Annotated in this window: 46 protein-coding genes, 1 pseudogene and 2 riboswitches; of the genes and pseudogenes, 25 read left to right on the top strand and 22 right to left on the bottom strand. The window is 68.4% G+C overall.

All coding sequences use genetic code 11. The features are described 5' to 3' along the window. A partial coding sequence (locus AAC997_RS01615) for a PaaI family thioesterase (protein ID WP_340643950.1) occupies positions 1 to 365 on the bottom strand: 365 nt, incomplete at its 3' end. Then, a complete protein-coding gene (locus AAC997_RS01610; RefSeq protein ID WP_340643949.1) occupies positions 365 to 862 on the bottom strand; it encodes a 6,7-dimethyl-8-ribityllumazine synthase in 498 nt (165 codons plus the stop codon). The genes AAC997_RS01615 and AAC997_RS01610, both read right to left, overlap by 1 nt. A gap of 91 nt (positions 863 to 953) precedes the next feature. Beyond that, positions 954 to 1,125: riboswitch (FMN riboswitch) on the bottom strand. Positions 1,126 to 1,263: 138 nt separating this feature from the next. Between AAC997_RS01610 and AAC997_RS01605 the strand changes: the two genes are divergently transcribed. The 3 genes from AAC997_RS01605 to AAC997_RS01595 all read left to right on the top strand — a co-directional run bounded on the left by AAC997_RS01605 (position 1,264) and on the right by AAC997_RS01595 (position 3,603). After that, complete coding sequence (locus tag AAC997_RS01605; RefSeq protein WP_340643948.1) at positions 1,264 to 2,715, top strand: class I adenylate-forming enzyme family protein; 1,452 nt, start codon at positions 1,264 to 1,266, stop codon at positions 2,713 to 2,715. Between the two features lie 12 nt (positions 2,716 to 2,727). After that, positions 2,728 to 3,117, top strand: coding sequence for a hypothetical protein (locus AAC997_RS01600; protein ID WP_340643947.1), 390 nt, complete (start codon positions 2,728 to 2,730; stop codon positions 3,115 to 3,117). Positions 3,118 to 3,204: 87 nt separating this feature from the next. Further along, positions 3,205 to 3,603, top strand: coding sequence for a GFA family protein (locus AAC997_RS01595; RefSeq protein ID WP_340643946.1), 399 nt, complete (start codon positions 3,205 to 3,207; stop codon positions 3,601 to 3,603). Between the two features lie 131 nt (positions 3,604 to 3,734). Here AAC997_RS01595 and AAC997_RS01590 read toward each other — a convergent pair whose 3' ends face one another. Together AAC997_RS01590 and AAC997_RS01585 are read right to left on the bottom strand one after the other, a co-directional pair. After that, positions 3,735 to 4,604: an aminoglycoside phosphotransferase family protein gene (locus tag AAC997_RS01590; protein ID WP_340643945.1), complete on the bottom strand. Its 870-nt coding sequence runs from the start codon at positions 4,602 to 4,604 to the stop codon at positions 3,735 to 3,737. Between the two features lie 166 nt (positions 4,605 to 4,770). Further along, positions 4,771 to 6,513, bottom strand: a complete 1,743-nt coding sequence (locus tag AAC997_RS01585) for an acyl-CoA dehydrogenase (RefSeq protein ID WP_340643944.1) — start codon at positions 6,511 to 6,513, stop codon at positions 4,771 to 4,773. Between the two features lie 149 nt (positions 6,514 to 6,662). Here AAC997_RS01585 and AAC997_RS01580 point away from each other — a divergent pair, with 149 nt between their 5' ends. The 7 genes from AAC997_RS01580 (at position 6,663) to AAC997_RS01550 (ending at position 14,151) form a co-directional block, all read left to right on the top strand. Then, positions 6,663 to 7,268: a YceI family protein gene (locus tag AAC997_RS01580; protein ID WP_340643943.1), complete on the top strand. Its 606-nt coding sequence runs from the start codon at positions 6,663 to 6,665 to the stop codon at positions 7,266 to 7,268. 4 nt (positions 7,269 to 7,272) lie between these two features. After that, a complete protein-coding gene (locus tag AAC997_RS01575) occupies positions 7,273 to 8,529 on the top strand; it encodes a YceI family protein (RefSeq protein WP_340643942.1) in 1,257 nt (418 codons plus the stop codon). Positions 8,530 to 8,546: 17 nt separating this feature from the next. After that, positions 8,547 to 9,434 carry an L-threonylcarbamoyladenylate synthase gene (locus AAC997_RS01570; protein ID WP_340643952.1) on the top strand — a complete coding sequence of 296 codons (888 nt, stop codon included), beginning with the start codon at positions 8,547 to 8,549 and terminating at the stop codon, positions 9,432 to 9,434. A gap of 26 nt (positions 9,435 to 9,460) precedes the next feature. After that, on the top strand, positions 9,461 to 10,870 hold the full coding sequence (locus AAC997_RS01565; RefSeq protein ID WP_340643941.1) for an FAD-binding oxidoreductase: 1,410 nt from the start codon (positions 9,461 to 9,463) through the stop codon (positions 10,868 to 10,870). A gap of 6 nt (positions 10,871 to 10,876) precedes the next feature. Beyond that, positions 10,877 to 11,677: a peroxide stress protein YaaA gene (yaaA, locus tag AAC997_RS01560; protein WP_340643940.1), complete on the top strand. Its 801-nt coding sequence runs from the start codon at positions 10,877 to 10,879 to the stop codon at positions 11,675 to 11,677. Between the two features lie 65 nt (positions 11,678 to 11,742). Further along, the gene (locus tag AAC997_RS01555) at positions 11,743 to 13,245 is read left to right on the top strand and encodes a carboxylesterase family protein (protein WP_340643939.1); all 1,503 of its coding nucleotides are present in this window, start codon (positions 11,743 to 11,745) and stop codon (positions 13,243 to 13,245) included. Between the two features lie 57 nt (positions 13,246 to 13,302). After that, positions 13,303 to 14,151 carry an SDR family oxidoreductase gene (locus AAC997_RS01550; protein WP_340643938.1) on the top strand — a complete coding sequence of 283 codons (849 nt, stop codon included), beginning with the start codon at positions 13,303 to 13,305 and terminating at the stop codon, positions 14,149 to 14,151. Between the two features lies 1 nt (position 14,152). Here the strand turns inward: AAC997_RS01550 and AAC997_RS01545 are convergent, their stop codons facing one another. The 3 genes from AAC997_RS01545 to AAC997_RS01535 form a co-directional block, all read right to left on the bottom strand. After that, a complete protein-coding gene (locus AAC997_RS01545; RefSeq protein WP_340643937.1) occupies positions 14,153 to 14,704 on the bottom strand; it encodes a peroxiredoxin family protein in 552 nt (183 codons plus the stop codon). A gap of 65 nt (positions 14,705 to 14,769) precedes the next feature. Continuing rightward, entirely contained in the window at positions 14,770 to 15,561 is a 792-nt protein-coding gene (locus AAC997_RS01540; RefSeq protein ID WP_340643936.1) for a glutathione S-transferase family protein, read from the bottom strand. 53 nt (positions 15,562 to 15,614) lie between these two features. Next, positions 15,615 to 16,418: an SDR family oxidoreductase gene (locus AAC997_RS01535; protein WP_340643935.1), complete on the bottom strand. Its 804-nt coding sequence runs from the start codon at positions 16,416 to 16,418 to the stop codon at positions 15,615 to 15,617. A gap of 99 nt (positions 16,419 to 16,517) precedes the next feature. Here AAC997_RS01535 and AAC997_RS01530 point away from each other — a divergent pair, with 99 nt between their 5' ends. The 4 genes from AAC997_RS01530 (at position 16,518) to AAC997_RS01515 (ending at position 19,657) form a co-directional block, all read left to right on the top strand. Then, the gene (locus AAC997_RS01530) at positions 16,518 to 16,997 is read left to right on the top strand and encodes a helix-turn-helix domain-containing protein (protein WP_340643934.1); all 480 of its coding nucleotides are present in this window, start codon (positions 16,518 to 16,520) and stop codon (positions 16,995 to 16,997) included. Next, the gene (locus AAC997_RS01525; protein WP_340643933.1) at positions 16,998 to 17,738 is read left to right on the top strand and encodes an SDR family NAD(P)-dependent oxidoreductase; all 741 of its coding nucleotides are present in this window, start codon (positions 16,998 to 17,000) and stop codon (positions 17,736 to 17,738) included. A 75-nt stretch (positions 17,739 to 17,813) separates the two neighbouring features. Then, a complete protein-coding gene (locus tag AAC997_RS01520; RefSeq protein ID WP_340643932.1) occupies positions 17,814 to 18,599 on the top strand; it encodes an SDR family oxidoreductase in 786 nt (261 codons plus the stop codon). A gap of 83 nt (positions 18,600 to 18,682) precedes the next feature. Then, positions 18,683 to 19,657 (top strand): nitronate monooxygenase family protein, encoded by a 975-nt coding sequence (locus AAC997_RS01515; protein WP_340643931.1) that lies wholly within the window; start codon positions 18,683 to 18,685, stop codon positions 19,655 to 19,657. A gap of 78 nt (positions 19,658 to 19,735) precedes the next feature. Here AAC997_RS01515 and AAC997_RS01510 read toward each other — a convergent pair whose 3' ends face one another. The 4 genes from AAC997_RS01510 to AAC997_RS01495 all read right to left on the bottom strand — a co-directional run bounded on the left by AAC997_RS01510 (position 19,736) and on the right by AAC997_RS01495 (position 22,081). Further along, positions 19,736 to 20,191, bottom strand: a complete 456-nt coding sequence (locus tag AAC997_RS01510; protein ID WP_340643930.1) for an SRPBCC domain-containing protein — start codon at positions 20,189 to 20,191, stop codon at positions 19,736 to 19,738. Beyond that, a complete protein-coding gene (locus AAC997_RS01505; protein ID WP_340643929.1) occupies positions 20,188 to 20,553 on the bottom strand; it encodes a metalloregulator ArsR/SmtB family transcription factor in 366 nt (121 codons plus the stop codon). The genes AAC997_RS01510 and AAC997_RS01505 overlap by 4 nt, the downstream gene beginning before the upstream one ends. A 166-nt stretch (positions 20,554 to 20,719) precedes the next feature. Beyond that, positions 20,720 to 21,319, bottom strand: a complete 600-nt coding sequence (gene wrbA, locus AAC997_RS01500) for an NAD(P)H:quinone oxidoreductase (RefSeq protein ID WP_340643928.1) — start codon at positions 21,317 to 21,319, stop codon at positions 20,720 to 20,722. 63 nt (positions 21,320 to 21,382) lie between these two features. Then, entirely contained in the window at positions 21,383 to 22,081 is a 699-nt protein-coding gene (locus AAC997_RS01495) for a pirin family protein (protein WP_340643927.1), read from the bottom strand. Positions 22,082 to 22,204: 123 nt separating this feature from the next. On the opposite strand from AAC997_RS01495, the gene AAC997_RS01490 reads away from it, so the two are divergent. Further along, positions 22,205 to 23,146, top strand: a complete 942-nt coding sequence (locus tag AAC997_RS01490; RefSeq protein WP_340643926.1) for a LysR family transcriptional regulator — start codon at positions 22,205 to 22,207, stop codon at positions 23,144 to 23,146. Here AAC997_RS01490 and AAC997_RS01485 read toward each other — a convergent pair. Then, complete coding sequence (locus tag AAC997_RS01485; protein WP_340643925.1) at positions 23,124 to 23,624, bottom strand: hypothetical protein; 501 nt, start codon at positions 23,622 to 23,624, stop codon at positions 23,124 to 23,126. The genes AAC997_RS01490 and AAC997_RS01485 overlap by 23 nt on opposite strands. A 126-nt stretch (positions 23,625 to 23,750) precedes the next feature. On the opposite strand from AAC997_RS01485, the gene AAC997_RS01480 reads away from it, so the two are divergent. The 3 genes from AAC997_RS01480 to AAC997_RS01470 are packed head-to-tail and all read left to right on the top strand — an operon-like array spanning position 23,751 to position 25,654. After that, positions 23,751 to 24,182: a TIGR02301 family protein gene (locus AAC997_RS01480; protein ID WP_340643924.1), complete on the top strand. Its 432-nt coding sequence runs from the start codon at positions 23,751 to 23,753 to the stop codon at positions 24,180 to 24,182. Positions 24,183 to 24,213: 31 nt separating this feature from the next. Continuing rightward, on the top strand, positions 24,214 to 25,185 hold the full coding sequence (locus AAC997_RS01475; RefSeq protein WP_340643923.1) for an SPFH domain-containing protein: 972 nt from the start codon (positions 24,214 to 24,216) through the stop codon (positions 25,183 to 25,185). Between the two features lie 4 nt (positions 25,186 to 25,189). Next, the gene (locus AAC997_RS01470; RefSeq protein ID WP_340643922.1) at positions 25,190 to 25,654 is read left to right on the top strand and encodes an NfeD family protein; all 465 of its coding nucleotides are present in this window, start codon (positions 25,190 to 25,192) and stop codon (positions 25,652 to 25,654) included. Here the strand turns inward: AAC997_RS01470 and AAC997_RS01465 are convergent. The 4 genes from AAC997_RS01465 to ispH all read right to left on the bottom strand — a co-directional run bounded on the left by AAC997_RS01465 (position 25,617) and on the right by ispH (position 28,658). Then, on the bottom strand, positions 25,617 to 26,114 hold the full coding sequence (locus AAC997_RS01465; protein ID WP_340643921.1) for a MarR family transcriptional regulator: 498 nt from the start codon (positions 26,112 to 26,114) through the stop codon (positions 25,617 to 25,619). The two genes, AAC997_RS01470 and AAC997_RS01465, sit on opposite strands and share 38 nt — an antisense overlap. Positions 26,115 to 26,175: 61 nt before the next feature. After that, a complete protein-coding gene (rnhA, locus tag AAC997_RS01460; protein WP_340643920.1) occupies positions 26,176 to 26,631 on the bottom strand; it encodes a ribonuclease HI in 456 nt (151 codons plus the stop codon). Next, positions 26,628 to 27,593: a homoserine kinase gene (thrB, locus tag AAC997_RS01455; protein WP_340643919.1), complete on the bottom strand. Its 966-nt coding sequence runs from the start codon at positions 27,591 to 27,593 to the stop codon at positions 26,628 to 26,630. Before thrB ends, rnhA begins: the two co-directional genes overlap by 4 nt. Before the next feature lie 102 nt (positions 27,594 to 27,695). Next, positions 27,696 to 28,658 carry a 4-hydroxy-3-methylbut-2-enyl diphosphate reductase gene (gene ispH / locus AAC997_RS01450; protein ID WP_340643918.1) on the bottom strand — a complete coding sequence of 321 codons (963 nt, stop codon included), beginning with the start codon at positions 28,656 to 28,658 and terminating at the stop codon, positions 27,696 to 27,698. Between the two features lie 121 nt (positions 28,659 to 28,779). On the opposite strand from ispH, the gene AAC997_RS01445 reads away from it, so the two are divergent. From AAC997_RS01445 to AAC997_RS01415, 7 genes are all read left to right on the top strand, one after another. Then, on the top strand, positions 28,780 to 29,472 hold the full coding sequence (locus AAC997_RS01445; protein WP_340643917.1) for a Tat pathway signal sequence domain protein: 693 nt from the start codon (positions 28,780 to 28,782) through the stop codon (positions 29,470 to 29,472). Continuing rightward, entirely contained in the window at positions 29,469 to 31,268 is a 1,800-nt protein-coding gene (gene argS / locus AAC997_RS01440) for an arginine--tRNA ligase (RefSeq protein WP_340643916.1), read from the top strand. Before AAC997_RS01445 ends, argS begins: the two co-directional genes overlap by 4 nt. 108 nt (positions 31,269 to 31,376) lie before the next feature. Beyond that, positions 31,377 to 31,467: riboswitch (glycine riboswitch) on the top strand. Positions 31,468 to 31,625: 158 nt separating this feature from the next. After that, on the top strand, positions 31,626 to 32,738 hold the full coding sequence (gene gcvT / locus AAC997_RS01435; RefSeq protein WP_340643915.1) for a glycine cleavage system aminomethyltransferase GcvT: 1,113 nt from the start codon (positions 31,626 to 31,628) through the stop codon (positions 32,736 to 32,738). Positions 32,739 to 32,751: 13 nt separating this feature from the next. Beyond that, positions 32,752 to 33,117 (top strand): glycine cleavage system protein GcvH, encoded by a 366-nt coding sequence (gene gcvH, locus AAC997_RS01430; protein WP_340643914.1) that lies wholly within the window; start codon positions 32,752 to 32,754, stop codon positions 33,115 to 33,117. Positions 33,118 to 33,123: 6 nt separating this feature from the next. After that, complete coding sequence (gcvPA, locus tag AAC997_RS01425) at positions 33,124 to 34,467, top strand: aminomethyl-transferring glycine dehydrogenase subunit GcvPA (RefSeq protein ID WP_340643913.1); 1,344 nt, start codon at positions 33,124 to 33,126, stop codon at positions 34,465 to 34,467. Further along, complete coding sequence (gene gcvPB / locus AAC997_RS01420) at positions 34,467 to 36,050, top strand: aminomethyl-transferring glycine dehydrogenase subunit GcvPB (protein WP_340643912.1); 1,584 nt, start codon at positions 34,467 to 34,469, stop codon at positions 36,048 to 36,050. Before gcvPA ends, gcvPB begins: the two co-directional genes overlap by 1 nt. 393 nt (positions 36,051 to 36,443) lie before the next feature. Beyond that, the gene (locus tag AAC997_RS01415) at positions 36,444 to 36,836 is read left to right on the top strand and encodes a PGPGW domain-containing protein (RefSeq protein WP_340643951.1); all 393 of its coding nucleotides are present in this window, start codon (positions 36,444 to 36,446) and stop codon (positions 36,834 to 36,836) included. A gap of 57 nt (positions 36,837 to 36,893) precedes the next feature. On the opposite strand, the gene AAC997_RS01410 is transcribed toward AAC997_RS01415, so the two are convergent. The 6 genes and pseudogenes from AAC997_RS01410 to AAC997_RS01385 all read right to left on the bottom strand — a co-directional run. Next, the gene (locus AAC997_RS01410) at positions 36,894 to 37,388 is read right to left on the bottom strand and encodes an ATP F0F1 synthase subunit B (protein ID WP_340643911.1); all 495 of its coding nucleotides are present in this window, start codon (positions 37,386 to 37,388) and stop codon (positions 36,894 to 36,896) included. A gap of 3 nt (positions 37,389 to 37,391) precedes the next feature. Further along, positions 37,392 to 37,982 (bottom strand): hypothetical protein, encoded by a 591-nt coding sequence (locus tag AAC997_RS01405; protein WP_340643910.1) that lies wholly within the window; start codon positions 37,980 to 37,982, stop codon positions 37,392 to 37,394. 22 nt (positions 37,983 to 38,004) lie between these two features. Further along, on the bottom strand, positions 38,005 to 38,232 hold the full coding sequence (locus AAC997_RS01400) for a F0F1 ATP synthase subunit C (protein WP_340643909.1): 228 nt from the start codon (positions 38,230 to 38,232) through the stop codon (positions 38,005 to 38,007). 31 nt (positions 38,233 to 38,263) lie between these two features. Next, positions 38,264 to 39,088: a F0F1 ATP synthase subunit A gene (locus tag AAC997_RS01395; protein ID WP_340643908.1), complete on the bottom strand. Its 825-nt coding sequence runs from the start codon at positions 39,086 to 39,088 to the stop codon at positions 38,264 to 38,266. A gap of 11 nt (positions 39,089 to 39,099) precedes the next feature. Beyond that, entirely contained in the window at positions 39,100 to 39,447 is a 348-nt protein-coding gene (locus AAC997_RS01390) for an AtpZ/AtpI family protein (protein ID WP_340643907.1), read from the bottom strand. A 216-nt stretch (positions 39,448 to 39,663) separates the two neighbouring features. Next, positions 39,664 to 40,551 (bottom strand): annotated as a pseudogene (locus AAC997_RS01385) (chromosome segregation protein SMC); the annotation flags it as partial.

Genomic DNA, 40,551 nt, shown 5'->3' with positions numbered 1-40,551 from the left:
CCGTCGGCGGTGACGAAGGCCTGGGCGAAGCAGAGTGAGCCGCCGGGTTTGACGAAGATGGTGTCGAACTCCAGCCACTGGCCGATCTGGGCCGAGGCCAGGAAGTCCAGGGTGAGGTTCACGGTCACCAGCCGGGCGCCGTCCCCCATCCGGTGGCCGCAGGACAGGCCCATGGCGTTGTCGGCCAGAGCGCTGATCAGGCCGCCGTGGACGAAGCCGCGGCTGTTGGTGTGGGCGGCGGTGACCTCCAGGCCAAGGACCACCGCGCCCTCGGTCTTGCGGCTGTAGAGCGGCTCCCACGGGTCGGTGAGGGGGCTCTTGCGAAAGTGCGGTTCGAAGCCCGCCGGCAGGGTTGCGGCCTCCATCACGCGGCCTGGGTGACGCGTTGCAGACCTTCGAGGGTCTTGGCGCAGGCGATGGCGGCCTCGGCGCCCTTCTGGACGAAGTGCTCGGCGAAGAAGGTCTGGTGGATGTCGTGCTCGTGGAAGTGATGCGGCGTCAGCACCACCGAGAACATCGGCACCTCGGTCTTCAGCTGCACCTGCATGAGAGCTGAGACCACGGTCTCGGCGACGAACTCGTGGCGGTAGATGCCGCCGTCCACCACCAGGGCGCAGCCGACGACGGCGGCGTACTTGGCGGTCTTGGCCAGCGTCTGGGCGTGGAGGGGGATCTCGAAGGCGCCCGGCGTCTCGAACACATCAATCATGTGCTCGGGAAAGCCCAGCCTGCCCATCTCCGCCAGGAAGCCCTTGCGGGCCTGGTCGACGATGTTGTGGTGCCAGGAGGACTGGACGAAGGCGATGCGGGCGGGGCGATAGGCGCCGTGCGCGGTGGGCAGTTCGTAGGTGACTTGGGTCATGGTCGTTTCCCTAAGGTGGTGCAACCACGACTCAGGGAGACACCGATGACGCGCCGGGACTCCACGCGCGGACGCGTGGCGGCACATCACGGGTGGTTCTCATAACCGGACTTTAACCGTCGGCCCCGGGATCACACCGGTGTCTGCTGTCCCTGACAGACCAAGGTCTGGCAGGCGCCCGCGGGCTCGTCCGACCGCCCCTCGCGAGAGGTGAGGTCGGCATTACCGCCGGTGGGGAGTTTCACCCCGCCCTGAGAACGCGTCCGCCGGAACAGCCCGGCGATGGCGACAGGCTAGACCCAAGCCACAGGTTCAAACAAGTGTTTTGATTTCGCCGCTAGAGGACCGGCCTCGGCGCCGCTAGGTTCGCCGTCGAGAATCAAGAGCTTGGGGCGGGGTCAATGTTCGAACGGCTGATCGCCTTCCACGCCAATCACCGGCCCGACGGGCTGGTGATCGCCTCGGCCTGGGACCGCTTCACCTATCGGCAGATGGCCGACGACATCGCCCGCTGCGCGGCCTGGGTGGCGGAGCTGAACCTGCCCTGGGGCAGCCGGGCCCTGATCGCCGTGCCGCACCCCTATCTGCACTGGGTGCTGACCTTCGGCCTGGAGACCGCCGGCGTGATCAGCGCCACCACCAGCCCCTTCGCGCCACTGGCGGCGGACCTGGCCTTCCTCCACGCCGAGGTGCTGTTCGCCCGCGACGTGCCCGAGCAGCCGGTGGGGGTTCCGGTCCACAGGATCGACCAGGCCTGGCTCGACGGCCTGGCGCGCTACCCGGCCAATTGGGCGGGCGACCGGCCCCGGCGCCCGGAGGACGGCTTCCGCATCGTGACCACCTCGGGCACCACCGGGACGCCCAAGAAGATTCTGCTGACGCGGGGGATGATGGATCGGCGGGTGGCCGACTCGGCGGTGACGCAGGTCTTCGCCCCGCCCAACAACCCGCGCGGCATTTCCGAGATCGGGGTGGGGTCGCTGGCCGGCATCCAGCTGGCCTTCCTGATGTGGACCCGGGGCGGGACCCTTTGCCATCATGATCCCCGCGTGCCGTGGGCCCAGACCCTGGCCGAGCTGGAAATCGATCTAATGGTGGCCGCGCCCTATCACCTGCAGGTCCTGCTGCGGAACCTGCCCGACGATCACGCGCCCAAGCCCGGTCTGCTTGTGGGGGTCGCCGGTGGATCGATCTCCAAGCCGCTGGCGCAGGCCTGCCGCCGACGCCTGTCGCCGAACCTGATCCTCACCTACGGGTCCACCGAGACCGGATCGGTGACGGTGGGCCATGTCGACACCCTGGAGGGCGCCGAGGACTCGGCGGGCTATCTCAACCCCTGGGCGGTGGTGCAGGTGTTCGACGCGCAAGGCGCCATCCTGCCGCCGGGCCAGATGGGAGAGATTCGGATCGGCGGGCCGCACGTGGTGCCGGGTTACCTGGACGACCTGGCCGGGACCCAGGCCCACTTCAAGGACGGCTGGTTCTATCCCAATGACGTGGGCGTGCTGACCGACCAGGGCCGGCTGACGGTGCTGGGACGGCTGGACGACCTGATGAACATCGGCGGCGTCAAGCTGGTGGCCTCGCAACTGGAGACCCATGTGCTGAAGGTGGAGGGCGTGCTGGACGCCGCGGCCTTCGCCGCCCCCGACGAGGAGGGGCTGGACGCGCCGCACGTGGCCTATGTCAGCGACGCGGGCTTTGATCCGGCGCCGCTGGAGAAGATCTTCAGCACGCAGCTGGGGCGCCCGGCGCGGCTGCTGCGGCTTGACGAAATTCCGCGCAATCCCCTGGGCAAGGTCCAGCGAACCCTGCTGCGCGACCGGGTGATCGCCGCCGCGGCGGCGGCCTGAGGAGGTCGAAGGATGACCGACGAAGACGAGGGCGGCTACGACGTCGATGACTGGGGGCGACTGAAGGCCTTCACCCGCGGGGTGGCGACCCTGGAGGATGTCCAGGCCCGGGCGGCGATCTTCGCGCTGGCCGACACCGAGAACGCCCGGGTGCTGGAGATGCCCCTGCCGCAGCCGCTGATCTGGTGGAGCGACGATGGGGAGCAGGCCGCCGTGGCCGTCCAGGCCGAGGTTCACGACACGCAGGACGGCGAGACCATGGAGGTGCTGGGCCTGGTCTTCCCCGACGGCGGTGGCGGCGTGGCCCTGATGGACGACGTCGACCTGGTGGACGACACCGACCCCATGTGGCGCAGGCTGGTGGCCGCCGCGATCGGCGACGAGACCGGCGAGCCCGACTGACAGGCCGGGAGACCTGACCGTGACCATCGACTTGTGCAGTTTCGTCGGCCTGTGGAATCCTGCTGGTCCACGAGGGTTGGAAAGCCGATGACGGTTCGAACCGGCAGCTGCCTTTGCGGCGCCAGGGCCTATGAGATCGAGGGCGATATCGATGGGGTCTGGGTCTGCCACTGTTCGCTCTGCCGCAAGGCCTCGGGCGCGAACGGAAACTGGATCCTGATCGTGCCGGTGGAGCGCTTTCGCTGGGTGAAGGGCGAGGATCACGGCGTCACCTTCGCCCTGCGCGAAACCTACAGCATCACCCGCTGCAAGACCTGCGGCACGCCGCTGCCGGCGGAAACCGACGCGCGGAACGTCTATGTCACGGCGGGAACGCTCGACGCCCCGCTTGGCAAGGGCGTTCGCACGCACCTGTTCTGCGCGTCGCGGGCCGACTGGGATCGTGACGAACCCGACGCCCGCGCCTTCGATGAGCGTTCGAGTTGAGGGGCGCCGAACAGGCCTACCTCGCCCGCACCACCGACCGCGACGCCTACAAGCGCGCCATGGAGCGTTCGCACGAGGGGGTGAACGCCTAGATCCCCGTCTCCCCCGTGATTCTACACGGGAGAGGCCCGTCAGCCACGCGCCTCAAGTTGCCGAGCCATGGCTTGGAGCGACGGCCACGGCGGGCCTTTGCGCAGGGTGTCGATGAAGTGTTCGGCCCACTGTCGGCCGTTCGGGAACTGGTCGCCAACGTCCCATCGCCACGCCGCGACCATCGCCAGAACGAGCCCACGGCACGCGCTCAGCAATGCCTGATCAACGTCGGGATAGTGCTGGGGGACCGCCTCAGGCGCGTGGGCCAGATCGAACTCGATCGGCCCGAAACAACAGGTCTCAAGGTCGATGAATAGCGGCCCGATCTCGGTTGCCAGCACATTGCCGGGATGCGGTTCGCCGTGAAGCAGCTGCTCTGCTGCGCCGTGATCGACAACCGTTCGCCTGAGGCTCTCCAACATGCCGCTGAGAAGTTGCCGGTCGGCGTCGGCGAGTTCCGGTGTCTGGCCCCGGTTCGCCACCAGTTCCTGGGCTTCCGTGACGCGGTCCGTGAAGTGCGGCGCTGTGATCTCGATCGTTCGCATTCCGGCGTGCAGACGCCAGAGCGCCTCTGCGTAGTCGGCCGGTGTGAGGTCTGGCGCCACGGGCGCGTGGTAGGTCCAGAACGTGATCGCGAAGTCGTCGCAGGCGTAGACACGCGGCGGAACCCTGGGCTCCAAAGCCGCTGCAGGGCTCCCGATCTCGGCGAGCCGCCCAGCAAGCTCGATCTCAAACTGCGCCACCTGCCCCGCCATGGGCGCGACCCGGGCAAATGCGTTGCAGGGCTGCAGGTGCAAGGCGAGCTTGTTGGAGTTCTGCAGAACGACCGCATCGTCGGCCTGGAGACCAAGCACCTTGGCGGTCGAGATGGCCGCAGCCACCGCACGCTGAAGTTCGGGGGCCTGCAAGGGCTGCTCGCTCTGCGCTCGAGATTGGCCACGAAGGAGGCCGGCGCCCCTTCAACACGGGTGGCGAAAAGCGGTCAACCGCCGATGGCGGCCAACCATTCGCAATGGGGCCTGCCCGGCCATTGGCGCTCTGTCCCGGACCCGGCCCGATCCATGAGCCCGCGTCCTACCCCCCGAGCGCGTGGGCGCTGACCGTCTCGTAGTCCGCGGCGCCTTCCATCACGCCTTCGGCCAGGCCCGGCGCCTGGGCCAGGACCTGGGCGGCGTAGACGCGGGCCAGGGCCGCCTTGCTCATCGACCAGTCGTCGGCGGCGTCCACGAGGGCCAGCGCCTGAAGCCCCAGCATCCAGCCCCCCACCACGTCGCCGGCCAGCTTCAGATAGGGCGTGGCGCCCGACAGGGCGTTCGGCCCCTTGTTGGCCAGGATCCAGTCTGTGGCGCGTTCCAGGGCCGCGACGCCGGCCTCCAGGCGGGCGCCGACGGTTTCGAGGCCGGGCGTGCTGGAGAGAGTTCTGGCCGTGGCGTGCATCTCGGCGGCCAGGGCGTCCACGACTCCGCCGTTGTCCATCGGCGCCTTGCGGCCCACCAGGTCGATGGCCTGGATGCCGTTGGTGCCCTCATAGATCGGCGCGATGCGGGCGTCGCGATAGTGCTGGGCCGCGCCGGTTTCCTCGATGAAGCCCATGCCGCCGTGGATCTGCACGCCCATGGAGGCGACCTCCACACCGACGTCGGTGGACCAGGCCTTGGCGATGGGGGTGAAGAGCTCGGCGCGGGCCTTGGCGACGGCGCGGGCGGCCTCATCCGTCGCCAGCCGGGCCACGTCGTTGAGCACCCCGGTCGACAGGCAGATGGCGCGCGCCGCCTCGATCTTGGCCTTCATCAGGAGCAGCGAGCGGCGGATGTCCGGGTGGCCGTAGATGGCCCCGTCGGGCGCCCAGGCGGCGCGGCCCTGGCGGCGTTCCTGGGAGAAGGCCAGAGCCTGCTGGAAGGCCCGCTCGGCGATGGCCACGCCCTGGACGCCCACCTGCAGGCGGGCGGCGTTCATCATGACGAACATGTGGGCGATGCCGTTGTTCAGCTCTCCCACCAGTTCGGCCTGTGCGCCCTCGAACAGCATGACGCAGGTGGGCGAGCCGTGGATGCCCAGCTTGTGCTCGATGGAGCCGGCGCGCAGGTCGTTGGGGTCGCCCAGGTTCCCCTCGTCGTCCACCAGCCGCTTGGTGGCCAGAAACAGGCTGATGCCCTTCACCCCGGGCGGGGCGTCGGGCAGGCGGGCCAGCACCAGGTGGCAGATGTTGTCGGCGGCGTCGTGGTCGCCCCAGGTGATGAAGATCTTCTGGCCGTGCAGGCGGTAGCCGCCCTGGCCGTCCGGCTCGGCCCGGGTGGTGACGGCGGCGAGGTCGGAGCCCGCCTGGGACTCGGTGAGGTTCATGGTGCCCGTCCACTCGCCGCTCACCAGCTTGGGCAGGACCAGCCGCTTCTGCCGTTCGGTGCCGTGCAGGGCCAGCGCCTCGATGGCGCCCTGGGTCAGCATCGGGCAGAGGCCGAAGGCCATGTTCGACGCATGCACCATCTCGAAGACCGCCAGGCCCAAGGCTCCGGTCAGCCCCTGGCCGCCAAACTCCGGATCGGCCGAAAGCGAATTCCAGCCCCCGGCGACGAAGGCCTGGTAGGCGGCGGCGAAGCCCGGCGCGGCGGTGACCTTGCCGTTGGCGTACTTGGCGCCCTCGGTGTCGCCCTTGCGGTTCAGAGGGGCGAGTTCGCTCTCGGTGAAGGACCCGGCGGCCTCCAGCACCGCGACGACGGTGTCCTCGTCCAGGTCGGGGAAGGCCTCACCCATCAGGGCGGAGTGGCCGACCGTCTTGAGCGCGAGGGCGAGATCGCGGACCGGGGCGCGGAAGGTCATGGGCGGGCTCCTGAAGCTTGAGGTCGCTCTCTACCTGTATGCCTGGGGCAGCGCCAAGGCGAAGCTGTCACGGCTTCGTGAGACCCCTGCCGTCTTTCGGTCCCGGCCGGCGCACACCATCGTCTGGTTCCGCCTGGAAAGCTCCCCCCATGATCCGTACCGCTCTCGCCGCCGCCGCCCTCAGTTTCCTCGCGGTCACGGGCGCCCTGGCCAATCCCACCAGCCAGGATCCGGCCAAGGTTCCGGCCGGCGACTACGTCCTCGACAAACGCCACGCCAGCCTGCTGGTGAAGGTCCCGCACATGGGCGGCTTCTCGAAGTTCACCATGCGGTTCGACCGGCTGGATGGAAGCTTCGCCTATGATCCGGCCACCTGGGGCGCGACCAGGGTGACGATCACCGCCGATCCCACCTCGATCAACACCGGCCTGCCGGACTTCGACAAGACCATCGCCGGGCCGAGCTATTTCGACAGCGCCAAGTACCCGGCCATCACCTTCGTCTCCACCAGGGCCGAGGGGACGGACGGCAAGGGCACGGTGAGCGGCGACCTCACCTTCCACGGCGTGACCAAGCCGGTGGTGCTGGACGTCACCTTCAACGGCGTCGGCCCCGGCATGATGGGCGCCGGCACGCGGATCGGGTTCTCCGGGACCACCCGTCTGAAGCGCTCGGACTTCGGCGTCACCACCATGAGCCAGTTCGCCGGCGATGATCTCGACCTGCTGTTCGAGGTCGAGTTCACCAAGAAGTAGGGCCATGCGGCGGGATCGCTACACCACGGTCGCCATCGTCCTGCACTGGCTGATCGCCGCGGCGATCCTGTTCCAGATGCAGCTGCCCTGGCGCTTCCACGGCTTGAAGACGCCGGAAGCCTTCGCCCTCATCCAGCTGCACAAGTCGGTGGGGATCACCATCCTCGTGCTCAGCCTCGCCCGCCTCGGCTGGCGGCTGGCCAATCCGCCGCCGCCGGAGCCGGAGGGCCTGACGGTCTGGGAGGTGTGGCTGTCGAAGATCGTCCACTGGGGGCTCTACGGCCTGATGATCGGCATGCCGATCACCGGCTGGATCATGGTCTCCACCAGCAAGACCGGCATCCCGACGGTGCTGTGGGGCGCGATGCCCTGGCCCCACGTGCCGGGCTTCGCGGCGATGGCGCCCGCGGGTCGGGAGGCCTGGAACAGCGTCGCCCATGAGGGCCACGAGCTGCTGGGCTGGGGCTTCTATGTCCTGATCGGCCTGCACGTGGCCGGCGCCCTGAAGCACCAGCTGTTCGGCCGCGACGAGCCGGTCCTGGCCCGCATGGCGCCTGGCGCCAAGGCCGGCCGCTGGCTGGAGCCGCGCCTCGCCCTGATCGCGCTCGGTGTCATCGCGGCCATCGGCGGCGCCTGGCTGATCCATCCTCGGCCCCCGGCCTCAGCCCCCATGCCGCCGCCGCCGGCGGCCCCTGTCGCGGCCCCAATGACACCGGTGGCGCCCCCCGAGGCCGCCCCTTTGAAAGCGCCCGCCGAGCCCTTGTTCAGCGTGTCGAAATGGAACCTGGCCAAGGGCTCCACCCTGGGCTTCTCGACATCCTGGGGCGGCCAGGCCCTGGAGGGCCGCTTCGACCAGTGGACCGCCGACATCGCCTTCTCGCCGGAAGCGCTCGACCGCAGCCACGTCAAGGTGAGCATCGACCTGGCGTCGGTCGCCACCGGCGATCCGCAGCGCGACGTGGCCCTGCCGGGCGCCGACTTCTTCGACGTGGCCGAGCATCCCAAGGCCGTCTTCACCGCTGACCGCTTCGAGGCCACGGGTCCCAACCGCTATGTCGCCCACGGCAAGCTGACCCTTCGCGGGGCCACCAAGTCGGTGCGCCTGCCCTTCACCCTGAAGATCGACGGCGACAAGGCGCGCATGAGCGGTGTAACCACCCTCGACCGGACCGCCTTCGGCGTGGGGCAGGGCGAGTGGCAGGCGACCGATCAGATTCCAGCTCAGGTGACCGTGAAGGTCCAGCTCACGGCGACCCGCTAGAGACGGCGGTCGCGGCCCTGCGCGTTGGCGCGCTGGTCATCCTGCCGACAGAGACCGTCTACGGCCTGGGCGCCGATGCGACCAATCCCGCCGCCGTGGCCGCCATCTACGAGGCCAAGGGTCGGCCGCGCTTCAATCCGCTGATCAGCCATGTGGCCGACCTGGCGACCGCCGAGCGGCTGGCGCTGTTCGATGACAGGGCGCGGGCGCTGGCGGCGGCCTTCTGGCCGGGCCCGCTGACATTGGTCCTGCCCATCGCGACAGACACCGTGGTCTGCGATCTGGCGCGCGCCGGACTGGAGAGCGTGGCGATCCGCGTCCCGGCCCATCCCCTGGCCCGCGAGCTTCTGGCCGTGTTCGGCGGTCCGGTGGTGGCGCCCTCGGCCAACCGCTCGGGACGACCCAGCCCGACGACCTATGCCGACGCCATGGAGGAGACCGGCGACAAGGCCGCCGCCAACCTCGACGGCGGGGCCTGCGCCGTGGGCCTGGAGTCGACGGTCGTCGCCCTGCTGGACCAGCCCCGCCTGTTGCGGCCGGGGTCGGTGACGCGGGATCAGATCGAGGCGGTGATCGGGCCACTGGCCGAAGCCGAGGACGACGCCAGGCGTTCGCCGGGCCGGCTGGCGCGGCACTATTCGCCCGAGGCGCCGGTGCGGCTGAACGCGGGAGCGCCTGAGGCGGGCGAGGCCTATCTGGCGTTCGGACCCACCACCGCGAGCGGCAATGTCCTGAACCTCAGCCCATCGCGTGATCTGCGCGAAGCCGCCGCCAACCTCTTCGCCTTCCTGCGCGCGGCGGATCGCACCAAGCCGTCGGCCATCGCCGTCGCGCCCATTCCCGCTGATGGGCTGGGGGAAGCCATCAACGACCGCCTGATCCGCGCGGCGGGCTTTGTCGGCTAGGGCCATCGGGAGTAGGCTCCGCGACCATGACCATCTCCGTTCCCGCCGATGTCGTCTCCCGCCTGAAGGCCGTGCTCGGCGAAGGCGGGTGGAGTCAGGATCCCGACCGCCTGGCGCCCAAGCTGCTGGAATGGCGCGACCGCTGGAAAGGCGCGACGCCCTTCCTGGCCATGCCGAAAACCCCGGCGGATGTCTCGGCCGTCGTCGGCATCTGCCATGAGGCAGGCGTGCCGATCACCACGCAAGGCGGCAACACCGGCCTGGTTGGCGGACAGATTCCGCAAGGCGAGATACTGCTCTCCACCGAGCGGCTTTCGACGATCCGCGACGTGGACGCCTTCGACGACGTGATCGTGGCCGAGGCCGGCGTGACGCTCGCCGCCGTGCACGAGGCGGCGCTGAAGGTGCGGCGGCGGTTTCCCATGGGCCTGGCTTCGGAGGGCACAGCCACCATCGGCGGGATCGTCTCCACCAATGCCGGGGGCACCGCGGTGCTTCGCTATGGCAACACCCGCGACCTCGTTCTCGGGATCGAGGCGGTTCTGCCCAACGGCGAAATCTGGAACGGCCTGAAGCGGCTGCGCAAGGACAACACCGGCTATGACCTGAAGCAGCTGTTCATTGGCGGGGAGGGGACCTTGGGCGTGGTCACCGCCGCCAGCCTGAAGCTGTTCCCCATCCTTGCCAGCCGGTCGACGGCGGTGGCGGCGGTGGACTCGCCCGAGGTGGCGATCCAGCTGCTGGTGCGGGCCAAGGAGGAGGCCGGTGGCGCCGTCGAGGCCTTCGAGCTGATGGGCCGGCGGGGGGTCGAATTCGTGCTGAAGAACATCGCCAACCAACGTGATCCCTTGAGCGAGGTCCACCCCTGGTACGTGCTGGTGGAGATCGCCTCGGGCGAACCCGGCGCGGCGGAGGCGGCCATGGAGCGGCTGCTGGGCAAGGCGCTTGAGGACGGCCTGATCCGCGACGCCGCCATCGCCCAGAGCGAGGCCCAGGCCAAGGCTTTCTGGTCGGTGCGCGAGAACCAGTCGCCGGGCCAGAAGCCGGAGGGCGCGACCTGGAAACACGACATCTCCGTGCCCGTCAGCCAGGTGGCGAATTTCATCGGGGAGGCGACGGCGGCCATGGAGGCCTTCGCGCCGGGGTGCCGGATCACCGCCTTCGGTCACGTGGGCGACGGCAACATCCACTATGATGTCATCCGCCCCGACGGCGGCGACGACGCGCTCCACTCAGCCAAGCGCAATGAGGGCTCGCGGTTGGTGCACGATATCGCCGCGGGCATGGGCGGCTCGATCTCGGCCGAGCACGGCCTGGGGTCGATGAAGACCGAGGAGGCGCGACGCTACAAAAGCCCGGTGGAGGTTGCGGCGCTGAGCGCGATCCGGCAAAGCCTGGACCCCAAGCGGATCATGAATCCCCGCGTCTTCTTCTGAGCCGCCATGCTGATTGTCCTGTCCCCCGCCAAGGCGATGAACTTCGCCGCGCCGGACAAGCCCCTGCCGATGACCACCCCGGAGATGGGCGAGGACATCGCCCTGCTGTCGCAGACCACCCGCAAACTGACGGTGGCCCAGGTCAAGCGGCTGATGAGCCTGTCGGACAACCTCGCCAAGCTGAACCGAGAGCGCTTTCAGGCCTTCGATCCGGCCATGGAGGAAGGGCTGCAGGCCGCCTTCGCCTTCAATGGCGACGTCTATATGGGTCTCAAGGCGCGGGAGTTGGACAAGAAGGCCCTGACCTTCGCCCAAGAGCATGTCCGCATCCTGTCGGGGCTCTACGGCCTGCTGCGGCCTCTCGACGGCATCCAGCCCTACCGGCTTGAAATGGGCACGCGGCTGAAGACCACGCGGGGCCCCAGCCTTTACGCCTTCTGGGGCGACAAGGTCGCCAAGGCGCTGAACGACCAGGCCGCCGGGCACAAGGACCCGACCCTGGTGAACTGCGCCAGCCAGGAATATTTCGGCGTCGTAGACCGCGAGGCCCTGAAGCTGCCGGTGGTGACGACGCGCTTCGTCGAGGAGAAGGACGGCGAGGCCAAGGTGATCAGCTTCTTCGCCAAACGGGCTCGGGGGGCGATGGCGAGATATGCCGTCGATCACCGCATCACCAAGGCCGCCGACCTTAAGGCCTTCGACACCGACGGTTACCGGTTCCAGCCGCAGGCCTCTAGTGAGACCGAGTGGGTCTTCTCGCGACCGCAGCCGCCGCTGGTGAGCGCCAAGGCTGCCGCCGGCGCTTGACGTAAGGTGCGGTGCGCCGGATGTTCTTTCTAGGGAGCAGTATGGCTCTCACGAGGGAGAGTTCAATGAGTGAAGCCGCCACGCTCGCCGCCACGGTCAAGACAAACGCCGGCTGGATCGAGGGTCTGACGCGCGGCCGCCACATGGCCTTCTACGGTATCCCCTATGCGGCGGCGCCGACCGGCCAGACCCGCTTCCGTGCGCCGAAGCCGGCCGGCGCCTGGGCCGGCGTGCGCAAGGCGACGGAGAAGGGCTCTGCGGCCCTGCAAACCCCGCACTTCATCCCCGGCTTCGCGGCCAGCGGCCCGCAGGACGAGGACTGCCTGAACCTCAACGTCTTCACCCCGGCGACGGACGGCGCCAAGCGGCCGGTGATGGTCTGGATCCATGGCGGCGGCTTCACCCATGGGGCGGGCTACGAGCCGCTCTATGACGGCGGGCCGCTGGCCGAGCGCGGCGACGTGGTGGTGGTGTCCCTGAACTACCGGCTGGGCGCCTTGGGCTTTCTGTCGATCCCGGAGGCGGGCATTCCCGGCAACGCCGGCCTGCTGGATCAGGTGGCGGCGCTCAAGTGGGTGGCTGACAATATCGCCGCCTTCGGCGGTGACCCGGAGCAGGTGACGATCTTCGGCGAGTCGGCCGGCGCCGCGGCCGTTTCCTGTCTGGTAGCGATGCCGGCGGCCAAGGGTCTGTTCGGGCGAGCGATCCTGCAGAGTGGCGTGGGCCGTGCTGGCGCGCCTGAGCTGGCCGCCAAGGCCGCAGACAAGCTGCTGGCTCTGCTGGGCCTCGACCGTAGCCAGGTGGTGGACCTGTTCGAGCTGCCGGCCGCCAAGATCCTGGAGGCCCAGGCTTCGGGCGGTTTTGGGCCGGGCATGGGGTTTGGCCCAACCCGCGACCCAGCCTCACTGCCGGAGGCCCCGATGATCGTTGTCCGCGACGGCGGGGCCGAGGGAATCGGCCTGTTGATCGGCTCCAACCGCGACGAGGTGAAGCTGTTCGTGCCCGGCCGCCGAGAGCCGATGGGGGACGACGCTCTACTCGCCGAGGTTCGCGCGCGCCTGCCCAAGGCCAGCGAGGCGCAGGCCAAGGACCTGATCGAGGTCTACATCGCCTCACGCCAGACCAAGGGACTGCCCGCCGACAACTTGGACATCCTGGACGCCGTCGGCAGCGATATGCAGTTCCACATCGCGTCGATCAAGTTCGCCGCGGCCCAGGCGCCGCACAGCCCGGCCTGGCTCTACCTTTTCACCCACGCTTCTCCCGCGCGGCGCGGGGCGCTCGGCGCCTGCCACGCCCTGGAGATGCCCTTCGTGTTCGGCACGACGAAGATCGAGGGCCAGGTGAACTTCGCCGGCGCCGGCCCGGAGGTCGAGCGACTGGAGGGCGAGATCATGGACGCCTGGATCGCATTCGCCCGCACCGGCAACCCCAACCATCCGGGTCTGCCGTCATGGCCGGCCTATGAAGGCGGCGCGCGCGACACCATGGTGTTCGACACCGCCGCGGCCACCATCCAGTCCGATCCCTTCGGCGAGGAGCGGCGGGCCCTGGAGGCGCTGCTCTAGGCGGACTAGGGTTCCCCCTCAAGCGCGGCCGCTCCGAGCCGCCCAGGGGACGCGACCATGAGCAAGACCGACACCGGACCCGTTGTCCTGATCACCGGGACGTCCACTGGCGTGGGCCTGCACACCGCCATCGCCTTTGCGCGGGCTGGCTACGTCACCGTGGCCACCATGCGTGACACCTCCAAGAAGAAGGACCTGCTGGCCCAGGCCAAGGCCGCCGGGGTGAAGATCAAGGTCGAGAAGCTCGACGTTCAGAAGAAGAAGTCCATCGAGGCCTGCGTCGAGAAGGTGCTTCGCAAGCACGGCGGCATCGACGTCCTGGTGAACAACGCCGGGGCCGGCTTCCTCGGCAGCCTGGAACAGACCACCGACGCCGATCTCGAGCGCACGATGGGGGTCAACTTCTTCGGCGTCTGGCGGATGACCAAGGCGGTCTTCCCACACATGCGCGAGCGCGGTTCGGGGCGGATCATCTCGGTGACCAGCGTCGGCGGCCTGATCGGCCAGCCCTTCAACGACGCCTATTGCGCCGCCAAGTTCGCGGTGGAGGGGATGATGGAATCCCTGGCCCCGCTGGCCAAACGCCTGGGCGTGCAGATCTGCCTGATCGAGCCGGGGCCCATCAACACCGAGTTCGTCAACAGCGTCCGCTCGGTCAGCGACCTTTCGGCCTATGCCCCGCCCTATGACGCCATCGTCGCGAAATACATGGGCGCCAGCACCGGGGTCTTCGCCCAATACGGCCAGACCGGCGCCGAGGTGGCCGAGGTGATCCTTGGCGCCGCCACCGCCGAGACCCCGGACTTCCGCTACATCACCTCGGACTTCGCCAAGCAGATCGTCGGACCCAAGGTCGTGGACCCCACCGGCAACAACGTGGTCGAGGCCTTCGCCAGCCGGCTGTAGCTTACTTTTTCAGGCCATCGACGGCGGCCAGGACCGCGGCGACCGGCGGGCGGGTCTTGTAGCCCTCCTCAGCCAGCTTGGCCTGGACGACGCCTCGCGGTGAGATGACGAAGATCGTCGGCATAGGCACGCCATAGGCGAAGCTATCGGGCTTGTACTGCGGGTCGCGCAGCTTGAAGGCGTCGATGGTCGCTGAGTCCGTATCGGAGAGGAAGGCGTAGGGGATTTCCCGCTGTTCGGCGAAGCGAGTCAGGACCTCTGGCGAATCGTAGCTGAGGGCCACCAGCCGGTAGCCGCGCTGGGCGAGAGGCGTCTTGGCGGCCTTCAGCTCGATGAGCTGCTTCTGGCAATAGGGGCACCATTTCGCCGAGCGGAAGAAGACCAGCACCACGCCGTTCCTGTCTGACAGACCCCTGACAGTCACGGGCTTGCCGGTCATGTCGCGGGCCGAGATCGGCGGAATCCGGGAGCCGATCGCGGGACCGGGATCAAAGGCGGCCGCCGCCGCTGGCCAGGCGAACAGCAGGGCGGCGAACAGAGGGGCGAGTTTCATCGGGATCTCCCAGGCGCCGACACGGCGGATATCACCCCCAGTTCGAGCCGACCTGGGCAAAGGTTTCAACGGAAGGTCGGACTGAAACGGATATTGTCGCGGGCAAGGCCGTCCATGACCACCTGAGCGCCGCCGCTCTTGATCATCCATTCCAGGCGATGGTCGCGGTACTCGCGCTTGAACAGGCCCTGCTTCACCAGTTCGGCGACATTGGGCATGGCTGAGGCCGCCGCCGCCGCGCCGGCTTCCGCCGTGGTCTCGGCGACCGAGGCCCGCGCATTGGCGCGCGCCAGCCAGTCGGCGAGCTTGCTCTCCGGCGCCGGCGGATTGCCGTGGCCCGCTGAGCCGTTGAGATAGGGAACCACGGCCAGGTCACCCCAGCCGAAGCCTTCGCCGGTGAACCATGGGCGGTCGGTCAGTTGGTCCTCCAGCCAGGCGAAGAAGCTGGTGGTCTGTTCGGCGGCCTTGGCGATCAGGGCATGGGCGAGATCGCCCTCGGCGCGGCGGAACCAGTAGATCTCCGACAGGCCCCAGTTGATGGCCTCGAAGTGGGTGTCCATCACCTCCTCCAGCATCCGCACGCGAGCGCGCTCGGCGGGGCTGGCGGGCAGCAGGGCCGGGGTTGGCCAGCGATCCTCGATATATTCCAGGATGATGGTGGAATCGAAGATAGCGGTCTGCCCGTCCACCAGGGCCGGGACCTCGGCGCGGGGGTTGGCGGCCAGAAAATCGCCTTGGGCGCCGCCCGCCCCTAGACCGCCTGGCGCCACGGCCTGGAAGGCCTGGCCCTTCTCGCGCAGGGCGATCTTGACCTTCTGAGCATAGGGCGAAAGCGGGTGGTCATAGAGCGTCAGCATGGCGGGGTCCTCCCAGCGTTTTCACCAGGAGGGCCGCCGTGCTCCCGCGTAAGTCAAGCGGGGGTCAGGACCTTGTAGCGGGCCGCGGCGTGGTCGCGGGAGAGGTTGGGTCCGAGCGCCAGGCGGGCGGCGTTGAAGGCCTCCCAATCGGCCGGATCGGGCAGGGAGGGAATGGTGATCAACTCGCCGCGGTCGAAGCCGGCAAGGGCGGCGTCCACCATCTCGTCCACCCCCATCACCATGGAGGCAGGGAACTGCGTCACGTCCTGGCCGGCCCGTTCCCAGATCTCGGTATAGGTGGCGCCCGGCAGCACGGCCTGGACCTGGACCCCGGCGGCCCCGACCTCCAGGGCCAGCTTCTGGGTGAAGTTGAGGACATAGCCCTTGGTGCCGGTATAGCCCGCGCCGGAGATCTCAGGCGCGAGGGCCAGGACCGAAGCGATATTGACGATGGCGCCGGTGGCCCGCGCGCTGAACGCCCTGGCCGCCACGGCGGCGAGGCGTGAGACCGCTGTCACGTTCAGGGCGATCATGGCTTCCAGCCGGTCGAGGTCGCCCTCGGCCACGGTCCCGGGGGCGGCGACGCCCGCATTGTTGATCAGGATTTCGATACGCTCGTCGGTGGCGAGGCGTTGTTCGACGGCCAGGCGGTCGGCGCGGTCGGTGAGGTCAGCGGCCAGGACATCGACCGCGACACCGGTGTCGGCCCGCAGCTTGGCGGCCAGGGTTTCCAGGCGGGCCTTGTCGCGGGCCACCAGGATCAGGTCGTGGCCACGGCGGGCCAGGCGGTCGGCATAGGTGGCCCCGATGCCGGAGGATGCGCCGGTGATGAGAGCGGCGCCTTTGGGAGTCTTCATCGTCTTCTCCAGGTCTCGTCCGACCTTTCGGACGAGTGACTTGCAAGATGATAGTAACGCGCCTACCTCTTCGCCATGCAACGCACCGATTTTTCTTTGATGGCTTGCCCCATCGCCCGCAGCCTGGACCGGGTGGGGGAGTGGTGGTCGATCCTGATCCTGCGGGACGCCTTCCACGGCCTGACCCGGTTCGACCAGTTCCAGAAGAGCCTCGAGATCGCGCCGAACATGCTGAGCCGGCGCCTGGCGGATCTGGTGGAGTCAGGCCTGCTGGAGCGCCGCCGGTACAGCCAGCGCCCGCCGCGCGATGAGTATGTGCTGACCGCCCGGGGCCGCGACTTCCGGCCGGTGCTGATCGCCATGATGGCCTGGGGCAACCGCCACTTCGCCGATCCGGAGGGGCCTTCGAGCCTGATGGTGGACGCCGAAACCGGCCTGCCGGCTGACCCGATCCTGGTGGACCGCAACACCGGGCGCGAAATCGACGACACCCATTTCAAATACGTCGCCGGCCCCGCGGCTGACGACAATGTCCGCGCCCGCATCGCCTTCGTGGACGCCCAGAGGGAGAAGACTTAAATGACCCAACCCACCGCCCTGGTCGTGGGGGTCGGCGCCGAGCAGGGCGTCGGCGCCGCCGTCAGCCGCCGCTTCGCCGCCGAGGGCTTCCATGTCCTGGTCGCGGGCCGCACCCAGGCCAAGGTCGACCAGGTCGTCGCCACCATCAAGGCCGCCGGCGGCAGCGCTCAGGCCATCGTCGCCGACGCCACGCAGGAGGATCAGGTGATCGCCCTCTTCGACCGCGCCATGGCGCCCGGCGCCGGGTTCGATCCTGTCAGCGTGGTGGTCTCCAACGCCGGCGATAACCGCCCCATCCCGTTCCGCGAGGTGACCGCCGAGCTGTTCGAGGCCTTCTGGCGGGTGGGCTGTTTCTCCGGCTTCCTGGTGGGCCGGGAGGCCGCGCGGCGCATGGTCCCCTTGGGGCGTGGGACGATGATCTTCACCGGCGCCTCCGGCAGCCTGCGGGGCAAGGCCCAGTACGCCCAGTTCGCCGCGGCCAAGGCCGGCCTGCGGATGATTTCCCAGAGCATGGCGCGTGAGTTCGGGCCCAAGGGCCTGCATGTCGCCCACGTGGTGGTGGACGGCGGCATCGACGGTGCGCGTCTCAAGAACGCCATCCCTGAGATCGTCGCGGCGCGCGGGCAGGACGGCCTGTTGGGGGTCGACGCCATCGCCGAGATGTACTGGCAGATCCACCGCCAGCCGCCTTCGGCCTGGACCCAGGAACTGGACCTGCGTCCGTTCAAGGAAGCGTTTTAGTTGGCTTGACGGACCGGGCGTAACCCGGCCTCTCTGCGCCCAACACGTGCAAGAACGACATCGGGAGCAGACGCCATGGCCTACAAACCCTTCGACCTGACCGGCAAGGTGGCCCTTGTCACCGGTGGCAATGGCGGCATCGGCTTTGGCATGGTCGACGCGCTGGCCCAGTCCGGCGCCGACGTGGTGATCTGGGGCTCCAACCCCAAGAAGAACGCCGACGCCGAGCAGAAACTGAAGGACACCGGTGTCAGGGTCCTGACTCAGGTGGTGGATGTCGCCGACGAGCATGCGGTCAAGGCCGGCATGGCTGAAGCCATCGCCAAGATGGGCCGCATCGACACGGTGATCGCCAACGCGGGGATCGGCGGCGGCGCGCCCTCCTTCTCCGATTTCTCCACCGAGATGTACCGCAAGGTGCTGTCGGTGAACCTGGACGGGGTGTTCTTCACCTTCCGCGAGGCTTGCAAGCACATGGTCGAGCGCGCCGGCACGGGCGACAAGGCCGGCGGCTCTCTGGTGGTGATCTCCTCGCTGTCGGCCCTCGACGGCGCGCCGAAGAACGAGGCCTATGCCGCCACCAAGGGCGCCGTGATCTCGATGATCCGCGCCATCGCCGTGGAGCATGCCCGCTATGGCGTGCGGGCCAATGCCATCCTGCCAGGCTGGATCGCCACCGACATGACGGCCGGCGCCCAGGGCAACGACAAGTTCAACGACGCGGTGATCAAACGGGTGCCTGTGCGCCGCTGGGGCCAGCCGGCGGACTTCGGCGGCATGGCGGTCTATCTGGCGTCGGACGCCTCGTCCTTCCACACCGGGGACAGTTTCCTGATCGACGGCGGATACGGCGTCTTCTGAGGATGCCCTGACCCAGGGTCACGGTTCCCTTCGTCATGCTGCGGCGCCATCCTGCGTTCAACGAGACTTCGGGAGAAAACGCCATGACCCTGCACACCCCGCTTTGTGACCTCCTGGGGGTCAAGCACCCCATCATGCTGGCCGGCATGGGGGGCGTCTCCTATGCCGAGTTGGTGGCGGCGGTCTCCAACGCCGGGGGCTATGGCGTGCTGGGCATGGCCGGCCGCACGCCCGACTTCATCCGCGACGAGATGCGCAAGGTCAAAAGCCTCACCGACAAGCCCTTCGGCGTCGACCTGCTGGCCGCCAGCCCTGAGAGCCTGACGGCCTCGGTGGAGATCATCATCGACGAGGGCGCCTCCAGCTTCGTGGCGGGCCTGGGCGTGCCCATGCCGATCATGGAGAAGCTGAAGAAGGCCGGCCTCAAGGTCATGGTGGTCTGCGGCGCGGTGAAGCACGCGGTGAAAGCCGAGCAGGCCGGCTGCGACGCGGTGATCTGCCAGGGCGGCGAGGGCGGCGGCCATACCGGCCTCGTGGGCACCATGCCCCTGGTGGCCCAGGCGGTGGAGGCCGTGAAGATCCCGGTGGTGGCGGCCGGGGGCCTCTACGACGGACGCGGCCTGGCCGCGGCCCTGACCCTGGGCGCCGTCGGCGTCTGGATGGGCACCCGCTTCATCGCCAGCAACGAGGCCCATGCCGGCGAACTCTACCGCCAGACCATCGTGGAAGCCGCCGACGAGGACACCGTCCGCACACGGTCCTATTCCGGCAAGCCCATGCGCGTGCGCAAGAACCCCTATGTGGAGGACTGGGAGACCCGTCCCCAGGACATCCAGCCTTTCCCGATGCAGGCGATGATCTCCAGCCAGGCCGGGGTGATGGGCGGCATCGGCGGCCAGATCGAAGGCCTGGACGCCGACAAGTCCTGCTTCGCCATGGGCCAGTCGGCGGGCGGCATCCACACGGTGCTGCCGGCGGCCCAGATCGTGGCCAACCTTATCTCTGAGGCGGAAACCGCACTCGGCCGGGCGAGCAAGCTGGTGAAGGTGACGGCCTAGGCTCAGGTCCTTCCACAGGCCCGCAGCGCCGATGTGGGGAGGTGGGCCGTCGCGAAGCCTGGCCAAGGCGGGCGCGCTTCATCGCGGGTTCTTCCAAGGATCGTCGAACAGGCGAACGAGCTTGGCCAGCGAGCCGGTCCAGCCGTGGGTGTGGCTGGCCACCGAGGCGGGATTCTTCAGGCCTGAGTGGGTGAAGGTGAGTTCGGAGCCGCCATCGAAGGGCGCGACCTCGATCTCGATGCGGGAGGTGGCCTCGCCCTCCTCAGGCTCGCCGCCGAAGGCGTAGCGCCAGGTCATGACGATGCGGCGCGGCGGGTTGACCTCCAGATATTCGCCGAACACCTCGTGCTCGCGGCCATCCTGCGTCTGGAAACGGACCCGGTAACCGCCGCCGACCCGGGCGTCGATCTCCGACGTCAGCAGCGGCAGGTCGTCGGGGCCCCACCAGGCGGCGATCCCGTCCTGGGTCGTCAGGGCCTCGAAGACGATGGACGGCCGGGCCGCGATGCGGCGGACGAGGGTGAGGCTGGTCATTCGCCTTGGCCCTCCGTCGCGCGGGCTTCGCGCTCCCTGGCCTCGGCGTGGGCGGCGAGCCGGTCGAGCTTGGGCGTCCAGAAACGCTCGTAGCGGGCCAACCAGTCGGTGGCGGCGCGCAGGGGGTCGGGCACGAGGCGCACGGCGACGGTGCGGCCGCTCTTGGTGCGGGTGATCAATCCGGCGTCGCCGAGGACGTCGAGGTGCTTCATCACCGCCGGCATTTTGATGGCGAAGGGTTCGGCCAGGGCGCTGATGGACAGGCTGTCTTCCTGCTCCAGGCGCGCCAGGATCGCCCGGCGGGTCGGGTCGCCCAGGGCGGTGAAGAGCCGGTCAAGGTCGCGGGGTTCATAGTTCACCATACGGTGTACTATTTGAGCGGCGCGGGGGCTTGTCAATCTGTGCGCGCGGTCAGGGTGGAGGCGCAGTGTGTGCGACGCCTCCACCCCTCGCGGGCCGCCGGGCTGGGGGTCAGCCTCGGCGGCGGTGGCCGTCGTCCTCCGGGGGGGCGGAACGACGGCCTGTCGGCTACGCGGCCAGCTTGGCGGCGGTCTGCGCGATCTTGCGGCCCTGGTAGCGGGCGCCGGTGAGCTCGTTCTCGGAAGGCTGACGCGAACCGTCGCCGCCGGCGATGGTCGAGGCGCCATAGGGGCTGCCGCCGGTGATCTCATCGAGGGTCATCTGGCCAGCGTGGCCGTAGTCGAGACCGACGATCACCATGCCGAAGTGCAGCAGGTTGGTGATGATCGAGAACAGGGTGGTCTCCTGGCCGCCGTGCTGGGTGGCCGTCGAGGTGAAGGCGCCGCCGACCTTGCCGTGCAGGGCGCCCTTGGCCCAGAGGCCGCCGGCCTGGTCGAGGAAGGCCGCCATCTGCGAGGGCATGCGGCCAAACCGGGTGCCGGCGCCGACGATGATGGCGTCGTAGTCGGCCAGGTCCTCGATCTTGGCGATGGGGGCTTCCTGGTCGAGCTTGAAGTGAGCGCCCTTGGCGATCTCTTCGGGGACGGTTTCGGGGACGCGCTTGATGTCCACGGTGGCGCCGGCTTCGCGGGCGCCTTCGGCCACGGCCTTGGCCATGGTTTCGATGTGCCCGTAGGCCGAATGGTAGAGGACGAGGACCTTGGTCATGGCGGGGTTCCTGGGGAGGAGAAGGAAAGAGGCCGCCCCGGCTTTCACCGGGGCGGAAGGGGTTTAGGCGGCGTCGACGAGGACGAGTTCGGCGTCTTCCAGGGCGGTGACCCGGACCGTGGCTTCGTCGCGGATGGCGGCGCCGTCACGGGCGTTCAGGGTGACGCCATTGACCTCCACCGAGCCGGTGGCGGGCACCAGGTAGCCGAATCGGTCGGCGCCCAGTTCGTATTCCGCGGTCTCGCCGGCCTTCAGGGTGGCGGCCACGACGCGGCCGTTGGTGCGGATCGGCAGGACGTCGGTGTCGCCGTCGACGCCGCTGGCCAGGGTCACGAACCGGCCGGCGCGGTCACCCTTGGGGAAGGGCTTGGCGCCCCAGCTGGGAGCTCCGCCGGTCTTGTTGGGCTGGATCCAGATCTGGAACAGGGTGGTGGGTTCGTCTTCCAGGTTGAACTCGGCGTGACGGATGCCCGAGCCCGCGCTCATCACCTGGACGTCGCCGGCCTCGGTACGGCCTTCGTTGCCCAGGCTGTCCTTGTGGGTGATGGCCCCGGTGCGGACATAGGTGATGATCTCCATGTTCGCGTGGGGGTGCGGCGGGAAGCCGGAGTTCGGCGCGATCTTGTCGTCGTTCCAGACCCGGAGCGGGCCCCAGCCCATGCGCGCGGGGTCGTGATATTCGGCGAAGGAGAAGTGGTGCTTGGCGTCGAGCCAGCCGTGGTCGGCGCCGCCGAGGGAGTCAAAGGCTCTGCGTTCGATCATCTCGAGGTCTCCTGTCTGGTGAGGGGCGCTGGCCGGAGGGCCGCGCCGCTGTTGAGATCAAGGTAGACCTTCCCGCACGTTCCGAAATAGAAACGATGGAAACAGATCGTTTCGGAATTCGTCATGTCCCGATTGCCTGACTTCGAAGCCTGGGCGGTCTTCGCCAAGGTGGCCGAGACTGGCGCCTTCGCCCGCGCCGCCGTCGAACTGGAGCTCTCCAAGGCCACGGTTTCCAAGGCGGTGTCGCGGCTGGAGCAGCGGCTGGGGACCAGTCTGTTCCACCGCACCTCGCGCAAACTCGCCCTGACCGAGAGCGGCCGCACGGCCTTGGAGCGGGCCAGCCGCATCCTGGCCGAGGGCGAGGCGGTGGAGGCGGAGGCCGCCGCCCAGTCGGCGACGCCCCAGGGTCTGGTGCGCCTGGCCGCGCCGATGTCCTTCGGGAACCGGCACCTTGCCCCCCTGTTGCCGGAGTTCCTACGGCTCTATCCGGAGGTCTCCATCGACCTCAGCCTGTCGGATCAGAAGGTCGACCTGGTCGGGGAGGGCTTCGACCTCGGCTTGCGGATCGGCAACCTGGCCGACTCCTCCCTGCTGTCGCGCCGGCTATGCGGGGTGCGGCTGGTGCTGGTGGGATCGCCGGCCTATCTGGCGGAACACGGCCGGCCCGAGCATCCCCGCGACCTGTTGTTCCACCGCGCCCTCACCTACGCCTATGTCCTGACGCCGGAGGTCTGGAGGTTCGACCACGCGAACGAGGGCGAGCAATCGGTGACCGTCTCCGGCCCCCTGAAGGTCAACAACTCCGACGCCCTGATCCCGGCCCTGCGGGAGGGCCTGGGCCTGGCCCTGCAGCCGGAATTCATCGTCTGGCCCGAGCTGGCGGACGGCACGATCGAGGCGGTGATGTGCGACTGGCGAACCCCGCCCATCGCCCTGCATCTGGTCTCGCCCCCCGGGCGCTTGCGGCCGGCGCGGGTTCGGGTGCTCTACGACTTCCTGGCGGCGCGCCTTTCGACAGCGGCCTGGGCGGTGGCTGAGGAGGCTAGTCGCCCACCTTCTTCGTGAACGAGGCGAAGCTGCCCAGGCACCCCTGCCAGACCCCGATGTGCTGCTTCACCTCCTCGGTGGTCATTCGCAGGTTCACCAGGGTGGCGTAGGCGATGTTGGGCTTGCCGTCGTCGGCGAGGAACGCCCGGCAGGCCACCTGACCCTTGTTGAAGCTGTTGATCTGACCAAGGCCGATCCCCCTGGCCGCGAAGGCCGTGGAGAAGATCAGGGCGCGGCAGGCCTTCCCCTGGGCGTCGCAATCAACGTACTGGGCGCCGAAATCACCGCCCGGGGTCGTGATGTTCAGGAACACCACGGTGGCCTCGGTCCTGGCGATCTCCGCCTTGGCGTCCATCGTCCTCAGTAGGGTGATCAGAGCTGAGGGATCGCGCACATCGAACGGGCCTGACGGCTTGGTCGGCGCCTTTGCGGGGCTGGCGGCGTGGGCGGCGACCGCCAGAGCGGCGATGGCGGCGGCGAGGGTGGCGATGCGCATGACAGGTCCTTGGATCGAGTCGGCCCGGATTTAGCCGATTTCCGCGCATCCGGCGGCAGGAGAATGGCGCTCGCCTCGTGCGCGCGACGGGATGACAAGAGCGGTAAGAGCTTCTTAAATGACGCCATGCGCCGTCTGATGCTCACCCTTGCGCTCGCCGCTGTGGCGCTCCCGGTCCTTGCCCAGGACCGTAGCCCCGCTCTGCGCCAGAGCCTGGTCGACCTGGCCTACGTGCTGGGTGAGAGCCATGCCCTGCGCCAGGCCTGCGCCGGTCTTGAGGACCAGTTCTGGCGCACGCGGATGATGAACCTGGTAAGCAACGAGAAGCCCGACACGGCGCTCGATGGCCGGCTGAAGGCGAGCTTCAACACTGGTTTCGCCTCTCGCCAGAGCGAGTTCCAGGCCTGCACCCCGGCCAGCCGTCGGGCTGAACTGGCCGCGGCCAACCACGGCCTGGATATCTCCAAGCGCCTGGCCAAGGTGATGATCAAGACCGAACGTGAGGCGCCGCCCACCATCTTCGAGATGAACGCGACAGGCGCGCAAGCTCCGCGCTAAGCTCTCCGGACGTAGTGTCGGAGAGCTCGTCATGGCTGCAGCCACAATCGCGTCTATCGCCTTCCTGATCCTAGCCCTGGTCATTGTGCTGGGCGCCATCAAGATCGTCCCCCAGGGGCGCGAATACACCGTGGAGCGGTTCGGCCGCTACACCCGAACCCTGAAGCCCGGCATCTCCTTTCTGACCCCCTTCGTCGAAGGCGTGGGGCGGAAAATCAACATGATGGAGCAGGTGCTGGACGTGCCGCGCCAGGATGTGATCACCAAGGACAACGTCTCGGTCCAGGTGGACGCCATCGTCTTCATCCAGGTGATGGACGCCGCGGCCGCCGCCTACCGGGTGACCAACCTGGACTACGCCATCACCCAGCTGACCATGACCAACCTGCGCACCGTGGTGGGCAACATGGAGCTGGACGAGGTGCTGTCGCAGCGCGACCAGATCAACACCCGCCTGCTGGACGTCATCGACCAGGCCACTAGCCCTTGGGGCGTGAAGCTGGCCCGCATCGAGATCAAGGACCTGCAGCCGCCGCCGGACATCACCAACGCCATGGCGCGCCAGATGAAGGCCGAGCGCGAGCGCCGGGCGGTGATCACCGAGGCCGACGGCGAGAAGCAGGCCGCCATCACCGTGGCCGAGGGCGCCAAACAGGCGGCGATCCTGCAGGCGGAAGGCCGCCGCGAGGCCGCCTTCCGCGACGCCGAGGCCCGGGAACGGGCGGCGGGCGCCGAGGCCGAGGCCACCAAGCTGGTGTCGGACGCCATCGCCAGCGGCGACGTCAACGCCATCAACTACTTCGTGGCCCTGAAATACGTCGAGGCCTTCGCCAAGCTGGCCGAGAGCCCGCAGCAGAAGACGGTCATCGTCCCCGCCGACATGGGCTCGCTGGTGGGCTCCATCGCCGGCATCGGCGAGCTGGTGAAGTCGATCCAGTCCGACAGCCCGCCGCCGCGTCCGCCCGCGCCGCGCGCCACGGCGGTTCCCCGGGCGGGGAGCTGATCCGATGGACGGCCTGATCCAATTGGTGGTCGCCAACCCCTTCTGGGTGTGGGCGGCCATCGGCGCCTTGATCCTGGCGACCGAGGTCTCGACCGGCTCCGGCTGGCTGCTGTGGCCGGCCGCCAGCGCCGCGGCCGTCGCCGTGGCCGTGCTGCTGTTTCCCCAGCTGGGCTGGGTCGGAGCGGTCGGTCTCTATGCCGGCATGACCATCGTCACCACCCTGTTGGCGCGCCGCTTCTGGCCGCCGCAGCAGCCGGGAGACGCCGAGGATATCAACGACAACACCGCCCGCCTGGTGGGTCATCACGGCAGGGCGGTCGCCGATTTCCGCGGCCGCGCCGGACGTGTGTTTATTGACGGCAAGGAGTGGGCGGCCGAACTGGACGAGGACCTCCTGATTGCCGACGGCGCCCCGATGGAGGTGACCGGGGTCAGCGGTGCGCGGCTGCGGGTGCGCCCAGCTCGCTGATTTCCGACAGGAAGACCCGCAGGGCCTTCAGGAACGGTGTCACGGCGCGGAACTCGTCATCGGTGAAGCCGTCGCGGAGGGCTTCGGTCTTGGCCTTCATGTCCTTCATGATGGCGCCCGAGGCCTCTAGGCCGGCCCGGGTTATCTTCACTCGCTTCTTGCGGCGATCGGCGCAGTCGGCGAGCACGACGACAAAACCCATCTTCTCCAGCTTCTGCAGGATGTTGGTGATCGCCCCCTTGGTCAGCAGCATCATGCGGGCCAGCTCGGCGGGAGTCTGGCCGTCGCCGTAGCGCATGAACCACTGCAGCATCTCGAAGTGGGCGTGGGTCATGCCCTCCGGCAGGTGCTTGATCACGGCCGCGCGGAGGTAGTGTTCGATGGCCCCGATCTCTGTGAAGACCTCCACATAGGGCTGGTCTTGCACGGCGGGCGGGTTGCGAGGGGTTGGCGTCGTCATGCGCGCCTCCATATCGTTCACTGTTGAACGATATGGGAGATCGGCGGTCCAGCTTCAAGAGCTAGGTGCGGGCTTTCATCAGGGCTTCCTTCAGGCCCTTGCCGGCCAGGAAGTCGGCGTGCTCGTTCAGCTCGTGCCCGGCGTGACCTTTCACCCAGCGCCAGTCGACGGTGTGACGGTCGCGGGCGGTGTCGAGGCGGCGCCACAGGTCCTCGTTCTTCACCGGCTTCTTGTCGGCGGTTTTCCAGCCCCGCTTCTTCCAGCCGTGGATCCACTCCGAGATGCCCTTCATCACGTAGGTCGAGTCGGTATGCAGCTCGACCTGGCAGGATTTGGTGAGGGCCTCCAGCGCCTGGATGGCGGCCATCATCTCCATGCGGTTGTTGGTGGTGTCGGGCTCGCCGCCGCAGATGTCCTTGCGATGACCGCCGGAGATCAGCACCGCGCCCCAGCCGCCCGGCCCTGGATTCCCCGAGCAGGCGCCGTCGGTATAGATCACCACCTTGGCTTCGCTCACGCCTGATCCCCGAAGAGGACCAGATCCGGCGCCTCGCGATGAACCGCCAGCTTGCGCTCGTACTCCAGCGGATCCTTGGGGCGGACCATGGCGCCGGCCGGGGTGGACCCCCAGGCCTCGAGCCGCGTCAGGAAGAACCGCATGGCCGCGCCGTGGGCCAGGACCGGCAGGGCCTGCCGTTCGGCGGCGCTGAGGGGGCGGTGGGTCTCGTAGCCGGCCACCAGGGCGCGGGCGCTGGTGATGTTGAAACTGCCGTCGCCCTCGAAGCACCAGGCGTTCAGGGCCACGGCGATGTCGTAGGCCAGGGTGTCGACGCAGGCGAAATAGAAGTCGATCGCCCCAGCGAACTTCCCGCCCGCGAAGAAGACATTATCGGGGAAGTAGTCCTCGTGGATGATCCCCTGGGGCAGGCCCTTTGGCCAGGTCCGGGCCAGCCGCTCCAGGTCGGCTTCGATGGTGGCGGCGAGGCCGGGTTTCAGCGCCTCAGCGTCGTCCCGCAGGGTGGCGAACAGCGGCGCCCAGGCGGTCTGGCCCAGGGCGGGGCTCCGCGTGCCTGGAAAACCCTGCGCGGCCAGATGCAGCCGCGCCAGGCCTTCGCCGGCCTCGCGGCAATGGGCGGCGGTGGGGCGGCGGACCGAGAGGCCCGGCAGGAACTCGATGACGGCGGCGAACTTGCCGCGCACCTGCTTGATGGTCTGGCCTGCGCGGTCGGCGACCGGGGAGGCGCAAGGATAGTCGTGCCGGGCCAGCCAGCGCATCAGGTCCAGGAAGAACGGCAGTTCCTCGGCCTTCATGCGCTTCTCGTAGACGGTCAGGAAATAGCGTCCGGCCGTGGTCTCCAGCATGAAGTTGGAGTTCTCGACGCCCTCGGCGACGCCCTTGAACGCCACGGCGGTCCCGATGTCGTAGTCGGCGAGCAGGAGGGCGAGCTCCTCATCGTTGATGTCGGTGTAGACGGCCATGCTGGGCTCGGGATGGGGGAGCCCGCGCCGGGCGTCAAGTCTTGGCGACCACCCGAGGGTCCTCACCGCCGTCATGGTCAGCGGACGTGCCGATCGGCGAGATCAGCCCTCCACCAGCACCCGGGGCAGTTTGAAGCTGACGGTCTCGCGGACGGCGTCGACCTCCTCCACCGTGACGTCGAAGGCCTCACCCAGGGCGTCGATCACCCCTTGGACCAGAACCTCCGGGGCCGAGGCGCCGGCGGTGACGCCGACGGTCTGGGCGCCGTCGATCCATGAGAGGTCGAGGAAGGAGGCGTCGTCGATCAGGTGGGCCTGGGCCACACCCTCACGCTTGGCGACCTCCACCAGCCGCACGGAGTTGGAGGAGTTGGCGGAACCCAGCACCAGCAGGACGTCGCTGCGGGCGGCGACGGTCTTCACCGCCTCCTGGCGGTTGGTGGTGGCGTAGCAGATGTCCTCCTTGTGCGGCGCCGAAATCTCCGGGAACCGCTCGCGCAGGGCCGCGACGATGGCGGCGGTGTCATCCACCGACAGCGTGGTCTGGGTGGCGAAGGCGACATTGGTCGCATCTTTCGGCGTGAAGGCTCGCGCGTCCTCCACCGTCTCGATCAGGGTCACGGCGCCCTCGGGCAGCTGGCCCATGGTGCCGACCACTTCCGGATGGCCGGCGTGACCGATCAGCACGATCTCCATGCCGGCGTCGTAGTGGCGCTGCGCCTCCACATGGACCTTGGAGACCAGCGGGCAGGTGGCGTCGAGATAGAGCATGTTGCGCGACTTGGCGTCGGCGGGGACCGATTTGGGCACGCCGTGGGCGGAGAACACCACCGGCCGGTCGGTGGGGCACTCGTCCAGCTCCTCGACGAAGATGGCGCCCAGGGCCTTCAGCCGGTCGACCACATGGCGGTTGTGGACGATCTCGTGGCGGACATAGACGGGCGCGCCATACTTCTCGATCGTGCGCTCGACGATCTGGATGGCGCGGTCGACCCCGGCGCAGAAGCCGCGCGGGGTGGCGAGCAGGACCGTCAGGGGGCGGCGGGGGCGGGTCGGTTCGGACATGCCCCCAAACTAAGCGTCCAGCGCTTCCACCGCCAGCCGCGTTGCGGCCTCAATCGATAGCCAGTAGTACAAGGCCGACCGCGCGGACCTCCGCGCCCTGTTCCTCTGTCTGGACGACCCCATGCGCCGTTCCCTACTGCTCGCCGCCTGCGCCTTCATGGCAACCGCGGTCGCCCTGCCCGATATCGCCCTTGCCCAGTCCTCGCCCCGCCGCGACGAGCAGCGCCAGGAGAAGGAGGCGGCCAAGAAGAAGAAATCCAAGGAAGAATGGAACAACGTCCAGGCGCCGCTCGCCGCCCTGCGCAACGCTGGTCCGTGCCCGTTCGTGAAGGTGCTTTACGACGCCGGCCGCTACATCGAGTTCAAGGACGCCAAGGAAGCCTCGGCCAATGTCGGCTATTCCGGCGAGATTCAGGGAATCTCCGCCGGCTGCCAGTACAAGGACGACCAGCCGATCCAGGTCGAGATGGAAGTGCTGTTCGAGCTGGGCAAGGGCCCGCAGGCGCAGGGCGCCTCCAACACCTATCGCTACTGGGTGGCCGTGACGAAACGCAACGAAGCGGTCATCGCCAAGCAGTATTTCGACCTGCCCGTCAGCTTCGGCCCCGGCCAGGACCGGGTCTACGCCACCGAGAAGATGGCCCAGATCGTTATTCCGCGCGCCAAGGACACCACCAGCGGCGCCAATTTCGAAGTCCTTGTCGGCTTCGACGTCACACCGCAGATGGCGGCCTTCAACCGTGATGGCAAACGCTTCCGGGTGAACGCCGGCACAGCGGCCGTCGCCGCGGCGGGGAATACCGACCCTCAATGAGCGACCTGAAAAGGGGCCTGAGCGAAGCGGTCGCCGCCGCCTTCGCCGCCGCGGGCCTGCCGGCTGAGCTCGGACGCGTGACGCCGTCCGACCGGCCCGACCTTGCCGACTTCCAGTGCAATGGCGCGCTCGCCGCCGCCAAGACCGCGCGCCGTGATCCCCGCGAGATCGCCGCCGGGGTCACCGCGACCCTGGCCGCCGATCCGCGCCTGTCGATGGTGGAGATCGCCGGCCTCGGCTTCATCAACATGCGGATCTCCGACGCCGCCCTTTCCGAGCGCGCCAACGAGATCGCCGCCGACCCGCGGCTGGGCGCGGCCACGGTCGAGACCGCCCGGCGGATCCTGGTGGACTATGCCGGGCCCAACGTCGCCAAGCCGATGCATGTGGGCCACCTGCGCTCGTCCATCATCGGCGAGGCCATCAAGCGCATCTACCGGTTCCGGGGCGACCTGGTGGTGGGCGACGCCCACTTTGGCGACTGGGGCTACCAGATGGGCCTGCTGATCGGCGCCGTCATGGACGAGAATGCGTTCGTGAAGGCGCTGATGGAGCAACTCAACAGCCGTTCCGCCGCGATCACGCCGGAAGAGGAAAAGACCGCCTTCGCCGCCCTGCAGGATCGCGTCAGCCTGGATGACCTGGACCGGCTCTACCCGGAAGCCGCGGCCAAGGGTAAGGCCGAGATCGAATACCGTGAGCGGGCCCGCAAGCTGACCGCCGAGCTCCAGTCCAAGACGCCGGGTTACCACCTGCTGTGGCGCCACTTCGCCCGGGTGACCAAGGTCGCCCTGGAGCGGGACTTCCATTCCCTGGGCGTCGATTTCGACCTCTGGAAGGGTGAGAGCGACGTCGACGAGCTGATCGCGCCCATGGTCAAGGACCTGGACGACAAGGGCCTGCTGGTGGACGACCAGGGCGCCCGGATCATCCGTGTCGCCCGCCAGGGCGACAAGCGCGACCTGCCGCCTCTGCTGGTGGTCTCGTCGGAAGGCTCGGCCATGTACGGCACCACCGATCTGGCCACCGTGCTGGACCGGGAGAAGAGCTTCGATCCCGACCACGTCCTCTATGTCGTGGACCAGCGTCAGGCCGACCACTTCGAGGTGGTGTTCCGCGCGGCATACCTCGCCCGCTACGCGCCGGAGGGCAGCCTGGAGCATATCGGCTTCGGCACGATGAACGGGCTCGACGGCAAGCCCTTCAAGACCCGCGAGGGCGGGGTGCTGAAGCTCAACGACCTGATCGAGATGACCCGCACCAAGGCGCGCGAGCGCCTGCGTGAGGCCGACCTGGGCGCCGAGCTCGACCCAGACGCCTTCGACGACACCGCCCACAAGGTGGCCGTCGCGGCGCTCAAGTTCGCCGACCTGCAGAACTTCCGCGGCACCTCCTACGTCTTCGACCTCGACCGCTTCTCCAGCTTCGAGGGCAAGACCGGCCCCTATCTGCTCTACCAGTCGGTGCGGGTGAAATCCCTGCTGCGCAAGGCGGCCGACGAGGGCGTGAGGACCGGCCCGATCACCGTGGCCGATCCGGCCGAGCGTGATCTCGTCCTGCTGCTGGACGCCTTTGATCAGGCGCTCACCGACGCCTACGAGAAGCGCGCCCCGCACTTCGTGGCCGAGCATGCCTTCAAGCTCGCCCAGGCCTTCAGCCGCTTCTACGCCGCCTGTCCGATCCTGTCGGCGGAGCCGGTGTTGCGGTCCTCCCGCCTGGCGCTTGCCGACACCACCCTGCGCCAGCTGGAGCAGGCCCTGGACCTGCTGGGCATCGCCGCTCCGGCGCGGATGTAGCGACCAGAAAACGGTCGCGATCGGACTTCTGCACGCCAACCCGCGCACGGCGCTGGGCCACTCGACTTTGCGCGTTGACTCCCGACGGCCCTTCGAACAGGTTCCGCCTCGACTCTCGCGGGAGAGACCGGGCTTCGAGCCCGGAGCCGAAGGCGCAACCGCCCCGGAAACGCTCAGGCAAACGGACCGCGAAGGCTGATGAACGCTGGAAAGTAGCGCTCCTTCTTTGGGAGCGCTCGCCGAAGGAGCAAGGGCCGCGCGAGCGACCTGAAATCTCTCAGGCCCAAGGACAGCGGGGGCAGGGCGACGGCGGAGCTTTTCCGTCTGCGCCTGCAATCGTCAGCCGGAGTCTCACACGTGTCCGATGAAGCCCTGAAGACCACCCCGCTCGCCGCCGCGCACGTGGAAGCCGGTGCGCGCATGGTGCCGTTCGCGGGCTATTCCATGCCGGTTCAGTACAGGGACGGCGTGCTCAAGGAGCATCTCTGGACCCGCGAGCACGCCGGCCTGTTCGACGTCTCCCATATGGGCCAGGCCCGGCTGCGGGGCGTTTCGCCGCTCTCGGCCTTCGAGGAGATCACGCCCGGCGACTTCATCGGCCTGAAGCCCGGCAAGCAGCGCTATTCCGTCCTGCTCAACAAGAAGGGTGGGGTGATCGACGACCTGATGGCCGCCCGCCCCGACGATGACGGCCTGTTCGTGGTGGTCAACGGCGCCTGCAAGGACAACGACTTCAAGGTCATCGACAACGAGCTGGCCGGCCAGGTCACCATCGAGCGTCTGGAGAACCGCGCCCTGCTGGCGATCCAGGGGCCGGAGGCCGCCGCCGTCATCGGCCGCCACCTGCCCGCCGCCCAGCGCATGGTGTTCATGGACTCCCGCGCCATGCCGGGCTTTGGAACCAACATCCTGATCTCTCGCTCGGGTTATACCGGCGAGGACGGCTACGAGATCTCCGTGCCCAACCACCAGGCGGAGGCCATCTGGAACCTGCTGCTGGAGGACGAGCGCGTCCGCCCCATCGGCCTGGGCGCGCGGGATTCCCTGCGTCTGGAAGCCGGCCTGCCGCTCTACGGTCATGACGTCGATGAGACTGTCAGCCCCATCGAGGCCGACCTGGCCTTCGCCGTCTCTGTGAAGCGCCGCGACGCGCGCGACTTCCCCGGCGCGTCGCGCATCGCCCAGGAACTGGCCGAGGGCCCGTCGCGCAAGCGGGTCGGCCTGAAGGTGCTGGAAGGCGCCCCGGCCCGCGAGGGCGCGCAGATCGCCGACGGATCGGGCGCCGTGGTCGGCGTCGTCACCTCCGGCGGTTTCTCCCCCAGCCTGGGTTACCCCATCGCCATGGGCTTCGTGCCACCGGCCCTGGCCGCGCTCGGCACGTCTTTGAAAGTCATCGTGCGGGGCAAGCCGCAGGCCGCCGAGGTCGTGCGCATGCCCTTCGTTCCCAACCGCTACGTCCGCAAGATCTGAGGAGATCACCCCGATGCGTTTCACCAAGGATCATGAGTGGGTCGTCCTGGAGGGCGACGTGGCCACCATCGGCATCACCGCCTACGCCGCAGAACAACTGGGCGACGTGGTGTTCGTCGAGACCCCTGAGGTCGGCAAGACCGTGAAGGCCGGCGACGGCTTCGCGGTGGTCGAGAGCGTCAAGGCGGCCTCCGATGTCTACGCCCCCATCTCGGGCGAGGTGGTGGAGACCAATACGGCGCTCGGCGACGCGCCAGACACGGTCAACGCCGTGCCGGAATCCGGCGGCTGGTTCGCCAAGCTGAAGATCGCCGACAAGGGGCAGTACGACGCCCTGATGGACCGTGACGCCTACGAAGCCTTCCTCGGGACCCTGTAAGCACCCATGCGCTATCTACCCCTGACCGCGGCCGACCGGACCGAGATGCTCGGCGTCATCGGCGCGGCCACCATCGATGACCTGTTCGTCGACGTGCCCGCCGCCGCCCGCAAGGCCGAGCTCTTCGACCTGCCGCCGCACGCCGGCGAGATGGAGGTGGAGCGCGCGCTGTCGGCCCTGGCGGCCAAGAATCGCCCGGCCGGCGCGGGCCCGTTCTTCTGCGGGGCAGGGGCCTACAAGCACCACGTACCGGCCACGGTGGATCACATCATCCAGCGGTCGGAGTTCCTCACCAGCTACACGCCTTACCAGCCGGAGATCGCCCAGGGCACCCTGCAGGTGCTGTTCGAGTTCCAGACCCAGGTGGCGGCCCTGACCGGCCTGGAGGTCGCCAACGCCTCGATGTACGACGGCTCCACCGCCTGCGCCGAGGCGGTGATGATGGCCCAGCGGGTCACGCGCCGGAAGAAGGCGGTGCTGTCGGGCGGCCTGCACCCTCACTATGCGGCGGTCACTCAGACCATCGCGCACGCCGAGGGCATGGACATCACCCGCCAGGCCGTGGCCATCGACGCCGAGGCCGCGGTGCTCTCGGCCATCGACGCCGACACCGCCTGCGTCGTGGTCCAGACCCCCAACGTATTCGGCGTGGTCACCGACGTGACGAAGATCGCCGACGCCGCCCACGCCGCCGGCGCGCTGCTGATCGTGGTGACCACCGAGGCGGTCTCCTACGGCCTGCTGAAGTCGCCAGGCGAGATGGGCGCCGACATCGCCGTCGGCGAGGGCCAGTCCATCGGGGTCGGCTTGAACTATGGCGGCCCCTATGTCGGCCTCTTCGCCGCCAGGGAGAAGTTCGTCCGTCAGATGCCCGGCCGACTCTGTGGCCAGACCGTGGACGCCGACGGCGCGCGAGGATTCGTCCTGACCCTGTCGACCCGCGAGCAGCATATCCGCCGCGAGAAGGCGACCTCCAACATCTGCACCAACTCGGGTCTCTGCGCCCTGGCCTTCACCATCCACATGACGCTCTTGGGCGAGCGGGGCCTGCGACAGTTGGCGGCCCTGAACCACAGCCGGGCCCGCGAGCTGCGCGACGCCCTGGCCGCCGTGCCGGGTGTGGAGATTCTCACGCCGCGCTTCTTCAACGAGTTCGCCGTGCGCGTTCCCGGCAAGGCCGCCGAGGTCGTCGAGGCCCTGCTGGCCGACGGCGTGGTGGCCGGCGTGCCCTTCAGCCGCCTCGACCCCAAGGCCGGCCTGGACGACGTGCTGCTGGTGGCCGCCACCGAGACCACGACGCGGGATGATATCGCCGCCTTCGCCAAGGCTCTGAAGGGGAGGACCGCCTGATGGCCATGTCCAATATCGGCCGCCCGACCCAGCCCCAGGCTGCCGGCGCCTCTTCCGCCCACGCCTCGCTCACCGGCGCCCGCGGCCTGCTGCAGGATGAGGCCCTGATCTTCGAGATGGACGGCTGGGACAAGACCGGCGTCGATTTCGATATGCCGTCCCAGGTCGCCTCCGACCTGGGCGATCTGGTCCGCACGTCGCCCATCGGCCTCCCGGGCCTCTCTGAGCCCGAGGCCATGCGCCACTTCGTGCGCCTGTCCCAGAAGAACCACGCCATCGACCTGGCCCTCTATCCGCTGGGCTCGTGCACGATGAAGCACAACCCGCGCCTCAACGAGAAGATGGCCCGGCTGGCGGGCTTCGGCGACCTGCACCCGATGTCCCCGCAGTCGACGACCCAGGGCGCGCTTGAGCTGATGGACCGTCTGGCCCACTGGCTGAAGACCCTCACCGGGATGCCCGCCGTCGCCCTGTCGCCCAAGGCCGGCGCCCACGGCGAACTGTGCGGCCTGCTGGCCATCAAGGCGGCCCACGAGGCCAAGGGCCAGGGCCATCGCCGCACTGTCCTGGTGCCCACCTCCGCCCACGGCACCAACCCGGCCACCGCGGCCTTCGTGGGCTATGACGTCGCCGAGATCGCCCAGACGGTCGACGGCCGCGTCGACCTCGCTGATCTGGCGGCCAAGCTGTCGCCCGACGTGGCGGCGATCATGGTCACCAACCCCAACACCTGCGGCCTGTTCGAGCGCGACATCATCGAGATCGCCCGTCTGACCCATGAGGCCGGAGCCTACTTCTACTGCGACGGCGCCAACTTCAACGCCATCGTCGGTCGCGTGCGTCCCGGCGACCTGGGCGTCGACGCCATGCACATCAACCTGCACAAGACCTTCTCGACGCCTCATGGCGGCGGAGGCCCCGGTGCGGGCCCGGTGGTGCTGTCGGCCGCGCTCGCGCCGTACGCGCCCACCCCCTGGGTGGTGAGCGCCGGAGAGGGCTTCAAGCTGGTGGAGGAGGCGCAGGATGAGGCCGCCGACACCTTCGGCCGCATGGTCGCCTTCCATGGCCAGATGGGCATGTTCGTCCGCGCCTATGCCTACATGCTCAGCCACGGGACCGACGGCCTGCGGCAGGTGGCCGAGGACGCGGTGCTCAACGCCAACTACATCAAGGCCAAGCTGTCGCCGGTGATGACGCCGGCCTTCCCCGACGGGCCCTGCATGCACGAGGCCTTGTTCGACGACAGCTGGCTGGAGGGCACCGGGGTCACCACGCTCGACTTCGCCAAGGCGATGATCGACGAGGGCTTCCACCCCATGACCATGTACTTCCCGCTGGTGGTGCATGGGGCGATGCTGATCGAGCCCACGGAGACGGAGTCCAAACAGGAGCTCGACCGGTTCTGCAACGCCCTGACCTTGCTGGCGCAAGCGGCGAAGGCCGGCGATGCGGAGCGGTTCACCGGGGCGCCCTATCTCGCGCCGATGCGACGTCTGGATGAGACCCTGGCCGCCCGCAAGCCTCGGTTGACGTGGCGCCCAGAGCCCACAACTGTGGCGCCGACGCCCATGGCGGCTGAATAGCAACAGTCTGGACGAAATTTAACCCGTCCGAACCTTTACGAGTCGCCCGGACGTTCTCATACCTGTTGGTGCGCGGTGGCCGAACGACCTCCCCAGATCGGGCGGGCCGCGCATTCCAGGTTGAATATCCAGTCCTACGCCATCTCTGGTGCGCGCCGCTTGATGCGCGTCGGTGACGGCTCGGCCGAACCTGGCTCGCCGGGGTTTGGGCTCGGGGGGAGTGTGGCTCTGGCGCCGCGCGAACCCCAAATTGAGCATAAACCTTAAAATTTAACGCGGACGTCGCCTTTACGACTCTCTTGTGCGTTCGCATATGCGCTTAACGACGACCGCCTGACCTTCCCAAGCAGGCGCGCGTCAGAACCCCTGGTTTGAACCAAAGTGTCCTACGCCATGCCCAGCGTGCGCGCCCTGCGCGCCTCCGATGATTACGCCCGCGAGGTTGTGGGTCGGATGGTGCGCGTCAGTCTGGCCTCGCTCGGGGTGGTGATCGTGCTGGCCGGTATCGCTGTCGCGCCCCTGCCGGGCCCGGGCGGCCTGCCTGTGATCGTGGTCGGCCTGATGCTGGTGCTGCGTAACTCCTTCAAGGCCCGGCGCACCTTCGTTCGCTTCCAGCACGCACACCCGAAGATGGTGTTCCCGATCCGCCGCTTGCTGCGGCGCGAGCCGGAGATCCTGGCCGTGGCCTGGCAGCAGACCCTGCGCATCGAGCGTCTGATCGTTCCGCGCAAACTGCGCTTCGCGGTCAAGACCCGGCGGCGCTTCCGCCGCCCTCGGGCGTCCTAGACCCCCAACGAAAAAGGCCTCCCGCGAGGGAGGCCTTTGAACGTCCGGCGTCAGTTCCTATTGGAGCTTGGCGCCCATCTGCTTGATCGCGCCGTCGATCAGGGGATCGTTGGTCATGCCGGCCAGCCGGGTGGTCAGGACGCTCTCGGCGATCTGAGCGGCCAGGTCGGCGGCGGCGGCCTTCACGTCGGCGGCGGCCTGGGCCTCGGCGGTGGCGATCTTGCGTTCGGCGAGTTCGCCGCGGCGCTTGATCTGCTCCACCAGGTCGGCCTGGGCCTGGACGCCCATGCGCTTGGCTTCTTCCTGAGCGTTGGCCATCATCTCGGCCGCCATCTTCTCGGCCTGTTCACGCTGGGCCTTGATGCCGGCGAGCAGGTCCTGGGCTTCCTTGCGGAGCGCCTCGGCCTCGTCGAGCTGCGCCTGGACCTTGGCCCCGGCTTCACCCAACGCCGTCCAGGCGAACTTGTGGACCCCGGCGAAGGCCAGGACCGCGAAGAAGGTGACGAAGGCGACGCCGACCCAGAAGTGGCCGTCGGTAAGCAGTTCCAACATCGCCTATCCCTTCGCCGCGGCGGACAGTTCGGCCGAGGTGGCCGTCTTGCCCGTCAGCTTCGCCACGATCGCCTGGGCGGTTTCGCCGGCGATCGTCGCGACATTGGCCATGGCCGCATCACGGGCCTTGGCGATACGCGCCTCGGCTTGCGCGGCGACCGCGGCGAGTTTGACCTCTTCCTCGGACAGCCGGGCGGCGATCTCGGCCTTGGCCTTGGCCCGGGCTTCAGAAGCGACCTTGCGCGCCTGGGCGTGACCCTCGGCGGACTCGGCCGCCGCGGCGCGAGCCTGGGCGTCGGCCTCATCCTTCATGCGCCGGGCGTCGGCGATGTCACCGGTGATCTTGCCTTCGCGCGCATCGATCGTCCCGCCCACCTTCGGCGTCGCGAAGAAGCGCATGAACGCCATCAGGGCGAAGAAGATGATCAGGAACCAGGCGATCTGGCCTGGCCACCAGGTGAAGTCGAACTGCGGCAGGCCGCCGGCGGACTCGTGGCCCGCCGCCGCACCCTCATGCGCCCCGGTCGCCCCGGGCTCATGGCCAGGCGCGGCGGGCTCGTGGCCCGCAGCGGCTGTATCTTCGTGAGTCTGCATCGGGGACGCCCGGTCCGTCAGATCAGCTGGCGAACAGGATGATCAGCGAAACCACGAAGGCGAACAGGCCCATGGTTTCGGTCAGCGCCATGCCCAGGAACAGCATGGCCTGTTGACCAGCGGCGGCCGACGGGTTGCGGATCGCGGCTTGCAGGTAGTTGCCGAACAGGGTGCCCAGGCCGATACCGGCCCCGATCATGCCCGAGGTGGCCAGGCCAGCGCCGATGAGCTTCGCGGCTTCAGCTTCCATTTTGATTAGTCCTCTTGAGAAACAGTAGGGGTTAGTGGCCGTGACCGAAGTTCACGACCTCGTTGAGATAGACGGTGGCCAGCGCGGTGAACACGAAGGCCTGCAGGATCGCCACCACCAGCTCCAGGCCGGTCAGGGCGACGATCATCCCGAAGGAGAGCGCGCTGGGGATGAAGGCCAGGGTGGCCAGACCACCCGAGAGGCCCACGATGCCGAGCGCCACCACGAAGGAGCCGAACAGGCTCATCACCACGTGGCCGCCCAGCATGTTGCCGAACAGTCGCATGGCCAGGGTCACGGGACGCACGAAGTAGGAGATCATCTCGATGGGGGCCATGGCGATCGCGCCGAAGATGCCCATGCCGGACGGGAAGAAGATTCCGAGGAACTTCGGGCCGTGCTTGATGAAGCCCAGGATGAAGACGCTGAAGAAGGTCAGGACCGCCAGGGTCGCGGTGACCGCCAGCTGCGAGGTGACCGTGAAGGTCAGGGACAGGCCGCCGAGATTGCCCAGGGCCAGCACCACGCCCATCAGGTTCAGCACCATGATCACCATGAACAGGGTGAAGAGGTAGGGGATGTACGGCTTGCCGCCGGGGCCGATGATCGGGCTGACCAGGATGCGGTCGACGATGTTGTAGAAGGCTTCAGCCACGGCCTGGGCGCGGTTGGGCACCAGCTGGCCGCGCGCGGTCAGCGCGAAGAAGGCCACCAGGATCACGGCGCCGGCGAGCATGCTGGCCACCGAGTTGGTGATCGACATGTCGACGACGAGGCCCCCGATGGTGAACGACGGCAGTTCCACGATCTTGTGGATCAGGAACTGGTGCATCGGGTCGATGGTCGGTTGTTCCACCAATTTCGTCCTCAATCCTCGTCTTCGTCGTCGATGACACTGGGCGTCGGCCCAGCCTTCGCCATCGCGTCCTTACTCATCCGCGTGGCGGTGCGAACCGCCACGAATATCGAGAGCCCCGAGCCGATCAGCAGTCCGCCGATCAACCCCAGAGGGGCCGAACCGACGAAGCGATCTAAGAGCCAGCCGAGGCCGGCTCCCATCAGCACCCCACCTACCACTTCCCCAATGAAGCGGTATCCTTGCGCCATCGCCCTGTGGCTTTCGCCACTCATCCTGCGGGTCTGCGCAGTCTCGGCCGCTTCGAGACGCTTCTCGAGGCTGTAGGCCTCGGTCTTCGTCTCTTTTGGCTGCGGCATCTGCTTCAGGCCTTTAGGGCGACCATGACAACTGTCCGCGGCCCGGCCAGGTCGCGGCGGAACCTATAGAGCCGGGTGCAGTGCGTCAAGGTCGGGAAACTGTTATTTAAGAGACTGATTTCTATCAGCTTTTCGGCCCGCGGCAAACGGTCTCGGCCGTGAGTCTTGAGGCGGGGGTATCGCAGACCTCTCCGGCCCGCCGGAGAGTGCGTCTGACTACTGCGCCGCCATGGCCTCGGCCTGCCGCAGGTCCACCGAGACCAGCTGGCTGACGCCGCGCTCGGCCATGGTGACGCCGAACAGCCGGTCCATGCGCGCCATGGTCACCGGGTTGTGGGTGATGGCGATGAAGCGGGTCTGCGTGCGGCGGCGCATCTCGTCCAGCAGGTTGCAGAAGCGGTCGACATTGGCGTCGTCCAGCGGCGCGTCCACCTCGTCCAGCACGCAAATGGGGGCCGGATTGGCCAGGAACACCGCGAAGATCAGGGCCGCCGCCGTCAGGGCCTGCTCGCCGCCGCTCATCAGGCTCATGGTGGCCATCCGCTTGCCGGGGGGGCAGGCGAAGATCTCCAGGCCCGCCTCCAGCGGATCGTCGCTCTCCACCAGGCGCAGTTCGGCGACGCCGCCCTCGAACAGGCTCTCGAACAGGGTCTTGAAGTGCTCGTTGATCACCTCGAAGGCGGCCACCAGGCGCTCGCGGCCTTCGCCGTTCAGCTCGTCGATTCCCTGGCGCAGCTTGCCGATGGCCCCGGTCAGGTCCAGGCGCTCGGCCTGCATGGTCTCCAGCCGGGCGGCGTGTTCGGCGGCCTCTTCCTCGGCCCGCAGGTTCACCGGGCCGATGCCGTCGCGCTGGCGCTCCAGATTGTAGAGGTGGGCCTCCATGCCGCCGGCGTCGCCGGGGATGGCGATGGCGGCGTCGGCCAGACTCCGAGCCAAGTCCTCTGGTTCAACACGAGCGGTCTCGCGAATCTGCGTGGTGATCTCGGCCAGGCGCTCGGCGGCGGCCTCCAGCCTGGCCGACAGGCTGGCGCGCAGTTCGCGGGCCTGGCTGGCGGCGGCGTCGCTGGCGCGGACGGCGCGGTCGGCGTCGGCGCGGGCGCCCTC

Origin of the sequence: Phenylobacterium sp., assembly GCF_037968635.1 — a bacterium.
Taxonomy (GTDB): Bacteria; Pseudomonadota; Alphaproteobacteria; order Caulobacterales; family Caulobacteraceae; genus Phenylobacterium.
Note: the sequence above shows the minus strand (reverse complement) of the source record. Positions and strands in the feature narration are given on the sequence as shown.

Excerpts from the sequence above, each read along its gene's own strand:
- AAC997_RS01505 (WP_340643929.1), bottom strand. The coding sequence starts at position 20,553 with ATGGTGAACTATGAACCCCGCGACCTTGACCGGCTCTTCACCGCCCTG.
- AAC997_RS01575 (WP_340643942.1), top strand. The coding sequence starts at position 7,273 with ATGCGGCGGGATCGCTACACCACGGTCGCCATCGTCCTGCACTGGCTG.
- AAC997_RS01410 (WP_340643911.1), bottom strand. The coding sequence starts at position 37,388 with ATGTTGGAACTGCTTACCGACGGCCACTTCTGGGTCGGCGTCGCCTTC.
- AAC997_RS01550 (WP_340643938.1), top strand. The coding sequence starts at position 13,303 with ATGAGCAAGACCGACACCGGACCCGTTGTCCTGATCACCGGGACGTCC.
- AAC997_RS01565 (WP_340643941.1), top strand. The coding sequence starts at position 9,461 with ATGACCATCTCCGTTCCCGCCGATGTCGTCTCCCGCCTGAAGGCCGTG.
- AAC997_RS01520 (WP_340643932.1), top strand. The coding sequence starts at position 17,814 with ATGGCCTACAAACCCTTCGACCTGACCGGCAAGGTGGCCCTTGTCACC.
- AAC997_RS01485 (WP_340643925.1), bottom strand. The coding sequence starts at position 23,624 with ATGCGCATCGCCACCCTCGCCGCCGCCATCGCCGCTCTGGCGGTCGCC.
- gcvPA (WP_340643913.1), top strand. The coding sequence starts at position 33,124 with ATGCGCTATCTACCCCTGACCGCGGCCGACCGGACCGAGATGCTCGGC.
- AAC997_RS01610 (WP_340643949.1), bottom strand. The coding sequence starts at position 862 with ATGACCCAAGTCACCTACGAACTGCCCACCGCGCACGGCGCCTATCGC.
- AAC997_RS01515 (WP_340643931.1), top strand. The coding sequence starts at position 18,683 with ATGACCCTGCACACCCCGCTTTGTGACCTCCTGGGGGTCAAGCACCCC.
- wrbA (WP_340643928.1), bottom strand. The coding sequence starts at position 21,319 with ATGACCAAGGTCCTCGTCCTCTACCATTCGGCCTACGGGCACATCGAA.
- AAC997_RS01480 (WP_340643924.1), top strand. The coding sequence starts at position 23,751 with ATGCGCCGTCTGATGCTCACCCTTGCGCTCGCCGCTGTGGCGCTCCCG.
- argS (WP_340643916.1), top strand. The coding sequence starts at position 29,469 with ATGAGCGACCTGAAAAGGGGCCTGAGCGAAGCGGTCGCCGCCGCCTTC.
- gcvH (WP_340643914.1), top strand. The coding sequence starts at position 32,752 with ATGCGTTTCACCAAGGATCATGAGTGGGTCGTCCTGGAGGGCGACGTG.
- AAC997_RS01490 (WP_340643926.1), top strand. The coding sequence starts at position 22,205 with ATGTCCCGATTGCCTGACTTCGAAGCCTGGGCGGTCTTCGCCAAGGTG.
- AAC997_RS01585 (WP_340643944.1), bottom strand. The coding sequence starts at position 6,513 with ATGACCTTCCGCGCCCCGGTCCGCGATCTCGCCCTCGCGCTCAAGACG.
- AAC997_RS01525 (WP_340643933.1), top strand. The coding sequence starts at position 16,998 with ATGACCCAACCCACCGCCCTGGTCGTGGGGGTCGGCGCCGAGCAGGGC.
- AAC997_RS01535 (WP_340643935.1), bottom strand. The coding sequence starts at position 16,418 with ATGAAGACTCCCAAAGGCGCCGCTCTCATCACCGGCGCATCCTCCGGC.
- AAC997_RS01555 (WP_340643939.1), top strand. The coding sequence starts at position 11,743 with ATGAGTGAAGCCGCCACGCTCGCCGCCACGGTCAAGACAAACGCCGGC.
- AAC997_RS01545 (WP_340643937.1), bottom strand. The coding sequence starts at position 14,704 with ATGAAACTCGCCCCTCTGTTCGCCGCCCTGCTGTTCGCCTGGCCAGCG.
- AAC997_RS01390 (WP_340643907.1), bottom strand. The coding sequence starts at position 39,447 with ATGCCGCAGCCAAAAGAGACGAAGACCGAGGCCTACAGCCTCGAGAAG.
- AAC997_RS01495 (WP_340643927.1), bottom strand. The coding sequence starts at position 22,081 with ATGATCGAACGCAGAGCCTTTGACTCCCTCGGCGGCGCCGACCACGGC.
- AAC997_RS01465 (WP_340643921.1), bottom strand. The coding sequence starts at position 26,114 with ATGACGACGCCAACCCCTCGCAACCCGCCCGCCGTGCAAGACCAGCCC.
- AAC997_RS01540 (WP_340643936.1), bottom strand. The coding sequence starts at position 15,561 with ATGCTGACGCTCTATGACCACCCGCTTTCGCCCTATGCTCAGAAGGTC.
- AAC997_RS01445 (WP_340643917.1), top strand. The coding sequence starts at position 28,780 with ATGCGCCGTTCCCTACTGCTCGCCGCCTGCGCCTTCATGGCAACCGCG.
- AAC997_RS01605 (WP_340643948.1), top strand. The coding sequence starts at position 1,264 with ATGTTCGAACGGCTGATCGCCTTCCACGCCAATCACCGGCCCGACGGG.
- AAC997_RS01470 (WP_340643922.1), top strand. The coding sequence starts at position 25,190 with ATGGACGGCCTGATCCAATTGGTGGTCGCCAACCCCTTCTGGGTGTGG.
- AAC997_RS01405 (WP_340643910.1), bottom strand. The coding sequence starts at position 37,982 with ATGCAGACTCACGAAGATACAGCCGCTGCGGGCCACGAGCCCGCCGCG.
- AAC997_RS01475 (WP_340643923.1), top strand. The coding sequence starts at position 24,214 with ATGGCTGCAGCCACAATCGCGTCTATCGCCTTCCTGATCCTAGCCCTG.
- thrB (WP_340643919.1), bottom strand. The coding sequence starts at position 27,593 with ATGGCCGTCTACACCGACATCAACGATGAGGAGCTCGCCCTCCTGCTC.
- yaaA (WP_340643940.1), top strand. The coding sequence starts at position 10,877 with ATGCTGATTGTCCTGTCCCCCGCCAAGGCGATGAACTTCGCCGCGCCG.
- AAC997_RS01580 (WP_340643943.1), top strand. The coding sequence starts at position 6,663 with ATGATCCGTACCGCTCTCGCCGCCGCCGCCCTCAGTTTCCTCGCGGTC.
- gcvPB (WP_340643912.1), top strand. The coding sequence starts at position 34,467 with ATGGCCATGTCCAATATCGGCCGCCCGACCCAGCCCCAGGCTGCCGGC.
- AAC997_RS01400 (WP_340643909.1), bottom strand. The coding sequence starts at position 38,232 with ATGGAAGCTGAAGCCGCGAAGCTCATCGGCGCTGGCCTGGCCACCTCG.
- AAC997_RS01595 (WP_340643946.1), top strand. The coding sequence starts at position 3,205 with ATGACGGTTCGAACCGGCAGCTGCCTTTGCGGCGCCAGGGCCTATGAG.
- AAC997_RS01530 (WP_340643934.1), top strand. The coding sequence starts at position 16,518 with ATGGCTTGCCCCATCGCCCGCAGCCTGGACCGGGTGGGGGAGTGGTGG.
- AAC997_RS01415 (WP_340643951.1), top strand. The coding sequence starts at position 36,444 with ATGCCCAGCGTGCGCGCCCTGCGCGCCTCCGATGATTACGCCCGCGAG.
- AAC997_RS01600 (WP_340643947.1), top strand. The coding sequence starts at position 2,728 with ATGACCGACGAAGACGAGGGCGGCTACGACGTCGATGACTGGGGGCGA.
- ispH (WP_340643918.1), bottom strand. The coding sequence starts at position 28,658 with ATGTCCGAACCGACCCGCCCCCGCCGCCCCCTGACGGTCCTGCTCGCC.
- AAC997_RS01510 (WP_340643930.1), bottom strand. The coding sequence starts at position 20,191 with ATGACCAGCCTCACCCTCGTCCGCCGCATCGCGGCCCGGCCGTCCATC.